Genomic DNA, 56,552 nt, shown 5'->3' on the forward strand with positions numbered 1-56,552 from the left:
GTAACCCGGGGATTTCCCACGGAAAGCGCCAGAAATGGCCAAACTCCGAAGATCCAAACGCGACTCTCCGCAACGACGCGACATTCCGCGCTCTCAGGCCGCGTTATTCAGACCTTCCCTAAGGCACATTGATGCCTATGTGGATACAAGCAAATTTTTCAACGAACGCGTTTCGGTTGGCGACCCAAGCACCAGATATCAATCCTCAGCACTATCCTCAAAGTCGTTCGATAAGATTATGTACTGCACAATCGAGAAAGAAAATTATGCAGATGCTGCCTGGCGTGGCAACGGGTTTAGGTGGTAGGTCGATGGAGGAGCCCGCCATCCGCCCGCGCAAGTGAACCCGACATCCCCCGATTCGACTAGCGCCCCGGTTTGGAGTCTGATTTCCTACTCTGAGGAAGTTGACGTGAAGAAGCGTTTTCCCGTAGAACAGATCATCAGGCTTCTGCGCGAAGCCGACGCGGGCGTCGCGATCAAGGACCTATGCGGGCGCCATGGCTTCAGTGGGGCGTCTTTGCTCCCCTTCGCGTAGCAAGGCTCGCCGTAATGAGCGTGCCCGATGCCAAGCGATTCAACGTTCTGGTCAAGGATGCGCTACGAGAAGTCGTGAGCGCATTGGCGCGCCGTGCGCCGGTGCACGCGTGGATCGGGAGTGGTGCCAGCGAGCGCCGCATCTTGGCAGCGATCGGCATTGGCACCAGTGCGCTGAGCTATTGCCTGCGCGACGACAGTAATTTCGAACTGCGCTGGCGTCTTGGTGCGTTGGCGCACCGCCGTCGCCGTTATGGCGTTGGGGATGATCGATCCCAAGTTGCGACGGCAAAAACGCATCGTGAAATACAAGCGTGGGGCGTGGTTGTACTCAATAGGGCTGCCGCCTCAATGGAAGAGAGAGAATCGTCGTGCTGAGAAAATTGTTCTGGAGCGCTCCGAAAGCCCATTCCGATGCTGCAAGCACAGACCATGGCGGCTCGCCGGCCACGCCAGTGTCCACTACGCCAGTGGTACCGGGGGAATGGTCAGGACTAGGTCGTGCGCCAAAGCGGCCTGACGGCACAGCTAAGCAGCGTTCCCCGGTCCGTATCCCTGTGCCCCCGGTGCCAGCTGCTAGGGCAGGTCGGCTGCCAGGTACCTCCGCGGTGGAAAGCCTTTCTTCAGCCCATTGGTCACGGGGCGAGATCCAGTTCCATCCTTCCGTAAGCAACCCGCTGCCTTCGGCAGAGGTGCAGCAGCCTCTGCCGACTCGTCGCCAGACGCTGGGTGCATTGTTAGCCGAGGAGCTAAGCCAGGAAGAAGCCGCCAGGCTGGGCAAGCAAGCCCGGTGCGACGCGCTGGCGCAACTACTGCATGCTGCCTTGCCCAACGGGGGGCGAACCATGAAGCGGCTGAAGGCGCGGGCGGCCAGAAAGCAACCTATCAGCGTGGCCGATCGATGGAGCGTGATCCGCAATGGAGCTCCCAAACCGATGCAAGGGGAGCGAAGGAGGTCGTTCGAGGCACTGGTGCGCAGTGATCTGTTAGCGATCGCACACACCGGCCAGATCGATCCAATTGCTGCGGTCGAAAAAATGGCCGAAGCCCTGGAAGAGGGAATTCTGGGCCAGGGCATTTTGGCGAGCGATCGGCAATTGCTGGGCGAGGTATTGGGCGACCTGTCGATCAATCGCCTGTACACGCGGCTGAATCTGAAAATGACAGAAGACACCATGCCTGCCTTCACCAACGCGCAGGTGCTGCAGGCGCCGAGGGAGCTAGGAGAGGGCCGCTCCAACACGGTGTACGAGGTCGAGATCCGGAACGCGGATGGAGCTGCGATGAGCGCGGTTTTCAAGCCGCTTATCCACGAGCCACCCTCTCCGGATAAGTGGAGTGTGGTTGCCAGATTGACGGGCATTTCCAGGGAAGAACCGCAAACAGCGATGCGCAATCTCGCAACCGTGGCCTATGCAAGGAGGCTCGGGTTCCACGTGGTTGCCGACACGCGCGTGGCGCTGATGAATTTGGGACAAGATCCCTTTGAGCCAGCTCTGGGTCTGATCATGGAACGCGCCCAAGGAAAACCAGCCGAAGAGGCCGATGCGTCCACCTTAGTCCAGGCGAACGTGTGCGCCGAAGTGATGAAGCTGCAGCTGCTCGACCATCTGACGGGCGAAGCTGATCGCCACGACAAAAACTATTTCATTCACGTCAAGCCGGATGGTCGAGCCAAGGTTATGGGCATCGACAACGACAACTGTTTTGGTGCGGAGCTTACCGCCCCAGACGGTGCCCAGCCGGACCTGGAGGACCCACAACGCAGGGCGTTTCATGGGACTGCGCTTCCCCCGGTGGTAGATACCGACATGGAGCGCGCCATCCTTGCACTCACGGAAGAAGACATTCGGTCGATGCTGAAAGACAAGCTCAACGATTCAGAGATCGCTGCCGCCATCCAGCGTTATCAAGGCGTCCGGCAGCATCTCCTTGCCCTGCGGAATTCCGGCCTGGTATCGAGCCGCACGAATGGGGCCGGGCGGATGTACAACAACGCCTGACCCCGACCAACAGCTATGTGGGCCGCGAACTCGAATTTGCTTAGCTTCTCGGCCCGGCCATCCCAGGCCGCGATGCCACTCCTGCCAACGATAGCCAGCGAGCAACATCCCTGGGACCCTCTTGCAGGCGATGGGGACCAGGACACCATCGCACCCACAGCCTAGTTCCAGTTTGGCCGGGAGCGGCATCGCACGCAGGGTGCTCGTCTCCGTTGCGCACAGTCCCGCGGGCCGTGTCACCTCACGCGCTTTGGCAGGCACATGCCTGCCGGTAGAAGGCGACCGCAGGTAGAGCAGTCCCGGGGCGGGCGGCACAGGCCCGGGCAGAGGTGCATGTGTGACGAGCGCCTAGTAAGACTCTTATGCCCAGTCTGGATCTTCGAAGTTCAAACGACATCGATGGGTAGAGGATCTTGCTGCGGACAACTTCCCGTCCTCGGGTAGCGTTGATCAGACCATCCCTAAGCTGATGTTGGGTAGGGTATCGGCCTCGTGCACTTACTTCTTGCGCTTTTTTCGCCAAAATAGTTCATCGGCGCATGCATCCCTTGGCGAGAATGGCAACATTCGTGTTCGCCGCATGAGACATGCCCGTGTGACCGTATGAGCATGTACTCATATGCAGCCGCTCTGTCACTGCTCTGCCATTGCGAGGCCGCACATGTCGCTCAACACGCTTTCGACCGGGAGTACCGCCGGTCTGTTTCTACCTCTCACGGATGACACGTCGTCGCCGGAGGCGCCCGGATCCGATTCGGCCATGAATGATTCCGATCTGTTGCTGGCGATGGACAACCTGTTCTTGCAGCAGATTTACAACTTGATTGCCACCGCTTACGGCAACACGCCAATCAATGAGCCAGGCAGTGGCATTCCGGGGTTGGCCACGCCTTCAGCGGACGACATTCAAGCCAACCAGCCGATCGAGAAACGCACGTCCTGGCCGATGCTGCCGACCCCGTTCGATCCCAAGGACATCAAGGGGTCTACCGCGCCACCGGCCATGCCGGGGTCATCGGTGACCTGGGACGGCGGCACGCTCACGCAGTCGCAGCTTCAGATCGTCTCTACGCTCAATCAGCATCGCGACAAGATGCCGATCGAGTTCGCCAAGCTCGACGAAAAGATCAACGATCCATCCACTCCGCCGGACCTGAGAAAAGCGCTGCAAGGCCTGCAACAGGATCCTGGGCTGTTCTTCGCCATGGCATCGCAGGGCCACGGCAAGCACCACGGCGACGACCAGGGCAAGTGCAACGGCAAACTCATCGCAGACAATCTCTACGACTTTGCCGACCGCCATCCGCAGGTGACTGCGCTGGGTGGGAAGAATGCGACCTACAACCCCGAAAAGTTGAAGGGATCGACGCCGCCGCCGCCGGCAGAAGGTTCATCGGTGACCTGGGACGGCGGCACGCTCACGCAATCCCAGCTTGAGATCGTCTCCACGCTCAATCAGCATCGCGACATGATGCCGATCGAGTTCGGCAAGCTCGACGAAAAGATCAACGATCCGTCCACTCCGCCCGACCTGAAAAAGGCGCTGCAAGGCCTGCAACAGGACCCTGGCCTGTTCTTCGCGATGGCATCGCAGGGGCACGGCAAGCACCACGGCGACGACCAGGGTAAATGCAACGGCACGCTCATTGCCGCCAACCTCTACGACTTTGCCGACCGCCATCCGCAAGTGACTGCGATGGGCGGCAAGAACGCGACCTATAATCCCGAAAAAATGAAGGGCCACGACCTGCCACCTGCGGTGGACGGCTCGTCGGTCACCTGGAAAGACGGGACGCTCACCCAGAACGAATTGGAAATCGTCACCACGCTCGATCGCCACAAGGACCAGTTGCCGGTCGCGTGGGCCGATCTCGATGCGAAGATCAACGATCCTGCGACGCCGCCGGATCTGAAGAAGGCATTGACCGAACTGCAGAAGGATCCGCGGCTGTTCTTTGCCATCGGCTCGCAGGGCGATGGCAAGTGTGGCGGCAAGATCACCGCCGGCGATCTCAGCAAGTTCTCGGCAGGCCACGCGCAGGTCGCGGAATACGCCAACAAGCAAGCCAAGGGCTACACGCAAAACTATGTGGCGTCGGACAGCCCGGACAAGACCCAGCCAACGGTCATGACCGAAAGCGACGCGATGCGCGAACTCTATCGCTACTCGGACTATCTGCCGAAGGATCTGAACCAGGACGCATTCAAGCACCTGGTCGAAGGCGACAGCAAGACCAAGAAGTGCCCGCCGCAGGTCATCGCCGCCGCGCAGTATTTTCGTGAGCACCCGGACCAGTGGAAGGCGCTGGCGGGAGACGCGGGTTCGCTGAGTACGCCGGATTTTCTGCAGAAATCCGCATCGCAGATGCACCTGACCGCCCCCGAACTGAAAACGCTCGACACCATCAACAGCCACCAGGATGCGTTCTTCGGCGACGGCAAAGAGGTGACCCGCGACAAGCTCGACACGATCGTCAAGGACGATAAAGCCGACCCCGCCGTGCGCGACGCCGCCAAACAGTTGTTGGGCGACCCGCTGCTGTTCGGCTTGTTGAACAATTCGATCACTGGCTACAAGAAGCCCCACAGCTTCTTCGGCGGTGGCCATGTCGTCGACTCAGGCAAGATCAGCAACAAGGATTTTCAGCAGTTCTACGATCATATGACGTCGGCCAACAAGGCCGTGGAGAAATCGCCCACGCACGCGGCCACATCGCCCGACCAGAAGAAGGCGGTCGCGGACATGTTGATGGGCAAAGCCGATCAACCCGAGATCAAGCAGAAGAAAAAGGACATCGGCACCTTCGGCAAGGGATTGCATGAGTTCCTCAAGTGGGACAGCAAGATCTTGGACTGGGCCTCCGTGGGACTCAGTGCACTGAACGGCATCCCCATCATCGGCGAGATTGCGGATGTAGGAGCGCTGGCATTGGAGAGCGAAGCGCAGGCAGCACAGGTTCTCGACACCGCACTGCAAGGCGGCGACATGAAACTGGCGTGGGAACTCGCCGGCATCAACATGGCCGGGGCGGTGGTGGGGGCCGCCGGTGGACCCTCGGCCAGACTCGCAGCCAAGGGAGTCGCCAAGGGGGTCGCCGAGGGCGCAGCCAAAGGGGTGACCAAGGGCGCAGGCGAGGGGGCGGCCAAGGGTGCAACCGAGGGCGCGGCCAAGGGCGCAGGCGAAGGCATGACCAAGGGCGCAGGCGAGGGCGTAATCAAAGGAGAAGGCAAGGGCGCAACCAAGGGGCAAGAGCGCATTGATGGGTTTAAAGGATATTTGGTAGGCAACGACATTAATCGATCGACCGACATGCTCAAGGCGCCTGTATTGGCGGGCCTGCATTATGAAGAGGTGCGATTGGATAAAGAGAAGAAAGAAGGCGAAATCCACCAGAAGCTGGAGGACACGGGCGGAATGCCGCTGGGGAAACAGATTATCCCGAAGGAAGTTGCGGACAACTTCGAGGCGGACGCGAAGGAAAACCTCAGGAATCTACGGGGCGGTCGGCGTAGGTAATGATCGCTCCTGATCAGCATCTTATTGCGTGAACGGAAGGGCGATCAGCATGATCGCCCAATTCGTCAGTGGGTCGTTCAACTCAGTCCGCAGGTGCATGTGTGTTGGGAACCAGAGCTGTACCAGCTCCAGTCAAGTAGATACGTCGTTTTGTATGAGCAGACCTGGACACCGCAAGCCACTGCATTAGCAATATCTGGGTCTTGCCGATACGATGCGTTTCGCGGCCTGGTATGCCCAGCGCCGAACGTAAAGATCAGCACGGCCGCACGCATATTCGCTAACCCAGAATTACACTGGCGATGGTTGGCATCTGTCTGAGCTCGCGCCGACGTGCTTTAGCAGCCCTTGATTTCCGTCGCGAAGTCGCAGCTGTGTCAGCCTCTGAATCGGCTGCAATTCATGCTGTAATTTAAGCAAGAGCCTATGTGGCGATGTTGCTTTGTCGGCCGTCGTCTAGACGGTCGCAAGGGATATCAGATGTTTGTCCGTTCCAGGAGCTGGTGCAGCCGGCCGTAGTCGAGAAAATAAATTTTAGAACGCAGCGAAATATCAGGAAGCATCAGGCCGGGCTTGTGGCGTGCTTAAGCTGTATTTATAGTTAAACTCATAAATACACCGCCCGTACGGGCGGTGTATGAAAGATGATATTTATCTATCTTCGGCGAAAATAAATTGATTAAAAATTCGGGGCTTCAGCTTTGGAGGCCATCGCTGGATTTTCAAACTATGGGTTTAGAAATGCGGCGGAGATTGGCTCGACCGGCATTCGTGAATTCAACACGCTGCCTTCCCTCCTTGCAGCATGTCATTCACCCATTGTTGGTCTAGGGGTGAGACAAATCCTCGATTGTCGATTTTTATCGACTTCCCCTGTCCTTGCCATTTCGCCATCTTGGCAAGAAATTGATCGGGATAATCGCTGCCCCGACACGCGATATTGGTCCAGGGATCACAAATATAAATACTTTGTTCCCATTGTGTCATGTCTGCCGGCAGGCCGCCGAAATCTGCACCGATGACTGCAGCAGAATGGTCAGCCTTGAAGTCAATCGTGCGTGCCACAAATCCTTCATCTTCCAGATAAAGTTTTGCCAATGACGCGAGCTCCCCACAGTTATGTGCTCTTCCTTCCATTGCGACACTGATGAAGTCGGTATCGCTGTCGTATAGCGCTTGCCCCCTCATTCTTAAAATCTCTTTCTGCGCATTTTCTACGCGATGTGTCTCCACGTCGCCACGTCCACTCCTGGTCTTGTTCGATGATTTGAAGTTTGAACTTCGAAGGTAGAATTCATCCCTCACTCGATGCAGGACTTTGGTTACTGCCATCTGCTCGCGTGAAAGAGGAATCCGCGGCCCCCGGAGCGACGAAACCCTAGACGCACCGCGGTTCAAGGCCGCCAGCTCGCCTAAGTGCCCGTCCAACTGATTTGAAGAGGCTATTGCCGTTGCGTTAACCGGCGAGCGGGGAGATGCGCCCTGTGCGTCGGACTGGGCGTAGTTATTCGAAACATAGTCTTGTTTAGAGCAGCAGATACCCACGGATCATAACCTATTTGATTAACGGGGGTGTTTAGTATGACGGGTGCTTGCCCAGCTCGGTGGGAGATAGCGAAGAATTCATCTTGTGTGCGAACGCGGGGAGTCTGGGAGGTATCCGAGAAAGCTGCAGTGAACGCGTTCTCTGAACTTATTGGTTAATCATAAATATAGCTTGAAATATTTAATAAAGATCACATAGTAAATTAACTATATTGATTAAATTTACTTATGGTGCTTGGTGCAAAGATTGAAAAGGCAAATAGTCAAGGCGATCGCACGACGCCCTGGATGCCGGAGAAGGAATGCATTGCCTACTCATCAATGTCCGGGTTTGAGCAATTTCCCGGAATGAATATCCCCCGCGTGTGCGGTAGTTGCGCGTCTGGCGAAACAGTCAAAATGTCGCGCTTGCTCAAAAGACGCTTGCCCACGCCTGCGCGGAGCATTCGCGTCGTCGCGTTCCCCACGGTCTTTCAAACGATTCATCTGTCGCTCCCGCACACATAGGCTGCGTATGACACAGGTCTCGATTGCGCGACTTCCACCAGACCAACTTCGTGTGCGGCGCGAGTGATTCGCAGCGCCTTGCCCGGCTTTGCATGGCCAGCCAGACACTGCGCTCTACCGAAATGGTGGATTGGCCACTCATCGCATTTTCCCGGAGAGTTTCAGATGACGTTGGAATCAGGAAATCACCACGCAGCGAACACCGCGTTTTTCTTCAGCATTGGCGCCTGCCTCGGGTTGCCTGGCGAGCTCGCGCAACGACTCGGCGGAGGCGAAACCATCCTTGGGCCTGCGGGCATGCTGTGCCGTGTCCACACGCAGATGCAGCAGGGCGAAGTGACGGCGTTTCCGGAAGTGATCCTGCCGTTGGCCGCACGCGAGCTCGGCGGCGATGAGGTGGTGACGCTGCTGGCGCTGCAGGAACAATTGCTGACCGAATACGGCTGGCGGCTCACGCTCTCGGACCTTGGCCTGCTATGTGTCTGCCCGCTGTTGCTCGAGCGCACGCCCGATGCCGTGGCCACCGCGCTGGAGCGCGGGCAAGTGGTTGCCCGTGTGGTGCTGGACGCGCTGGTGACGCAGGCCGGTAGCGCGGCCGAGGTGGCCTCATGAAAATCACCAGCAATATCGGGACCGCTTCCAGCAGCCGCGCAACATCTTCTGCGCCCGCACACCCAACGCAGGCCGAGGACAGCGTGACCCTGCCACAGACGCGCTCGCCTCCCGGGCTGCTCGCAGGCCTGTCTTCGGGGCCGGTGCTGCGCGGTCGTCGCGCACCGTTATCACGTCGCGTGACCGCCGGCACGACGCAGGCCGAATCCTCGCATGGCGCATCCCAACGCTCGGAGTCCTGGCAGTCGTCGCACTCTTCCGAGCTGACGGATGCATCGTTTCACAGTGCGCAGGCCAGCCCCACGCCCTCGGTTGTCGATGAGCCGCAGTCACCTGCCGCTGCAACGACCCATGCGCAGCGCAGTGCGTCGGCAGCGGCTGAGTTGAAGGCGCAGCTACGTGCACGCCTGGTTGACCTGCCATTTGCGGCCCCCTCGGAGGAGCAGGAGGTACTGCAGGCCGCATATCTGGAATGGGCGGACGCGCGCGTGCAGGAACGCATCGCGGCGTTCGGGCCGGATGCCGGATACCAGATCGCCGGCGACATGAAGACGGCAGGTGCAAAGGCAGCCTGGCCGATCGCCTACGAATGTCTCAGGGCCTTCATCATCGGCTCGATGCGCACCCCGTTCGGTCTCGCCGCAGGCGCAGCCTACGACGGCGCGCGTGCGCCCGGATCGGAAACGCTGAGTACGACGACGCTGTCCGGCGCGGTGGCGGGCCTGATGTCCTATACCAGCGATACGTTGCTGATTCCGGCAATGGACCGGCGCGCGCGCGTTGCCAACCTGCCGCGGTTCCAGGCCATCGACCCCAAGATCCTGGTGCCCGATCCGCCACCGGCCCTGTTGGAGATCACTGCCGAGGGCAAGCGTTTCACACGCCCGGGCGAGGGCGACGCAGCCACGCTTGCGGAGCTCAAGGCGCAGACCTACGACCTTCGCCAGGGCATCACTCAGTGGCAATCGACCCTGGACGACAAGTCTCTGGACACCTTGTTGCTCAAGCCGACGATCAACGCGGGATTCAACGCGGCGCGGCGAACCTCCGACGACCCGGGCACGCGCACGCCGGCCGGCCAGCTGGGCCTGAGCGCGCTCGCCATCGGCGGCGCAGGAGTCGTGCAGAAGGCGATGCTTGAGACCGGCAAGGCGGTGGCGCGTACCGGCCAGATGAGTGTTCCCGACCTGCTTGGCGGACAGCAGCGGCTGAATCTGTTTGCGTTGGCATTGCCGGACAAGACGCGTCGGCCTGCGCAATGGTCCGACGCTGTGCGGTTCCCCCCCAACTATCTGCTGGAGACCGGGAAGGAAGGCCTGGCGTTGGCCAGGCAGGCCTTGAGCACCACCAATGCGGTCACCACTGCGCTACGCGATGTGCTGGGCCGTCACATGCTCAGCAACGTGCTGGCCAACTTCGCCTCGCTCGGGGCCGGCCGCCTGATCGCCGCGCCCTTGCGTGGTGGCAATGCAAACGGCAGCGTTGCAGGCGAAGCCGCCAACTCCACCGCCACGGTCGTGCAACAGGCGGTGCAGACCTTGTTCAACGATACGGTCTGGAATGCGCTCAAGGCCAAGAACGGCGCCAATACCACCCAGGCGACGCGACTGGATCAGGAACGTGCCGTCACCGCGGCCAATCATCAACGCACCATCGAACGCACGCTTCAGGCGCTGGCCGAGCCCATCGACGAGGCGATCGCGCTATTTTCGGCGCCGACACCGGCGCAGATTGCGCGTGCCCTGGAAGAGGGAGAGCGGCTTGCGCCTGCACCGGGGCCGCAGGCGGGGAGGTTGCGCGAAGCCCTGGAGGCATTGCGCGCGGAAATCGGCACGCAGTCCCCCTCGATTGCGACCATCGACACGGTGCGCGATGCGCTGCACGCCGGGCAGAAGGCGATGTTCAGCGGAGTGCCACGCAACGACCTGACCGCGACACTGGATACCGAGTTGACGACGCTCAGGGACGCGTTGCACGAGAGCGAGAAACTGCGCCAGTGGGAAAGCGGCCGACCGTGAGCGATCGATCGCGCGGGTGATCCGCCCGCGGATTGCACGCTGCAAGGACAGACGCAGCCGCCGTTGCGTCTGTCGCTTGCTGATGCTCCCGGTGCCGGCCTGGCGCGCGGCTTACCTGCGAGCAGTGGGAGTGGAACGGGGGGCTGCGGCGCGCGGCACTGCTTCGTACGCCGGCCATTGACCGACCGTGCGCATGGCCTCGGCGATGCGGTTGCGCTGGCGCTTGACGATGAAGTCCACGCCACGTTCCTCGGTCAGTTTCGCCTTCTCGCGGACCAGCAGCAAGGTCGGCTCCCACACGGCGGGCTGCTGCAGCAAAGCGTCGAAGGCCGTACGCTCGGCGAGTGCACGCGCGTGGTCACCCGCGTCCTGCGCCACCAGTGCAAGTGCCCGGTGCACGTCCAGCAACGGCGCAGCGGCGCTGCGTAATGCCTCGTCTGCAAACAGTGCGGCCAGCGCGTTGCCATCGGCAAAACGCCTGGCCTGCTGCATGAAATGCTCCAGTTGCAGCTCTGCCAGCACCGGCTGCAAGGTCTGGTCGACATCGTTGCCCAGCTTGACCAGGCCGTAGTCGGCCCAGCGCTCCCACTGGGTGCGGACCAGGCGTTCGAACGCTGCGAATTGCGCGAAGTCGGTTGCGCGGTCGCTGCGGGCCGCATCGATTTCGCCGCCGAACTGGAACAGCGTGCAGAACGCGGTGGCCACGTCCGCGCTCACTTCGGCGACATAGCCGGCTTCGATTGCCGAGACCGTGGTGCTGGCCGCAGGCGTCGCCGATGCACCTTCGCGGCGTTGCTGGGCAAGTGCCAGTTGTACGCCGGCCGTCAGGCGTGCGGCCGCTTCCACCCGGCGTGCGGCGGTGGCGTCGCAATACTGCGTAGTCATGTAGCCGGCCACGGTCGTCGACGTCCAGCCGAGGTCCTGGCGCGCTTTGACGCCGAGCCCGAGCGAGCCGCCCGCACGGCGGCCGTGCGTATCGCCTGCGCGCAGGCCGGCGCTGACGCTGGCGCTGCATTCGGTTCCCTGGCTGACGCGTGCGGCCTGGTCGATCAGTCCGACGCTGGCCTCCGGATGCTCGGCCAGCAACGCATGCATCCAGTCCGCGCCGTGTGGCTGCTCTGGATGATCGGGTGCTGCGCGGCGCACCAGATGCTCCAGCATGCGCAAAAACGCCTGCAACAGCGCCGGTTCGCGGCCCTTGCCCAGCCGGGGGATACGGATCTGCAGGCCGTCTTCCACACCGACCTCGCGCCGATAGCGCCAGTCCACGGCGGCCGACACACCGGCTGCCGCGTAGGCACTGTCCACAGCGATGCCATAGCCGGCAGTCAGGCCCGCACCGAGCTGGCGCTGCGTCGCGGATTGGCGACTGATCTGCAGGTACAGACCGGTACGTCCCATGTAGAACTCCAGCGAGGCATCGCGATTGCACTGCATGCTGGCGATCAGTCGCGCGCCCAGGCCGAACGCAGATCCTGCAACGGCAGCTGCCGCCGAAAGCGGTGCGAGATTGGCGCCCCAGGTCCGTTGGCAGGTCATCCGCCAGCGGTCGCGCCATTCCAGGTGCGAGAGCATGTCGCGCAGCAGGTCCAGCAACGCCTCGGGGTGGGCCAGGGTGCCGGCACCGGTCTGCTTGGCCAACTGCAAGGTCTTGTCGATGGCGGTGTCGAAATGCGCCAGGCAGTCATCCGCATGCGCGAGCCACACTGCGGCCTGTGGCGAGGCCTCGCTCGGTTGCAGCTGGGCTGCCTGTTCTGCGTGTTCCGCCCGCGCGGTAGACAGGCAGGTGCGCAACAGATCGAACGCGGCTGGCGCGGTGCAGCGGCCGCTTCGCACCTGCTCCCAGGCACGCTGCAATCCTTCCGGTGGCGCTGCCTGCACCGCTGCACCGCCCGGGGTGCTGGATGCCTGTGCCTGATGGTGGTCGTGCAGCACCGCCGCACGTTCGGCGATGCGTGTCAGGGTGGCGGCATCGAAGACCATGCCGCTGCGGTCCACGTCCTCATCGACCCATTGCAGCAACTCGGCAGCCGCTTGCCAGTGCAACTCGGCCTGCGATGGCACACAGCCCTGCGGCCGGGCGGCATGCAATGCGCCCAGGTAGCCGATCAAGGCAGCGCAGGCGTGTTCCAGGGTCAGGTTGGCGCGTCGACGCGGTGTCGGCAGTGCGGTGGCCGATGCGACCTCCAGCCCCTCCGACAAGGCATGCAGTGGATTGGGAGCGCTCGCGTGCGCGCCTGCAGGATGGGGCGAGGTGGCCGTGCGCACCGCCTCGCCGAATGCCTGCAGGTGGGCGTTTGCGCGCGCATACGCCGAGTCGGGAGCACGCGACTCGTAGCCGTTGCGCAGCGCATGGTAGGCCGCGCGTTCGTCGCTGCTGCAGGCCAGTAGCGCCTGCGCCGGGTCGGCCGCGTGCAGGGCACTTCCGGCCGCGCGCCGTGCATCGCTCAGCCAGCACCGCGTGGCGGCATCGTCCACAGGCGTGGCGCGCAGCAGCGCATCGGCCCGTAATGCGATGCGCGCGATGTCCTGGCGGCCCGGGTCGGCGGCACGCTCGTGGCGTGCCTGGATCAACTGGCCAAGCACCTGGCGGCCGCGCGGCACGCGCGCCAGGGTCTCCAGCCAGCGGGTCGTCGCCGCCTCGATCGCTGCGCGAGGAATCCCGGTGTGCTCGCCCATCGCGCCCTGTTGGGCATCGTGTTGCCGCGGATCGGCTGGGATCAGCGCGCTCCAGCTGCTGGTGTGGACATGCTCGAAGGTGGCAAGCAGCAGCGCCGCCGCGTCAGCGCGGTTGTCGCCGAGCACACCGGCCACTGCCGAGCGCAGCGCGCCAAGCGCGATGGCCACGATGCCCGCTGCAGGCACCGCCTGGTCTCCGAAACGCGTGGTGGAGAGCCCGCTCGCCCATGTCGACAAGCGGCTGCGCAATGCAGTGGCCGCAGCGGCATCGGTTGCGCTGGATGCGGTCTGCGCGATCTGCGCGGTAATCAGTGCGTCCGATGCGGTTCGTAGCGCCTGGCTGGCGCGCAGATCGTCGGCCGCTGCGGTGTCGACCTCCTGCGCGAGCGAGTGCGTCAGACCCGCCAGCGCCGGCAGCAGTGCACGCAGCTCGTCGGCGTGCGCAGCGGTCTCGAACAGGTCGCCAGCCACGATGTGCGCAGACTGCAGCGCCTGCGCCAGGGTGGTGTCGAGGCTGGCGGCGCGCACTTGCAGGCGCTGCAGCGAGGCCTGCTGTTTCTCGCGCAGGGCAGACAGATGGCGCGCGTGCTCGTGCAGCTTGCGGATGCGATCCAGCTCGGCTTCGTGCTTGAGCATGTCGCGCAGGCGCGGTCGATGATCGCTTGCCGCAGGCGCGGGCATGGCCGTCAACTGGTCCAGTTGCTGCTGCAGCTGTTGCTCGGTGTGCGCCAGGCGCTCGCTGCAATCGGCGATGTGTTTGCGTAGCAGCGCGTTCCAGGTGGCCAGCACCTGTTGGCGTTTGCTGGTCTCGTTGGCACGGTCGGCCAGGCGCGGTGCGCGTCTGGCATGCAAACCGGTGTCCTGCTCCAGGCGATCGAGATGCAGCTGCACCAGGCGCTGTAGCGCTGCGGCCTTGCGCACGGCGACCCGTGCATCGCTCAGCCGTTGCGAGGCGGCGAACGCCGCTGTCTGCACCGGAGCCAGTGCGTGCCAGTCGCCTGGCGCTGCCCGAGCGGGTGGTGCAGTCTGCGCAGACGTGCCCTGGTAGCGCAGCAGGCGCGTGTGGTCGGGAGTTGCCTGCCGGGCGATGCCCACCGCCGTGCCGGCGAGCCGGGCGAGCTTCTGCAACGACTTGCGCATGCCGCGCAGCCTGCCTGTCTCGCGCGGCGCAGGCGTGCCCTGTCCGCTGTCGGCAGCAGCTGCGGTGTAGCGATGTACCCGTGCGGCCACATCCATTTCTGCCGCACGTGCCTCGGACTCGGCCGCGGGCCCATCCAGTTGATGCAGTCGGTGATGGGCCTGCTTGTGCGGCGAGGGCGTACCTGCATGCGCGGTGCTGTGGCTGTTGCCAGGCAGCCCGACTGTCACGGTGGAAGGGCGAATGCGGGTCAAGGTCGATCTCTCGCGTGTGGCGGTTCGCGTCCGACTGTGCTCGCCGCTGCTGTAAAGCCGAACCGGGCGAGCGGCCCGTTTGCACATGGCAGCAGTGTTTGCTTACCGCGACGCAGTGCGTGCCGCGCAGGCGTCGCAACGATGATGGTCGGTCTGCGGTCATCGCCTACGACGGCGGGCACTGACGCCCGGCAGATGCGGCAACCATGCATCTGCCGGGCGCGATCGACGCGCTGCGACGGTGCAGCGCGCGCGATCAGCCGCTGTAGGGCTTGTGGCCGATACGTGTCGCACCTATCGCCTGGGAAGCGTCCAGCACAATTGCCTCGTTGGGCGCATCGGTCTTCAGGTTTGCCAGTGTCACCGTCGCGCCGGGCGCGTCGGTCCGGAACACCGCTTCCTTGACCTGGTTGAACTCGCAATTCTCGACCTGAAGGTGCGAGTCGATATCGGCATGCCCACCGTTGGTGCGGAAGACCTTGCTGGCACCCTCGACGGTGTCGCCCGACATCACCACGTCGGCAGCGCCGTTGTCCTGCACGACCTTGTCTGCGGCGTTCTTGAACGTGCAATTGATGATCTCGACCTTCGGCCGGCCGACGACCTCGGGGCTGCAACCGGCAATCCCCGCATCATGCTCACGGTTGCCCTGCCCATCGATGGTGACGGCATCCTCGCTGACATCCTCGTTGACGCAGTTGACCATCTTGCCGCTGGCCATGAAATGCACGCCGTCGCCGGTGCCACCCATGCGGACGTTGCAGAGGCTGCCACCATCCTCGACGACGAAAAGTGGCTGCTGGTGCTCGTTCTGGGAGCCATCGCCCAGGCCTGGGCCACCGGTGTAAAGCTGGCCCTTGCCGTCGAACACCTCGCCCTTGTGCACCACGATGGTCTTGTTCTGGATGCCGGCTGGCGCGGTGACGACCTTGCCGGGAGGCAGTGGCGCCTGCGTGCCGGTCGGGCCTGGCGTGCCGTGAGCACCGTCGGTGGGCGTGGGTGTCGCCGAGTGACCCGGGTTGGTGGGCGATGCGCCGTTGCCGGTTCCCGTTCCCGTTCCGGAGGTGTTGCTGCCGTTGCCACCGTTGTTGCCATTGCCATTGCCATTGCCGGCACCACTGCCGCTGCCGTGTTGCCCGCCGGGGTTGGTGGAACACGGCGGGTTCGATGGCGGCATCGAGGGTGTCGGATTGAAGTTGGTCGGTTGCTGACCGTCACTGGATGGCTGATCCTGTGGCTGCATCATGTCGCTGAGCAGGCGTTGCATGCAGTACGCCAGCATGCTCATGATCACCGCGGTGAGGGCTTGCTGCTCCGAAGGGGAGAATGAGGACGGCTGTAAGCTCGCAGTGCTATGTGAGGGAATGGCGAGATTCATTGGCGAGTGTCCTTGCAAGATGATGAATGGCGGACGAAATCCTGCGGTGGGAAATAACCGCGCGACAGCGTAGCGATGCGATACAGCGCAGCGGATGCGCAAGGCCCCGGCAGCGTGCTGCGCAGTCGTGCATGTCTGGCTAACACCATCGGCATGCAAGCAACGCCGAGCACCTCACGCGCGTAGCCACAGATAGTTTCCCGTTGCGATTCCTTCGAACATTTCGTCGTGTGCAATGAAGATGTTGTTGTTCCAGTAACGGCCATGCTCGGCGTAATGGGCGAGCAGATCGCAGATCCAGGCGCCGTCGACGTCGTCGTCCAGCGGAACGCGCACGACCAGCACGATCACGCCGGCATCGTTCAATCCGAGTTGCGCCTGGTCCTGCGCATATACCGACAGGTTGGCTTCCAGCAACAGCCGGAAGACCGTCAGGGTGCGTCCCGCAGGAGCAAGGCCGTAGGAGATGCGTAGGTAAAGCGCTTCTTCCTGCGCTTCCTCCTCGGACTGTGGCTCCGGCATGTGCAGATAGACCTCGAATCCGTCTATCTGGATCGTGCGGTGCTCGAGCAACTCCTGCACATCCGGCAGGCCAAGCACATCGCACAGTTCCGCAGCCAGGGTTTCGAATCGTGCCGAAGCCATTGCCTAACCGCTGTCGGTTGCGCAGACCCGTCTGGGCGGGCCTGCGCAGGTGATGAACCATTTTTGTCTTAACGTGTCGCGTCTTTCATCGTCTCCCCGAACTTTCTGATTACATTGTTCAACGAGGCATTCAAGTTCAATGCATTCATCTCGCGGCTGACATAGTTGTTGCTTTTGATGGTCGTTGAGACTGAGTCGCCTACACCGCCCATGAAGGAGTTTGCCTGGCTGGACTGACCCATGCTGCTTATTTCACTATCAAACTTGTCCTTGAACGTGTTGCTCAGAAGGTCCTTGGCTGATCCGCCTCTGTTGATGCCTTCAAGAAGTGACATGTTGATCTCCTATTTCTTTTGAGAAGCGCCGTTGGCGCGGGAAACCCTGCTTGCTTCACTAGCAGGGATTGGGTCAGGCAGCCGCCGCGATGTGCGAGACCAGCGCATGGGCGGCATTGAAGCCTTCGTGCAGTGTCGAAAGCCGGGTGCGATCTGCGGCGTCGGTTGCGGCCATCCACTGCACCTGCACCTGCTGTCTTGTGTTATCCAGCGCATCGACAATCCTTGCCAGGCGCTCGCCGCTGGCATCTTCGGATTTGACCTTGATCAAGGCACCCATGTCGTGGGCGATGCTTTCAGTGATGGATTCAAACATGACCGATCCTCGTTGGATTAACTCAGTAAGTGGTGGAGGTCAGGTGCTTGGTGCCGTCCGGGGTCTCCACGTAATGCAGTCCGTCGACGAGCAAGGCGGCGTCGTAGTTGGCAGGTGTTTTCACGGACGGATCCTGCTGGGCGATGTCCACGTGCAGCTTGCGGATTTCCGGGCCCAGATCGCTGCGCAGATCGGCGATCCGCCGGATTGCACGCTCTGCGTTGTCGCTGCTGCCGGCAATGGAAAAAACGCCCTGGCCGTCGTAACGCACGCTCAGGTCGCGGTCGGCCAAGGTATCGCGCAGGGTTGCCAGTACCTCATCCACCACCACCACATCGACGGTGACCGCACGCTGATACCGATGCAGTTGCGCGCGCAGGCGTGCCGCATCCGCGCTGCTTGTCACCAGGCCCTCGACCCGCACGCGCGAGCCGACCTGCTCCACGCGCGCTTCGCGCAAGCCAAGCTGTTTGAGCACGAATCGCACCTGATTGAGCTGGTTGTCCTGGCTGCGTGGGGGAGCCGCATCGGAGAGAAAGGCAGGGAGCAGGGAGGGCAACAGTGTCGCAGCGGCCAGCGCTAGCATGGCGCCCACCACTGCACGCAGTGCGTTGCGCCTGGACCTGCGTGGCAAAGGCGCTGCCGGCGTCGCGGCGGGCGACAGTAGCTGCTCCAGCAGCGCAACATCGTCCGGCCAATCGGCCGCAGCGTCGCCGATGCAGAGCACCAACGGACCAAAGCGCACCGGATGCAGCGCAACAAACGCTGTCGTCGGCAACGCTTCGCTGCGATAACGCACTTGACCATCTGCATCCACCTCGATGATGAGCGAACAATCAGGCCAATCTTCGATCCGGATTTCGGCTTGGGGATCGGCGCCCAACGTATAGCTGCCTGGCTGCAAATCTAATCGTGCGCCGGCATGGATTCCCGTCAGCACGCGAAGTTGCATGGTCATGCGCGAATCTCCTGAGCGGTCCGCTCCTGGTGCTCAATCAGCAGTGTGTTCAGACGTGTGATGGCACCGGAACGATCAAGGCGTTTACGTGGTTTTTCCGCGTTGAGCAGCACCAACGGAAGCAGTAGATGGAAGTTGCGCAGCGCTGGCGATGGCTCCGGTTGCGCCGCCACCAGCTCCACCAGGAGCTTTCGTAACGCCTGCAGGTTTTCCGCAGATGTGCTCGCGGTGCCGGAGCGCAGATGCTCGCGCATCAACCTCCAGACCATGGCCGTCAACTGTGCTGCGGCAGGATGGGCAATGCCGATCGCGCGCAGTTCGACAAGCGCAACGGCAAGCGCGCGTCGCCTGACCGTCGGGTCGGCGGTGCGTGTGGTCGCGTAGCGGTCCAGAACGCCGTCGACACGCGCACGCACATTGTTGTCCAGGTGCACCGGCGAAGCGCTTTGCCCTCTCCCCGCCTGCGGATCGCCGGCCTGCGCGTTGCCGCCCTCGCCGTGCTGATCATCCTGGCGTTGCCCCTGGCCCTGTGACTGAGCGACTGCGATGCTGACCCGGCCGCGTAGCGCCGAGACGCGTGCCGCTTCGGCTTCTTCCAGCTCGGTGGCGTCGCGTTCGTCGTCCATGCCATCCAGCGAGCGCATGCCGCGTCGCCGCTTGCGTGGCGGGGCGGGACGCAGACGGGGGGCGTGATGTGCCGTGTCCGCCGGCGGCTGCACGCCAGCCTGCGGCGCATCGGCGTGGTGGTGCGGTGCGCCGGGCGCGCTCGGCAGCGACGGCGGCACCGCGCCTGGCGAAATGCGCCGGATCATGGAAAGGCCGCCTGCATCAGCGCCTGACCGAACTGCATGATCGCCGAGGCGCCCCAGGGCGCAGTGACCGCGATGGCAGCCACCACCACCACCAGCTTGAGCGCGAACGAGATCGAGGCATCCTGCAGCGACATCACTGCCTGGATGAAGGCGATCAGCAGCCCGGCCACTGCGGCCACGCCGACCACCGGCAACGACACCTTGAGGCACAGCAACAAGGCTTCGGAAGTGAATCGCACCAGATCGTCGTGGTCCATGGCGTCACCGATAACTCAGGACCAGGCCGTGGATCAGCATGGACCAGCCATCCAGCGCCACGAACAACAGCAGTTTGAACGGAATGGCCACGTTGGTTGGCGTCACCTGCGAAAGGCCCATCGCCATCAACGCATTGGCCACCACCAGATCGATCACGATGAAGACCAGATACAGCAGGAATCCGATGCGGAACGCCTCGGTCAGCTCGCTCAGCGTGAATGCCGGTGCCAGCACCAGAAGATCGTCGGGCTTGAGCGTATCGGCCTTGTCCTTGGGCCAGATCTGCTGCGCCGAGCGAATGAAAAAGGCTTTCTCGCGCTCGCGGGTGTGCTTGAGCAGGAACTGCCGAAACGGTTCGCGGCAGGCATCGAGCAGCACCACCACACGGCTGTTGTCGGCACCGGGACTGTAATTCTGCGCGGCCTTGAACGCCTCCATGCCCACCGGCGCCATCACAAAGCACGACACCAGCAACGCGACGCCGTTGAGCACCATGTTCGGCGGCACCTGCTGCACGCCGATGGCATTGCGCAGCAAGCCGAGCACGACCACGATCTTGGTGTAGGAGGTGACCACCATCGCTGCGAAGGGCAGCAGCCCCAGCATGATGACCACCAGCAGCAGCGAGCCGACATCAGGCATCTGCATGCGCAGTCTCCGACATGCTGAGGATCTGCACGCCGAGATGTTCGCCCACCGCCAGCAACCTGCCGATGCCGATGGTCTGGCCGTAGACGACCAGGCGGATGTCGGCCTGATCCACCGGCACCGACAGCTCGAGGATCTGGCCGGGCTGCAAGCCCGACAGCACCGACAGAGACAGCGCAAGCTGGTCCACTTCCAGCTGTACGGGCAGTTCCAGTGCCGCCACATCGGTGGCGGACGATGAGGAGTCGGACGCGGGTATATCGTGCTGCATGGTGGGGGCAGTCTCCAGAATCATCTGTTGCAGGGTCAGGCGTACCGAAGCGCGCAACACCGCACCTCCAGGGATGCCCCAGAGCAGCTCGCCGCTGCGCACGGGAGCCGTGGCGAGCGCGTGCAGCAGGACATCGCCCGGGCGCAGCGATTGCAGCAACGCCGCCGTTGCCGTGCGCTGGCCAATACGCAGGCGCGTGGTCACCCGCAGTGCGCTCAGCCAGGCCGGCACTGGCGATGGCTGAGCCAGCGCAGCGCTTGCCGTTTGCAGCGCGGCAAGCAGCAGCGGGCTGGCGGTTTCTGCGATTGCGTCGATGCCGCCCAGCGTGATGCCGATATCGAGGCGATCGACTGCATCCGCATAGCGCTCGAAGGCGACCACCTCGGCAGCGCCCAGTCCCAGCGGTTCCAGGGCGCGCAGATCATCGCTCAACAGCACACCGGCGATCGCCACGCGCAGGGCGTCATCGGCTTCGTTCAACAGCAGCGCCAGGCTGTCGCGTGCCGCGATCCGCAACTCCAGGCTGCCGCTATCGAACTGCAACTGCAGGCGCGCGGCATCCGCAGCCCGGATGCCGCGGCGTTGCGCGGTGTAGCCGCAACGCTGTGCGGCACGCGGATCGCACAGCACTCTGCCGAGCTGCGCACGCACGGCGGGCACGTGGGTCAGCGCCTGCGACAAGTCGCGTGCCGGCGACGTCAGGCTCGGCTCTGTTGACAACACGGCGTCCCTCGCTATGGCTGGTCTGCTGCAGATGCAGCGCTAGACGACCTCGATGCTGATCTGAAGCGTGTCGCTGAGCGCAGCCTTCAATGCAGTATCCAAACGTTTTCTTCCATTCAAAAGTACCTCGCGCGTCTCCGGCGAGCCGCTGTCGAAGCGAAGCGATAGCTGGTCTGGCGAAAGCCGCAAGAACAGCGTGGTCTGCGGCAGGATGTCGTGGTTGATCTCCAGCCACGCTTCCCAGATACCTGCGCCGCGTACCGGCGTGGCGTTGCAAAACTCGGCCACCCGCAGCGCGATGTGGTTGATGGCCAGCTGCGCGCGTTGGGTGCGGATCCACTCGGTGGCGATCTGCCGACCCAGTGCGTCGCCGTCATCGCCTCGGGCGATCTGTCGACGATTGCCGTCATCCAGGCAGGGCGTTGCGCTTGGCAGCGCTGCGGGTCCGTGATCGTCGCTGGCAGCATCCACCACTTCCGGCAGCGTCGGATCGTCGTCGCCATCCTCCGGCAAGACCGTGTCCGGCAATCCGGCCAGCACGCTGCTCAGGCGTCGGCGCAGTTGCAGGAAGCTGACACGTTGCGTGGCACGCGCCGGCGCTGCCGCTGCGTGCGGCTGCAGCGGTGCGCCGGCAATCGGCAGGATGCGCACGTGGCGGACCGGTGGCTTGCGCATCAGGCCACCACTCTGCCGATCGGCTGCAGCTGCACCTCTGCGCCCAGTTCCTGGAACGAATACACCTCCAGCCAGTTCAGGCGTGCCTCGATCATGCGGCGCACATAACGCCGCACGTCCATCGAGGCGACCACTGCCAGTGGATACCGCGCCTGATCTTCGACGATGCGTTCCACCTGCTCGACCAGCTGATTGGCCTGCTCCGGTGGCAGGGCCAGGAAATTGCCGGCCGGTGTGGCGCGAATCGACTGCCGGATCAACTGTTCCACCGCGTGATCGAGCATCACCGCAGGCAGCTGTCCGGTGCCTGCGGTCGCGGTGTGCGCAAGATAGCGGCCGAGATCGCAGCGCACATACTCGGTCAGCATCAGCAGATCCTTTTCCTTCGGTCCCCACACCACCAGGCTCTCCAGGATGCTCTTGATGTTGCGCACCGGGATGCGTTCTTCCAGCAGCCGCCGCAACACATCGGCGATGCGCTGGGCGGGCATGGCCTTGTTGACCTCTGCAACCAGCCCGGGATAGTCCGCGCCCACCTGTTCCAGCATCCACTGCGTCTCCTGGATGCCAACGAACAGATGCGCGCGTGCATGCAGCGGCGCGATGGCTTGCTGGGCCAGCGCTTTCGGCATGTCAGCCGTATCGCTCAACGCGCTGCGGGTTTCCGGCACATCGTGGATCAACACTTCGTATTGCATGTCCTGCAGTGATTCGCTCTGCCAGATCGCAATGCCCGGAAACGGCAGGCCCAATAGCTCCACCAATTGCCGGCGCTCGCTTTCGATCGCCTGATCCAGCAGCGCCGGGTCGAGCCGCGCGGCCAGTTGCGGCGACAGCCGCATCGACAGGGGCGAGGCGAAATCCGGCGCGCTCTTGCGAATATGCGGCGCATCGCCCTTGGCACCCTTGCGGCTGGTCGATGGCAGCGTGGGCTGATCGGTACCGCTGACATCGCGCTGCTTGCGCCAAATCGTATAGCCGCCTGCGCCCACTGCCGCCGCCAGCAACAGGAACAGCAGTGCGGGAAATCCCGGAACGAACGCAAAGCAGGCCAGCAGGACGCTGGCTGCCAGCAAGGCGCGGGCATTGCTGGTGAGCTGGCGGCCGATGTCGAGCCCGAGCGAGCTGATCTTGGCCTCGTTCTCGTTGGCCACGCGGGTGATCATGACGCCGGCCGCCACCGAGATCAGCAGCGAGGCGATCTGCGACACCATCGCATCGCCGACCGACAGGATCGCAAAGCGGTTGGCCGCCTCGCCTGCGCTCATGCCGTGGTAGGTCACGCCCACCACGATGCCGGCCAGGATGTTCACCATGGTGATCACCAGGCCGGCGATGGCGTCGCCCTTGACGAATTTCATGGCGCCATCCATGCCGCCGTGCAGTTGACTCTCGATGGCCAGCCGCGCGCGTTTGCGGCGTGCTTCGTCTGCGGTCAGGTTGCCGCCGCGCAGGTCGGCATCGATGCTCATCTGCTTGCCGGGCATCGCATCCAGGGTGAAGCGCGCACCGACTTCCGCCACGCGCTCGGAGCCTTTGGCGATCACGATGAACTGCACCGTGGTGATGATCAGAAACACCACCAGGCCCACCACCAGGTTGCCGCCGACCACCAGCTCGCCGAAGCTCTCGATGATGTGGCCGGCCTCGGCATGCAGCAGGATCGATTTTGTCGATGCGATGTTCAACGACAGTCGCAGCAGCGTGGTGAACAGCAGCAACGAGGGAAACGACGACAGCGAGATCGAGTCGGGCACATACATCGTGACCATCAGCAACACCACGCTCAGGGTGATGTTGATGCCCAGCAGCGTATCGATGAGCGGGGTGGGCAGCGGCAGGATCATCAAGCCGATGACCGCCACCACCAAGGCGGCGATCGCCACCTCACCGGTGTATGAGAAATACCGTGTCAGGCGCATGCCATCTCCTAGCAGGGCAGCGGACCGCTGCCGTCATCGTTGTCGCGGCCCAGCTCATCGACCCAGCGCAGCACCACCGCCACCGTTTCGAACAGCGATTCGGGAACCGCCTCGCCCAGTTCGACCGCATGCAGCGCACGCGCCAACGGCGGGTTCGCCACGATCGGAATGCCCTGGTTGTGCGCGTAGGCACGCAGTTCCAGCGCACCGTCGTCCACGCCCTTGGCAACCACCTGCGGCAGACCGAAACCGTCCGGTTCGTAGGCGAGCGCGACGGCGTAATGGGTCGGGTTGACCACCATCACCTTGGCCTTGGCAACGCGCTCGCGCGGGTCGCCGAAGACCAGTTCCTTGGCGAATTCCTTGCGCTTTCCCTTCACCTCCGGGTCGCCTTCGCTCTCTTTGTGTTCGCGCTTCTGCTCGTCCTTGCTCATGCGCTTGTCGCGAATGAACAACCAATGCTGCACGCTCCAATCCGCCGCGCCGACCAGCACGAACACCAGCACCGCCAGGGCGCACAGAATGCCCAGTGCGCGCCAGCCGATCTGGGCGATGTCGGCCGTTGGTTGGTAGGCGAGCCCGATGATGGTCGGCATGAGTGCACGAAGGCCATACCACAACACCACGCCGATCACGGCCGCCTTGATGCCCAGCTTCAGCAGGTTGATGAGACTGCGTAACGAAAAGAGTTTTTTGACGCCGTTGACGGGGTTGAGCGAATCGAATTTGGGCGTGACCGGTTTGAGCGAGGCATTGAGCCCGGTCTGCACAAAGGTGCCGATCAATCCCGCGGCCAGGCAGGCCGCCACGAAGGGCAGCGTCAGCAACACGCCCTGGATGCCGATGCGACCGAGTGCACGGTGCAAGGCGGTGGCATCGCGCGTATTGGCGGTGAAATCGAAACCGATCGACATCAATGCACGCAGGTGTTCGACAAAATAGCTGCCTGCCAGTTTCAGCACCAACAGCGCGGCCAGCAGCACCGCGGCGGCAGTGACATCCGGGCTGATCGGGACTTCCCCATCCCTGCGCGCATCCTGCAGTTTCTTTTCGGTCGGCTTCTCGGTCTTTTCATCCGACATGGCGATCTCCGGCCGCTGTTGCTGCACGCCGATTCTGGGCGAGCCGTTGCCGGACGATCCGCTTCCAAGGCGAACGTGTGCATGGGTGTACGAAGCACGATGTGTTTGTTCGCGATGGTATTCCGATGTTCGCTTCTGAAAAGTCTTCGTTGGCGCCGACGCGTACGTTACGCACGCATGCTGTCCACAGCCATTGAATGACGAGGTGCGGTATGGAAAACATTGAATGTTCCGGTTCGGTTGTGAGTGGGCTGATCAACCTGATCACGGTCGGGCTGACCCACGAAAAACTCGAAGAGGCCGCAGCGGTACTGGCTGCCGTGCGGGTGCTGCGGCCGGAGTTGAAGGCGCTGGATACCTTCGATGCCTGGATTGCGATCAAGCGCGGCAGTTATCTGGAGGGCGCGCGCCTGCTGCGTGAGCTGGAGGCCGATGCGGGCTCCAAGCCGTTGTGCAAGGCCTTGTACGCGTGCTGCCTGTTTGCGGTGGGCGACCCGTCGTGGCATGGCATTGCAGACGGTCTGATCGAAGAGAACGCCGATGCCGACGCCGTTGGCCTGGTCAAGGCGCTGTCAGGACGCTACACCCCGGCACCCGCGCCGCTGGAAGCGGCGGCGGAATCCGCCGCGCCGATGGAAGTTCCCAACGCCCAGTATCTGCGCGCCTGACCCCGACAAAACCCAGCCTGCGGAACATGTCATGACGCTCATTCCTCCTGTCGCACCGATCACTGCCGGTACCGGCCTGACCACGCCAGCGGCGTCGCCGACGGCGGCGCCGAACCAGGCGCTTGTCAATCGCTTCCAGGCGCTGATGCAGTCCTCCAGCCCGCTGCCGCCTGCCATGCAGCGTGTCGGCGAGCCGAGCATGATGAGCCGGATGGTCGACGTGCAGAACGATGGCGTGCGCAGCATGACCGAGCATATCGATGCCTTCAGCACGCAGGCGCCGACCATGGGGCTGAATGACCTGGTTGCACAACAGATGAAGTTGATGAATGAGGTGACGATGGTCGGCTTCAACCTCAATGTCAGCGTTGGGGTAGCGGAGTCGGGCAAGAACGCCGTGCAGACACTGTTCAAGAACCAATAGCATGCGAAAGCTCAGATATCTGGTGGTGTTGCTGCTCGCACTGCTGCTGTCTGGCTGCGACCAGCAGCTCTATTCCGGGCTGACCGAGAACGACGCCAACGACATGCTGGCCGTGCTGCTGACGGCCGGTGTGGATGCGGAAAAGCTCACGCCCGACGACGGCAAGACCTGGGCGGTCAACGCGCCGCACGATCAGGTGGCGTACGCGTTGAACGTGCTGCGCACGCATGGCATGCCGCGTGAGCGGCACGCCAATCTCGGCGAGATGTTCAAGAAAGACGGCCTGATCTCCACACCCACCGAAGAACGCGTGCGCTTCATCTACGGCGTGTCGCAGCAACTGTCGCAGACCTTGTCGAATATCGATGGCGTGATCGCCGCCGATGTGCAGATCGTGCTTCCCAACAACGACCCGCTGTCCACCTCGGTCAAACCCTCCAGCGCTGCGGTGTTCATCAAGTTCCGCGTCGGTAGCGATCTGACCAGCCTGGTACCCAGCATCAAGACCCTGGTGATGCACAGCGTGGAAGGACTGACCTACGAAAACGTCAGCGTCACGCTGGTGCCGGGCGGGGCGGAGAGCGATGCGCAGCTTTCTGTATCCGCGCCTCCGCGCGCATGGCCGTGGCCGTGGCTGGCCGGATGCGCGCTGGCGCTGTGCGTGGCGATTGCTGCGGCAGCGCTGTATTGGTGGCCGAGCGCCGATGCACGCCGCTGGGGCGGCTGGCAGCGCCTGCGCGCGTTGTCCAGAAAACATGCTGGGTGAGGCCGGCAGATGGACAAGGCACGCATCGACAACGCAGCACTATGGCTTCAGCGATGGACGGCGGCCGTGTCCGTACTGGCGCAATCGCTGGAGGCAGAGCGGGTGGCGCACTGGCTGGGTCCGGTCGTTGCGTTGGGTTGGGAACGGGCATCGGCGCAGCGCCGTGTTCGCGTGATCCAGGCCTGGTCGGGATGCTCGCGCATGCAGGTTTCGGCGCTGGATCCGCTGGCCAATCGGTTGGTCGTGCTCGCGCCCGATCTGCTCGCCAAGGTGTTGATGAGCCGCGCAGTGTTTTCGCGCGCACTGGCGCTGCGCCGCTGTATCGAACGCGAGCGCCTGACCTGGTTCGAGCAGTGGGTGGGGCCGGCGGTGCTTGAGCATGTGCGCCATCGCGCAGTCACCGGCACGACAGTGCCGCTGTTGCCGCGCGATGCCGAGCACGCGGCATGGATCGGCGATGGCTGGCGTCGAATGGAGGCCGATGGTGCCTGGCCAGACCCCTGCATCGCCAAGGTGCTGGCGCTGTCCTTGCCGTTGGGCGCTGCCCGTGTGGCGCCCATCGCGGCAGATGGCGCGAGCGATGCGTTTCTGCAGGCGCTGCCTACCTTGTTGCCGGAGCTGCCATGCGTCTTTGGCTGAGGTCCACCCCGGAGGCAGTCGGCCTGGACTGCGAGGTCATCCCTCGCGAGGCCTTGGCCTGTGTGCTGGAACTGGACGCAGCGACTGCACAGGTGCACGCGCGGTGCGCGCAGACGCTGGCGGACGCCCAGACGCGTGCGCAGGCGCTGATCGACGACGCCCAACGACAGGCCGAGACGATCCTGCAGGATGCCCAGGACAAGGCCGAGCGCAGTGCACGCCTGGGCTATGCCGCCGGGCTGCGCCGTCAGCTCGACGCGTGGAACGAGCGCGGCGTGCGGCATGCCTTCGCGGCCGAGGACGCCGCGCAGCGCGCCCGCGCGCGTCTGGCCGAGATCGTCGCGCACGCCTGCGAACAGGTCCTCCACGGGCACGACCCCGCTGCGCTGTACGCGCGCGCCGCACAGGCGCTGGACGGCGCCCTGGACGAGGCGAAAGCCCTGCGGGTGAGCGTGCATCCCGATGCGCTGGACGACGCACGGCGCGCCTTCGATGCGGCCGCCGCGGCCGCAGGCTGGGCCATGCCGGTGGAACTGTGCGGCGATGCGACGCTGGCCTTGGGTGCCTGCGTGTGCGAATGGGATACCGGCGTGTTGGAGACCGATCTGCGCGATCAGCTGCGCAGCCTCCAGCGGGTCATCCGCCGCGTCCTGGCCGCGCCACAGGCGGTGCCGGATGTCTGCTGAGATGCCGGTGCTGGAGGCAACGCTCGAGCGCGAACTGGCTGCGTTGGCCTTCGGTCGTCGCTACGGCAAGGTGGTCGAGGTGATCGGCACCATGCTCAAGGTCGCCGGTGTGCAGGTCAGCCTGGGCGAGGTATGCGAGTTGCGCCAGCGCGACGGCACGCTGTTGCAACGTGCCGAGGTGGTGGGCTTCAGCCGCCATCTCGCCTTGCTGGCGCCGTTTGGCGAGCTGGTGGGCCTGTCGCGCGAGACGCGCGTGATCGGATTGGGGCGCCCCTTGGCGGTGCCGGTCGGGGAGGCGCTGCTGGGGCGCGTAGTCGATGGCCTGGGTGAGCCGGCGGACGGCCAGGGGCCGGTCGCCGGCGACGGCTGGGTCCAGATCCAGGCACAGGCGCCGGATCCGATGCGCCGGCGCCTGATCGAACAGCCGCTACCGACCGGTGTGCGCATCGTCGATGGCCTGATGACGCTGGGCGAAGGCCAGCGCATGGGCATTTTCGCCGCAGCTGGCGTGGGCAAGAGCACCTTGATGGGGATGTTCGCGCGCGGCACGCAGTGCGACGTCAACGTGATCGTGCTGATCGGCGAGCGCGGGCGCGAAGTGCGTGAATTCATCGAGATGATTCTTGGCCCAGACGGTCTGGCGCGCAGCGTGGTGGTGTGCGCCACCTCCGATCGCTCCTCCATCGAGCGCGCCAAGGCCGCCTATGTCGGCACCGCCATCGCCGAATATTTTCGCGATCAGGGCCTGCGCGTTCTGCTGATGATGGACTCGCTGACACGCTTTGCCCGCGCGCAACGCGAGATCGGCCTGGCCGCCGGCGAGCCCCCCACACGGCGCGGCTTTCCACCGTCGGTGTTCGCCGAGTTGCCACGCCTGCTCGAACGTGCCGGCATGGGCGAGACCGGCTCGATCACCGCGTTTTACACCGTGCTGGCCGAAGACGACACCGGCAGCGATCCGATCGCCGAAGAGGTGCGCGGTATTCTGGATGGCCATCTGATTCTGTCGCGTGAGATCGCCGCCAAGAACCAGTACCCGGCCATCGATGTGCTGGGAAGCCTGAGCCGGGTGATGAGCCAGATCGTGTCTGCCGAGCAACGCCAGTACGCCGGCCAGCTGCGGCGCCTGCTGGCCAAGTACAACGAGGTGGAGACCTTGCTGCAGGTCGGCGAGTACCGCCAGGGCAGCGATGCGGTCGCCGACGAGGCGATCGCCAGGATCGACGCGATTCGCGACTTCCTCAGCCAGTCCACCGATCAGCTCAGCGACTATGACGCCACCCTGGGGCAGCTTGCCGGCGTGATCGACGATGCGTGAGCGTGCCGACACCTGGGCGACGTTGCAGCAGTTGAAGACGCGCCGTTACCAGCGGATGCAGGAGCGCCTGAGCGACTGCAGGCGGGCGCTCGAGCAGTGCAACCGCGAGCGCGCCAGTTGCAGTCAGGAGGCCAACGCCTGCACCACGCGCCTGGAGGCGTTCGATACCACGCTGGCCGACAAGGCCGGCGCGGGTGAGCCGATCGGCATCGAGGCGATCCTGCAGCACCAGCGCTTCCGCACCGTGCTGGAAGATCGCTGCCGCGCCGCAGAGCAGGCGCTGGTCGCAGCGACGCAGGCGTTGCAGAGCGCACGCGATGAGGCCGCAACAGTGCAACAGACAGTGAGCAAGCTGCAGGCGCAGGCGCAGGTGTATGCGGAAAACGCAGCCCGCGCGCAGCGTGCCTGGCAAGCCCAGCGCGAAGCGGCCGAAGAGGAAGACGCGATCGACGCCTTGCTCGGGCTGCGCTTGCATCGTGCCGCGCGCGGAGTGGGGCAATGAACGACACCGCCACCGCACTGCTGGCGTTGTCATCCCAGGGCGTGTCGCTGCTGACCCTGCTGGCGCTGTGCGGGGTGCGCGTGTTCGTGATGTTTTTCGTGCTGCCGGCAACGGCGCAGGACAGCCTTCCCGGAATGGCGCGCAACGGTGTGGTGTATGTGCTCAGTTCGTTCATCGCCTACGGACAACCGGCCGATGCGCTGGCCAGAATCGAAGCGACCGGCCTGGTCGGGCTGGTGTTCAAGGAAGCCTTCCTCGGCCTGCTGATCGGGTTTGCCGCATCCACGGTGTTCTGGGTTGCCGAGAGTGTGGGCCTGCTCATCGACGATGTGTCCGGCTACAACAACGTGCAGATGACCAACCCGCTGAGCGGTGAGCAAAGTACGCCGGTCTCCACGGTGTTGATGCAGTTGGCGATTGTGTCTTTCTACGCGCTGGGCGGCATGCTGATGCTGCTGGGTGCGCTGTTCGAATCGTTTCGCTGGTGGCCGCTGAGCCAGCTCACGCCGGACATTGGCGCGGTCGCCGAGTCCTTCGTCATCCAGCAGACCGACGGCATGATGGCCGCAATCGTCAAGCTGGCCGCGCCGTTGATGCTGGTGCTGGTGCTGGTGGATCTGGCCATCGGCTTTGTGGCGCGCGCCGCCGACAAGCTGGAACCCTCGAATCTGAGTCAACCGATCCGTGGGGTATTGGCGCTGCTGCTGCTGGCATTGCTGACCAGCGTGTTCATTGCGCAATCCGGTGACGCTCTCGGCTTCCTCCATTTCCAGCAGCAGTTGCACGATGCCGCGAACGTTGGCGGCAAGGGGGGCGCAGCGAATTGATCATTGTTGAGACATCGCCTGCCGTGCGCTGCCTACACTGAACCGCACGCGCCCTCGATGTGCTGCTCGACGCTGCGGTACGCAGCACGGCGCTGCATCCGGCACGCAATCCCCGGCTGACGCCTGCCCGCCAGACGCAGCCCTATCGACTTCTTTCACTTGCCTCGCAGAGGGAACGCCATGGCATACGCCTGTCCTCCAGTTCACCGCCATCGACGTGCGCCATTGGCCGCCGCGTTGCTATTGAGCCTGCTGCCGCTGCTGCCGCCGCATGCCAATGCTGCGCAGGTGCCGTGGCATTCGCGCAGCTTCAAATACGTCGCCGACCACAAGGATCTCAAGGAAGTGCTGCGCGACCTGTCCGCCAGCCAATCCATCACCACCTGGATTTCACCGGAAGTGACCGGCACGCTCAGTGGCAAGTTCGAGGCCAGCCCGCAGAAATTCCTCGACGATCTGTCTGCGACATTCGGCTTCGTCTGGTATTACGACGGTGCCGTGCTCAGGATCTGGGGCGCCAACGAAACCAAGAATGCAACCTTGAATCTGGGCGCCGCGTCGACCAGTGCGCTGCGCGATGCGCTTGCGCGCATGCGGCTGGACGATCCGCGTTTTCCGGTCCGTTACGACGAGGCGGCGCACGTGGCGGTGGTGTCCGGCCCGCCGGGTTATGTGGATACCGTCACCGCAATCGCCAAGCAGGTCGAGCAGGGCGCACGCCAACGCGACGCCACCGAAGTGCAGGTATTTCAGCTGCATTACGCGCAGGCGGCCGATCACAGCACCCGCATCGGTGGGCAGGATGTCCAGGTGCCGGGCATGGCCAGCCTGTTGCGCAGCATGTACGGCGTGCGTGGCGCTCCCACGGCGGCGCTGCCCGGGCCGGGCGCAAATTTCGGGCGGGTGCAACCGATCGGCGGCGGTTCGTCCAACACCTTCGGCAACACTGGTCAGGGCCAGAATGGCGGTGGCGGCAACACCGGTATTCTCGGATTGCCTGCGTCGTGGTTCGGCGGTGCCTCGCCATCCGATCGCGTGCCGGTCAGCCCGCCGTTGCCGGGCAGTGGCGCCAATGCGCCGGCCAGCGTGTGGCCGGAGATGAGCCAGGCCCGCCGCGATGCGCCGCTGGCGGTGGACGCCGGCAGCGGCGGCGAGCAGGCTTCCGACGCGCCGGTGATCGAAGCCGACCCGCGCACCAATGCCATTCTCATCCGCGACCGCCCCGAGCGCATGGCCGCCTATGGCACCTTGATCCAGCAGCTCGACAACCGCCCCAAGCTGCTGCAGATCGATGCCACCATCATCGAGATCCGCGACGGTGCCATGCAGGATCTCGGCGTGGACTGGCGGTTCCACAGCCGGCGTGTGGATGTGCAGACCGGCGACGGGCGTGGTGGCCAGCTTGGCTACGACGGCAGCTTGAGCGGTGCAGCAGCAGCGGGTGCAACCGCGCCGTTGGGCGGGACGTTGACCGCTGTCCTTGGCGATGCAGGGCGTTACCTGATGACGCGCGTCTCGGCGCTCGAGCAGACCGACAAGGCCAAGATCGTCTCCACCCCGCAGGTGGCGACCCTGGACAACGTGGAAGCGGTGATGGATCACAAGCAGCAGGCATTCGTGCGTGTCAGCGGTTACGCAGCCGCAGACCTCTACAACCTGTCTGCAGGTGTGTCGCTACGCGTATTGCCGAGTGTGGTGCCGGGCTCGCCAAACGGACAGATGCGCCTGGATGTGCGTATCGAAGACGGGCAGTTGGGCGCCAATACCGTCGATGGCATTCCCGTCATCACCTCCAGCGAGATCACCACCCAGGCATTCGTCAACGAGGGCCAGAGCCTGCTGATCGCCGGATATGCCCAGGATACCGATCAGACCGATCTGAACAAGGTCCCCGGGCTGTCCAAGATTCCCCTGGTCGGCAACCTGTTCAAGCATCGCCAAAAGAGCGGCTCGCGGCTGCAGCGATTGTTCTTGCTGACCCCGCATATCGTCTCGCCCTGAGCAACGCTTCGGGGTGTAGCCGACGCTGTGACAACGTGCAGGCTGCCGCGTGGCGCGGCAGCCTGCACGCATTGCCAATCAAGCTTGGCCGGTGATGCTCGACAGGTTGGCGTTGAAACCGCCACCCACACTGTTGCCGCCCAGGCTGCTGTTAACCGAACCGCCACCGCCCATGCCGGCGCCGCCCTGGTTCTGCATCAGCTGCATCACGATCTGCATCAGCATCTGCGTCAACGGACTCAGGCCTTCCTGTTGACCGTTCTGCGGTTGTTCGTTGCCACACTCCTGATTGGCATCGCTGCCCTGGCTCTGTTGCAGCATCATCATGATGAACATGGCGAGCAACTGATCCAGCTGCTGTTCGGAGCCAGCCGAAGGCGAGTGCTGACTGGAGTCCTCGTGTTGCTGAGGCCCGATGCCCATCGTCTGCAGATTGCTGATATTCGAAAAGTTGTTCCCGATAGAGTCCATGGTGATTCCCGTCTCATGTGGTTGAACTGGATACATCGCGGATTGCCGGAAAGCTGCAACGGCAAGATCGCAACGGGGACGCTGCGCTGCCCCGAGCGCAAAGTAGAAGAGGCAACGGCGGTGCATCTGCCAGGACGCGAAGGTGCGCTTTTGCTTGCGAACGTGACTGCAGAAAACGCAGGAAAAACCCTGGAAAACAGCTGTTTTTCAACGCTGCGTGTTGTGATTTCGTTTACGTCATAGACGCTTCGTCCAGCGTGTGCATGCGGATGCACAGCACCGTTATGGTGTCGCGATCGAGCGGAGCGTCGGACCAACCGGGGGTGTGCGTCCACTCCGCTACGTTGCTGGAATGAACGACGATCAGGTGACAGACATGAAAGAGACCGATACGCCGACCACGTGTGCGTCTGTGCACGGCACGGATGTCTGGCGTCAACTGTGTTGTGCCACGCTCTCGAGAAACATGCGCGTAGGCGCGCGATGGTGCGCGCTCCAGCCCAGGCATGCTGCCGCCCCTCGGCGACGCGTGTTGATTGCGGCGGCGTTGCTGTGCGCCGCACCGCTGGCACGCGCAGACTGTTTTGAAGAAGCCGCCGGCTATCAACATGTCAATCCATGGGTGCTGCGTGCCATTGCGTGGCAGGAATCACGTGGCCGTGCCGACGCGATCCATCGCAACAACAACGGCACGATCGATTATGGAAAGATGCAGATCAATTCGATCCATCTGCGGCGTCTTTCCAGTTACGGCATCTCCAGGGATGCGTTGATGCAGCCGTGCGTCAGCGTGTATGTCGCCGCCTGGCGGCTGCGCGAGATGACCAATAAATATGGAAATACCTGGGCCGCCGTGGGCGCCTATCATTCCGAAACGCCCGCCGAGCGCGATAAATATGCGCATGCCATCCACGCGATTCTGACCAAGCGCGGCGTGGTTGCCGAGTAACGCTGCTGTGATCGCGGGAGCGCGTGTGGTGTAGCACATGGCATCAAGCCAGCCGCGCCCGCCTGGTGGCGGGCGCGGTGGTTTTGATCGCTGTGCTTACTCAACCTGCGAGCGAGGCGCCTCGGCTGCGCGAACGGCCGCCTCGGCTTGCCAGGTGGCGCCGATGGTCTTGTATTGCATGCCGGCGACCACGCCGGACACCGTATTGGAGAGCAATCCGCTACGTGTGGGCGACAACCCGAGCCACGCGCCAATCATGTTGATGGCGGTACCAAGCGCGATATTGGAATTGATGGCGGCCGTGCGTGCGACCGAATGATCCATGACCCGCTCATAATCCTCGCGCTTGCCCTTCCACTCGGGTTCCCAGATCTGCTGGGTCCCGGCTTCGTCGGCTTCGTGCTGGGTGACGTTGATCCAGTCCAGCGTCTCCAGGCCGACATTCAAGGCGGTGTTTACCGCCGATTGACGCAAGATGACGCTGGTCGCCTCGCCTTGGGTGAAAGGCGAGTGCAGGCCGGCCCAGCGCTGCCGGGCCGCTGCAAAGTCCGGCGATGCCAGCTCGTTGGATGCCAGATTGGTCAGGACGTTGGCCATGCCGTAAAACCTGCCGGCGCTGGTGATATGCGGATCGCTGATGCCGCCATTGGAGCGGTTGGGGTCGCGCATTCCCACCATCTTGAAGGTTGCCTGGATGGTGTCGCGGGCTGCGGCATAAGCGGCGATCTTCAGATCGCTGGCCAGCAGCCTGGCCGCCGTCTCCGGTTGGCCCGCTGACTTGCCGGCCGCACCCACGGCGATGTTGCTCACGATGCCGGCCAGCGCGAGCCGGGTGACCAGATCCGAATAATGTTGCTGCTCGGCTTTTTTGTGAGTGCGTTCGTCGTCGGACAATGCATCCCACTGTTCGAGACTGAGATTGTGGAAGCCTCGCGCAGCCGCATCGGGATTGCGGTTCTCGCGGTTGCTTCGCAGCGTATGCAGCGCCATCTGCAGCGTGCCGGAGACTGCCTGCATGGCAACGACCGCTTCGGGCGGAAGCTGGCGAAGAACGGCAAACAACCCTTCGCCCAGCAACTCACGCGCGAAGGTGGTCGGTCCCACCGAGCTGGCCTGGTGCACCAGATGCCCCAGCGCAGCGCCCAGGTATTGCTTGTCGACACTGATCGGTAGGACGCCGCGCGCTGCAGCCGCCACTGCGGCGGCGGTCGGTCCAAGCACGGTGCGTACGCCACGCGCTGCGCCGGTTCCGATCGATGCAGCCAGCGCGCCCAGCCGCTCGGCGGTTGTGCTTGTGCTGGCTGCCGCCGCAGGTGCGGTGGTCGTTGCAGATGTGTGCACCGGCGGGGCCGGTTGTTCGTGAAAGATTGGAGGCGTATCGGATGGTTCCAGGAAATTTCTGGTGCTGTGGAAGCGCTCGCTGCTGCTCTGTTCGTCGTGCAGGATCGACGCGTCCGCGGCATGCAGCAGCGGGCTCTCACCGGTGTGCTGGTTTCTGTCGGCAGCGCTGCCAGATCCTGTGTTGCGTTCCGGGTTGTCGCGTCGTCGGGACGGTCTGGGAGCCAGGCGCGACAGTGCAGGGTTCGCCGCAGGTGTGGGCGTCTGGTTGGGTTGCTGTAGCGGCGGCATTTCGATCACAAACTCTGCATTCGTCGATCGCGCTGGCTGGGAAGCACTGGCTGAAGGGATCTTCGTCACGGCATGTCCTCGCTGTGGTGGGAAAGGCGGCGTGCTGCCGCCCGGGCTTGCAGGGCTGCTGACGTGCGGCGTTGACGGCCGGCACATCGTTGGACGGACGCATGGCGTTGCCAGCCTCGATTGCAGCGCCGGGGTCGCTGGTGGCCGGGCGACGCGTCGATCGACGCGACAGCGTGCTCCACGTGCTGCACGCAGACACGGTCTGGCGCACGTGCCGTCATCAACGGTCCGGGCAAATACAGTGCGAATTACTCAGCGTGCAATCGAAGTGCTCAGGCGTGCCCTGGCATTCATGGCCACCTTGTGTGGCATGCGTTGTCGTCGTCAGTGACTTGAAAATGCCATCAAGCCGGAAACGCGCAACGCTTCAATTGCGAAATGATCATTCCCCAACGGAATATGTCATTCGTTGTGCGGATGAAATGTGTCTGCTGTTGGGCGTGTCTTCGTCTACCCGAAGACAGCGTCGTGCGCGCAGCGACGACCACACTTGAGACGCGGCCTGGTTCGGGCAAGCAGCCCAGCCAGCTCAAGCAGCGATTTGGGGATGAGGTCGTGAAGCTGGTCGCCTGAGGTCCAATCGATGCACACGGCATAACGCCCGGCCATTCGGCCGGGCGTTTTCCTTTCAGCTCAGCCAGCTGCTGCACCCGCTGGTGTTCTTGCTGCCGCAACTGGCCTGCATTTTCTGCTGCAGCCGCGCCAGCACCGTGCTGCCTTCCCGATGATGCTGCGTGTTCCAGGTCTTGAGCGAAGTACCAAGCGCCTTGAGGTTTTGAAGGTTACGTCGACCGTATCGATCCGGCTGGCCTGCCAACTCGCCGATCACCTGTGCAGTGGCAGATTCGATGGCAGCGGTGTCCTGGGGGCTGAGCCGGATCACCCCATTGGCATACCGCAGCGCCGACTCCACGCGCAGGACGGGGCCTTGGGAACCTTCGTAGGACTTTTTCAACCACGTCAGCGCTGTTTTGGGGTCGTTGCGTTCTTCGGCCAGATCGGCGAGGAACTGCATGTAGTGGTTGGGGGTCTTGCTACGCGTCAGCTCGCCCAGCAGCAGTTGTTCTGCACCGGCGGTATCGCCTGTATCGTCCAGTAGTCCCGCGGCTCCGGTGATGACGGACTGTCGTTCCTCATCGGTCTTGGCCGTCTGCACCGCCCATTGCACGCGCTGGCGAACGGTGTCGAGCACCGCTGCCGGCAGCGGCGGTTGCGGCTTCTTTGGCTCGCTACCCGGGGTTTGACCCTGTGCCAGGCGAGCGAGATCGATCTGCGTGGAGGCGGTGATCATCCGGTCCACGATCGGCAGGGTGGCGTCGGCATAGACCTTGTCCAGCGCCTGATTCAGCGCAAAGGACAGCGCCGCGCGCTCGCCTGGGTCGCTGGTGGACGCCATCACCAGGCGTGGGGCAAAACGACTCAGCTCGGTGCGGTTTGCGCGCACCTCCGACGGATCGGCCAAAACCGCCTTCAGCAATGCCAGGTGCGCCGGGCTGGCAACCGGTGGCGTTGTTGCGATGGATAACTCCAGCAGCGCGAACCTGCGCTGCAGCGCAGGCTGCGGTGCCGAGGCGGCCAAATGCCCAAGCACATCGCTTGCACTACGCGTGTTCGACGGCTCGCGCGCCATGCCCCACCACTCGTAGCCGGCCAGCAAGGTCCAGTCGTCTGCGCGCAATTCCTTCGGGGTCTTCAACGCCCGGTCGAGCAACTGCTCCGAGGTCATGGTCTGCGTGGCCGCCACCTGCAAGGCGTCGGCCAGGCGGGCATTGTCGCTGTAGCCGGCCAGGCGCGTGATCAGGCTGCGATCCGGGCGCAGCACGATGATGGTTGGATATCCCTTGACGTTGAATTGATCGCCCCACTTCTGTGCATCTGCAAGGTCCACGTCCAGATGCACCGCCACGAATTTGCGCGTCAATTCGATAAAGGCGGGATCCTTGAACAAGGTGGCCTGAAGCTGGTTGCACGGTGGGCACCAGACGGCGCCCCAATACAGCATGAGCGGCTTGCCGCTTGCCTTGGCCTCGGCGAAGGCGTCATCAACGTCGCCCTCGCGCCAGGCAATGCCGGCGCTGGCGGCAGGAGTGGCCGCCGATTTGGTCTGTGCAGGCGGCGCTGGTGTGTCCGGCTTGCCGCAGCCGGTCAGGGTTGCCAGCACGGCCAACAGCGCGATCGAGGACGACGCAGGGCGTTGGAACGACAGCTTCATGGGAATCACCGGACAAGAGCAGAGGAAGATCGAATGACCGAACGCGCGGCGTTGCGCCGACGGCGGATGACGTCACGGTCTTTGTAGCCTTGCCGCCAACCTGGCAGCATCGTTGGATGCGAAATGGTGTTGGCGCCAGCGCAGCGGTACGAATCAACGTCTCGATGTCGCCGATGAACGGCAGCGCAAGATCGGACGGCTTCAACGCATTCCTACCCAAGACAGGCATTGCACCTGGTGGGTAAGGGCTCTCCATGGAACGACACGCTCAATCTTTCGCTGCTGCCGTGACAGCGACGCGCTACACGGACGTTGGTGGTTACCTGAACGGCACAGCAGCCGCATCGCCCTTACCTAATTCTGGCCTCAAGAAATGTCGATCACTGCCGTTAGCGCCAGTTCCTAACCAAACGGCAGAGGTCGCCATGTTTTTCTCCGACGGTCACAAGGTCGAGGCGTTGACCAAGGCGATTGAAGCCACGTTGCAGGGGGGCACCGCGCAGTGGCCGAGCAACGGTCCCGCCCTGCTTCTCAAGAAGATGGCAGAGCGCTTGTGTGCCGCCCAACAGGAGCGTGACCTGGCGAAAGTCCAGGCGGCTGATGCGGCGGCTGCACTGCGTCAACTGGAAGGACGCTTTGAACTGGTTGCCAACAGCACCACAGACGGCCTTTGGGATATCGGCGTCATCAATGGAGACCCCACGCATCCTGACAGCCCGGTGTGGTGGTCGCCCCAGATGCGCGCTCTTCTGGGCTTCTCCTCCGAGCAGGAGTTTCCGAATGTGCTGGACAGCTGGGTTGCCTGCCTGCACCCGGATGACAAGCAGCCGACGCTAGACGCCTTCGCGGCGCATCTTGCGGACAGCAGTGGCCGGACCCCCTATGACGTCGAGAACCGCTTGCGTCTGAAGTCGGGCCACTACCGCTGGTTCCGCGCATTCGGCACCACCGAGCGCGACGCGCAAGGCTTGCCGCTTCGGGTGGCGGGTGCGCTCACCGACATCACCGAGCGCCGTGACCGAGAGCAGTTTCTCGACATCACACTGACGCGCTTTGAGCTCGGCTCGCAGATGCTGAGCGATGGCTTGTGGGACATGAGTGTCATCGCCGGTGACCCGATCAATCCCAGCAACGAGTTCTGGTGGTCACAGCAGTTCCGTCACTTGCTGGGCTTTGAGTCCGAGCAAGAATTTCCCAATGTATTGGACAGCTGGGCGTCGCGGCTTCATCCGGAAGACAAGACGCGGTCGTTGAACGCCTTCGCGGCGCATTTGAACGACCGCAGTGGCCGCACCAACTTCGATATCGAGTACCGCCTGCAGCTCAAAAACGGCCAGTATCGATGGTTCCGGGCACGCGGCCTGACCAAACGTGCGGCAGACGGCACCCCCCTGCGCGCGGTGGGCGCGTTGATGGATGTGGAGGCCGGACGTCAGCTGGGCGAAGTGGCAAACACACTCAGCAACGCGGCAGGAGACATCGTGCGCAGCAACGATGACCTGTCGCGGCGCACCGAGCAGCAGGCAGCCGCGCTCGAGGAGACCGCAAGCTCCATGGAAGAAATGACCAGCATCGTGCGCAAGAATGCTGACGGCGCGCGCCAGGCCAATGCGCTTGCCAGTAGCGCTGCAGAGACGGCGCTGCGTGGTGGGCAATTGGTCAATGGTGTCGTCAGCACGATGTCAGCGATCCAGACATCGTCGCGGAAGATTGGGGAAATCATCACCGTCATCGACGGCATCGCGTTTCAGACCAATATCCTCGCCTTGAATGCAGCCGTGGAAGCGGCGCGTGCGGGAGAACAGGGGCGTGGGTTTGCGGTGGTGGCGTCCGAAGTGCGCAGCCTCGCTCAGCGCTGCACCACGGCCGCAAAGGAAATTCGCGATCTGATCGCCGATTCCGGCGCGAAGGTGGGGCAAGGGGCAGAGCAGGTCAATGTGGCGGGCAAAGCCATGGAGGAGCTGCTGGCGTCGGTAAAGCAAGTCAACGACATCATGGGTGAGATCGCGGCGGCCAGCCACGAGCAAAGTGCCGGGATCGAGCAGATCAATCAAACCATTGCCCAGATGGACGCAGCGACGCAGCAGAATTCAGTGCTGGTTGACACCATGGCATCGTCCGCCCGTGCACTCGAAGATCAAGCAACCGCATTGGTGGAGAGTGTTGAGAGCAGCTCACGCGGAATCAATGGAAAACCAGCGCTCGCATTGGTGGCCTGACACCTAGTGTCGCCCCAGCGCCGCCCTGCGACGTGGTGGTTTCACGAAGCAGGGCGGTGCATTGGGAAGCGGGCGTCAGACGGCGCTCGAGTGACGATCTGGTCTGCGTCGGTGTATCAAGGCCGACTGCCTGCCGCGCTGGGCGCGTGGCGGGAACTCACCTATGAGCGGGGAAGCAAATCGCCCGGGAACGCAGCAGCGGGCCCGTGCGAAGATATGCTTTGGCGTTGCTCGCTTCCCAGTCGCTTGGGTACCACACAGGTTCGAGGGTGTCAGGGCGGGTATCAATGGACGGTTTCGGGGTATATCCCGTTTAAAAACAATCAGATAGGCCTGACATGTTGCTCATGCTCGATAATTACGACAGCTTCACCTACAACCTCGTGCAGTACCTGCAGGCCCTGGGCGCGGAGGTCACGGTGGTGCGCAACGATGCGATGAGCGTCGATCAGATCGCCGCGCTCAAGCCGGAGCGCATCGTGATCTCGCCCGGTCCGCGCACGCCCAACGAGGCCGGTGTCTCGCTGCAGCTGATCGAGCAGCTGGGCCAGACCACGCCGATCCTGGGCGTCTGTCTGGGCCACCAGAGCATCGGTCAGGTCTATGGCGGCGATGTGATCCGCGCCGGCAACATCATGCATGGCAAGACCTCGCCGATCCGCCACGAGGGCAAGGGCGTGTTCGCCGGCCTGCCGGACAGCTACGAGGCCACGCGCTATCACTCGCTGGTGGTGGACAAGACCACCTTGCCCGAAGCGCTGGAAGTCACCGCCTGGACCGAGAATCCGGATGGCTCGATGGAAGAGATCATGGGCCTGCGCCATCGCCAGTTTCCGGTCGAAGGCGTGCAGTTCCATCCCGAATCGATCCTGACCCAGCACGGTCATACCTTGCTGAAAAACTTCCTGGAGCGCTGACCGAAATGCGCACCGCGCACGTCGCCCGCGTCTATACGGCAGTTGTCGATGCAGTCTTCAGCAACGTCGATGCACCAGCTGCCCACGGGTACGATGCCCGCAATCATCTGTCCTGCATGGCAGAGATGGTTCGCCGTTTCGTTTCTTCAACGCCTGCATCCGGATCACGATGAGCACCACTGGCGACAACGTCCACTTCTACGAACCAAGCCAGGGCCACGGGCTGCCGCACGATCCGTTCAATGCCATCGTCGGTCCGCGACCGATCGGCTGGATCGGTTCGCGCAGCGCCGACGGCATCGCCAATCTGGCGCCTTACAGCTTCTTCAACGCGTTCAACTACGTGCCGCCGATCGTCGGCTTTGCCAGCATCGGTCGCAAGGACAGCCTGCGCAACATCGAAGCCACCGGCGAATTCACCTGGAATCTGGCCACGCGTCCGTTGGCCGAGGCCATGAATGCCAGCGCGGCGATGGTGCCCTCGGAGGTGGACGAGTTCGCACTGGCCGGCTTGCAGATGGCAGCTTCGCGCCTGATTGATGCGCCGCGTGTGGCGGCAAGCCCGGTGAGTTTCGAATGTCGGCTCAGCCAGTTGCTGCCGCTGCAGAGCGCAAGCGGGCAGGCCATCGAAACCTGGCTGGTCCTGGGTGAAGTGGTGGGTGTGCATCTGGCGCACGCCGCGCTGCAGGACGGCATCTACGATCCCGCTGCCGTGCAGACGATCCTGCGCGCCGGCGGTGCCGCCGATTATTTCGAAGTGCAGGCCCAGGCGCGTTTCCGCATGCGGCGTCCCGGTCAATGAGCGTCGCCTGCAACGCCGCTGCATGGCATTGCACCGACGCTGGCATGTCTCTCCACGCCTGATCGATCCACAGTCCTCTCGCACTTCTCCCACGTTTTTCCACGGTCCTCTCGCCCATGCCCATCACGCCGCAAGAAGCCCTGCAACGCACCATCGAACACCGCGAAATCTTTCACGACGAAATGGTCGAGTTGATGCGGCAGATCATGCGCGGCGAGGTCTCCGACATGATGGTCGCGGCCATCCTCACCGGGCTGCGGGTCAAGAAGGAAACCATCGGCGAAATCGCCGGTGCGGCCACCGTCATGCGTGAGTTCTCGCGCCGCGTGGAAGTGACCGACCGCCAGCACATGGTCGACATCGTCGGCACCGGCGGCGATGGCTCGCACACCTTCAACATCTCCACCTGCGCGATGTTCGTGGCTGCGGCCGGCGGTGCCAAGGTCGCCAAGCACGGCAACCGTAGCGTCTCGTCCAAGTCCGGCAGTGCCGACGCGCTGGAAGCATTGGGCGCAGTGATCGAACTGCAGCCCGAACAGGTCGCCGCCTCGCTGGCGCAGACCGGCATCGGCTTTATGTACGCACCGGTGCATCACCCGGCCATGAAGATGGTGGCGCCGGTACGTCGCGAAATGGGCGTGCGCACCATCTTCAATATCCTCGGCCCGCTCACCAACCCGGCGGGTTCGCCGAACATCCTGATGGGCGTGTTCCATCCGGATCTGGTCGGCATCCAGGCGCGCGTGCTGCAGGAGCTCGGCGCCGAGCGCGCGCTGGTGGTGTGGGGCCGCGATGGCATGGACGAACTCTCGCTCGGTGCCGGCACCTTGGTCGGCGAGCTACGCGATGGCCAGGTGCGCGAATACGAAGTGCATCCGGAGGATTTCGGCATCGCCATGTCGGCCAGCCGCAATCTCAAGGTGTCCGATGCCGCGCAATCGCGCACGATGCTGCTGCAGGTGCTGGACAACGTGCCCGGCCCGGCGCTGGACATCGTGGCGCTCAACGCCGGCGCGGCCCTGTATGTGGCCGGCGTGACCGACAGCATCGCCGCCGGCGTGGTGCGTGCGCGTGCGGTGCTGGCCGATGGCTCGGCGCGCGCCAAACTGGATGCCTATGTCGCCTTCACCCGTCAGGCTGCTGCGCAGTCCTGATCCATGCAGTGTCCGCACTCCGCACGTCTGCGATGTCACCACGCCGGTGTTCCTGCCCCGAGAAACCGGCAATCGCTGGCCGGCATCGTCACGGTGTCGCTGGCATGCTGTGCACTGGCGTGCGGCCACCTCAGTTGCGGCCGTATTGACCGATAATGCCCGCCCGCCAGGACCCGATACGATGAGCGATATCCTCAACACCATCCTTGCCCGCAAGGCCGAAGAAATCGCCGAGCGCAGTGCACGCGTGCCGCAGGCCGAGCTGGTCGCGCGCTGCGCCGACCTGCCGCTCACACGCGGCTTTGCTGCCGCCATGCAGGCCAGCATCGCCGCCGGCGACCCGGCCGTCATCGCCGAAGTGAAGAAGGCCAGCCCGTCCAAAGGCGTGATCCGGCCCGACTTTCATCCGGCCGACATCGCCGTCAGTTACGAGTTCGGTGGCGCCAGTTGCCTGTCGGTACTCACCGACGTGGATTTCTTCCAGGGCGCCGATGCGTATCTTCAACAGGCGCGCGAGGCCTGCACGCTGCCGGTGCTGCGCAAGGATTTCACTGTCGACCCCTATCAGGTCTACGAAGCGCGCGTGCTCGGTGCCGACTGCATCCTGCTGATCGTGTCGGCGCTGGAAGACGCGCAACTGGCCGATCTATCCGGCCTGGCCATGCAGCTCGGTCTGGACGTGCTGGTAGAAGTGCACGACATCGACGAGCTCGAGCGCGCCGTGCAGGTGCCGGTGCCGCTGGTGGGTATCAACAACCGCAACCTGCGCACCTTCGAGGTCTCATTGCAGACCACGCTGGACATGCGCGCCGCGGTGCCGCGCGATCGCATTCTGGTCACCGAGAGCGGCATCGTCACTCCGGCAGATGTGCAGTTGATGCGCAGCCACGATGTGAACGCGTTTCTGGTCGGCGAGACCTTCATGCGCGCGCCCGAACCCGGCGAGTCGCTGCGTCAGCTATTCTTTGCGCATGACTGAGTCGTATCCCGCACCGCGCGACGACGCCCCGCTGGTGGTCTTCGATTTCGACCACACGCTGTACGACGGCGATTCCGGCAGCCATCTGTTTGCCTGGCTGATCAAACGCAACCCGTTGCGTCTGCTGGTGGCCTTGTTGGCTTCGCCAATTCTCGGCCCGATGGTGGCGATGCTGCCGACCCGCAGGCGCGGTGTCTCCGGCTATGTGTGGATCGCCACCTTCGGCCTGCATCGCACGCGCGAATTCAATCGCTTCATCGATGCGTACGTGCTCAAGCATGAAGCGCAGATCCGGCAGCGCTTGCTGCCGCATGCGTTGAAGGTGTTCACCGACCATCGCGCCGCAGGCGATCGGGTCGTGGTCGCCACCGGCGCACCGCCGGAACTGGCGCGTGCGATTCTCGGCTTCGTTGCGCATCAGGACGTGCCGGTGATCGGCAGCCTGGTCGGCCCACGCCTGGGTGCGGTCACCGCGCGGCGCCACTGCCACAACGAAGAAAAGATGCGCATGTTGCGCGAGCGCGGCTATGCCGACATCGCCATCGCCTATTCGGACAGCACGGCCGATCTGCCGTTGTTGAAGGCCGCACGCGCACCGGTGGTGGTCAACCCCAAAGCCAATCGCGAAGCACTGTTCCGTCAGGTGCTGCCTGCGGGCACACCGATCCTCAACTGGGGCTGTCGCGACCGCGGTGGCAAGGCGCTGTAGCGCCTGACACGCCCGGCAATCGATAGCGGAAAGCGCCTGACTGCATCAGTCCGCATGCCTTGCGACATGCGGCTCAAACGGCGGTCGGTGCGATGTTGCACCAACCGCGACCACAACCGCTTAGCGCGTGCCGTACAACACGACGGTCTTGCCGCGTGCATGCAACAGACCATCGGCTTGCAGTTTCTTGAGAACGCGCCCGGCCATTTCGCGCGAGCAACCGACAAGGCGTGCCAATTCCTGCCGCGAAACGCGCAGCTGGGTGCCTTGCGGATGGCTCATCGCTTCAGGCTCCTTGGACAGATCGTGCAGCGTACGCACGATACGGTCGGTCACGTCCAGGAATGCCAGGCGGCTGGCTTTCCTTGTGGTATCGAGCAATCGCTTTGAGAGCTGAACGCCAATCGCGTACAGGATGCGGGGCGCATCCGGTGACAGACTGGTCTGGAACAGTTGCTGCAGCCGCTCGTAGCTGATTTCGGCCAGTTCGCATTGGGTGCGGGTGCGCAAGATCACCTCGCGCGTATCGGATTCGATGAACAACCCCATCTCGCCGACGAACTCGCCACTGCCGAAGTAGCCCAGCACCAACTCACGATCGTCATCTTCCTCGGCGATGATGCTGACCGAGCCGCTGACAACGTAATAGAGGGTGCCGGCCGGGTCTCCTGGCCGGAACACATCGGTCCGGGTCGGATAGCGCCTGCGGTGGCTGTGCGCCAGAAAACGCTCAATCGTGCCAGCGTCCAGTGCCAGATAAGGGGTAGCGTTACGTACCGTCGTGGTGACAACCGTCGTGTTTCCTGGGCTCATGGTAGTTCCGCGTGTAATTCCTGAAGCTTAACGGCATGAGTCATGCAAGGTAAACCATTCTCAACGTCGGCATTTCGTTGCTGGGATCTTTGGCTCATAATTGACTCCTTTCCCGCCTTCCATAAGGACAGACCGACGTGGTCAAGCCGTTGCCTCGCCTGAGGCTACAGGGGTTCAACAACCTCACCAAGGCGTTGAGCTTCAACATCTACGACGTCTGTTATGCGCGTACCGAAGAGGAGCGTCAGCGCTACATCGAGTATATCGATGAGCAGTACGACGCGGACCGTCTGACGCAGATCCTGACCGACGTGGCCGAGATCATTGGCGCCAACATCCTCAATATCGCACGTCAGGACTACGATCCGCAGGGCGCGTCGGTGACGATCCTCATCTCGGAAGAGCCCGTCATCGACAAGAAGCAGGCCGGCAAGGAGTTGATTCCTGAAGCCGTGGTTGCTCATATGGACAAGAGTCATATCACTGTCCATACATATCCCGAGACGCATCCGCAGGAAGGCATCGCGACATTCCGCGCCGATATCGACGTCGCCACGTGCGGTGTGATCTCGCCGTTGAAGGCGCTGAACTACCTGATCGAGAGTCTGGAATCGGACATCGTGATCATGGACTACCGTGTCCGTGGCTTTACCCGCGATGTGAAGGGCAAGAAGCACTACATCGACCACAAGATCAACTCGATCCAACACTTCATGGCCAAGAACGTGAAGTCGCGTTACGAGATGTTCGACGTCAACGTCTATCAGGAAAATATCTTCCACACGAAGATGCACCTGAAGGATTTCGATCTCGATCAGTACCTGTTCGAAGAGCGCGCCAAGAACCTCTCGTTCAAGGAGCGTATGAAGATCGAAACGCTGTTGAAGCGTGAGATCGAAGAGCTGTTCCACGGGCGTAACCTGAGCGAATAAGCGCAGGATTCGACCTGTTGCGTGCTTGTTTGCAAGCGCGCGCAAGATGCAAGGCGGGACGGCCCGCCACGCGATGACCTCGCGTTCCACAGCCGACGGCGGCCCAGTGTGCAAGCACTGGGTCGCTTTTTTTTTGCCCGTTTTCTAGTGAGGAGTGATGCGATGCCCTGGATCTATCTGTTGTTGGCCGGCCTGTTCGAAATCGGCTTTGCCATGGGCCTGAAGTACAGCGACGGTTTTACGCGCCTGTGGCCGACCGTGCTGACGGTCAGCCTGGCAGCCATCAGCCTGTGGTTGTTGACGCAGGCACTGAAGACCATCCCGGTGGGAACCGGTTACGCGATCTGGACCGGCATTGGCGCAGTCGGCGTCACCATCGCTGGCATCGCGTTGTTCGGCGATAGCGCGTCGTGGCCGCGCCTGGCGTGCATCGGCCTGATCGTTGCCGGTGTGATTGGCTTGAAGCTCGCCTAAAACGAACCGCCTAAAAGCGGTAGGCGATGGTCTTCATCAGCTTGGAGGCCAGCGCCATGGCGCTGGGAATCGGCGGCGGCAGGATGCGGGCGCCGGCCTGTTCGGCCTGATCGGCGTGGCGTGCTTCGTCGATTTTCATCACGCGCAGGATGGCGCGACTGCGCTGGTCGATCGCGGGCAGGGTCTCCAGGTGCTCGTCCAGATGGGCTTCGACCTGGCGCTCGGTCTCGACCACGAAGCCCAGGCTCCAGTCGTCGCCGCGCAATCCGGCCAGTGCGCCGAGGGCGTAGCTGCCGGCGTACCAGAGCGGGTTGAACAGGCTGGGGCGGCTGTCCAGTTCGTGCAGACGGTCGGCGCACCAGGCCAGGTGGTCGGTTTCTTCCTGCGCCGCTTCCAGCAGATGCTGCTGGGTGTGAGCATCGCGGGCGACCGCCGCCTGGCCGAAGTACAGGCCTTGGGCGCAGACCTCGCCGACATGGTTGATGCGCATCAGCCCGGCGGCATGCCGGCGTTGGTCTGGTTCCAGCGCGATGTCGGGCGTGTCGGCGGCTGGATTGGGTCGCTCGGCAGGCGGATTGCCGAATACCGTGTCCAGCGCGCGCTGGGCTTCGACCAGGAGCCGGTCGAGCGGGCTATGCAGTCGGAATGAAGAGGTCTGGGTCATCCGGCGATTCTGGCCCCCGGCCGGCGCGCTGCCAACCGCCCAGCGCCGGCCGGTAGGGCGACTTGCGCCGCCACGGCGCGTCCCGTACAATCCCGCCTCTTCTGTTTCGCCTTCACAACGCGTGGCAAAGTTCCAGCGGTCATTACCGCTGCAATCCGCCCGACTACTCAAGAGCTTCCTCATGACTACGTTCACCGCCAAGTCCGAGACCGTCCAGCGCGACTGGTATCTCGTTGACGCCGCCGGCAAGACGCTTGGCCGTCTCTGCACCGAACTGGCTAGCCGCCTGCGCGGTAAGCACAAGCCGATCTATACCCCTCACGTCGATACTGGCGATTACCTCGTGGTGATCAATGCCGAAAAGATCGTGGTCACGGGCAACAAGCTGAAAGACAAGAAGTATCACCGCTTCACCGGCTACATCGGTAACTTGAAGACCGAGAGCCTGGAGCAGGCGCTGCAGCGCCACCCGGAGCGCGTGATCGAAATCGCCGTCAAGGGCATGCTGCCGAAGGGTCCCCTGGGCCGCACCATGTACCGCAAGCTCAAGGTCTATTCGGGTGCCGAGCATCCGCACGCCGCTCAGCAGCCGCAAGTTCTGGATATCTAATCATGGCTATCACGCAAAACTACGGCACCGGTCGCCGCAAGTCCTCCACCGCTCGCGTGTTCCTGCGCAAGGGTACCGGCAACATCTCGGTCAACGGCCTGCCGTTGGACAAGTTCTTCGGTCGCGAAACTGCGCGCATGATCGTGCGTCAGCCGCTTGAGCTGACCAAGAACACCGAAAGCTTCGACATCCTGGTCACCGCCTCCGGCGGCGGCACCACCGGCCAGGCCGGTGCGATCCGTCTGGGCATCGCTCGTGCGCTGGTCGAATACGACGAAACCCTGAAGTCCGAGCTGCGCAAGGCTGGCTTCATGACCCGTGACGCCCGCGAAGTCGAGCGTAAGAAGGTCGGTCTGCACAAGGCCCGTCGCGCTACCCAGTTCTCCAAGCGCTGATCCATCGCGCTTGCTGCGTCCCGGTTCGCCGGGGCGCCTGCTTCAAAAGCCCGGCCACGCCGGGCTTTTGTCGTTTTGGGGTGTGTAAATTGCGCTTGCCTGAAAGTGTTCGGGCAACAAAAAAGGCCCGATCTTTCGATCGGACCTTCTGTGTTTGGCTGCCCCGGATGGATTCGAACCACCGATGCCTGAGTCAGAGTCAGGTGCCTTACCGCTTGGCGACGGGGCAATAAAACGTGTTGGTCCAAGATTATCGCATGCCCGTGTGCGCATGAATACCTTGGTGGCTATGGGTGGACTCGAACCACCGACCCCAGCATTATGAGTGCTGTGCTCTAACCGGCTGAGCTACATAGCCTAGGGAGCCGGCAATTCTCACTACGTGCCCGTGTGTTGTCAAGCATTTCGTTTTCAGCTTGTGAGCTGGCCGTCGCCGTGGCAGAGTCGGTGACAGTAGATTTTCAGGAGTCCGCATCGTGATCGATCCGGACGGCTTCCGGCCAAACGTTGGCATCGTGCTGATGCGGCAAGACGGTCAGGTGTTCTGGGCACGACGTGTGCGCAGGGACGGCTGGCAGTTCCCGCAAGGTGGCATGAATACCGACGAGACACCCGTAGAAGCCATGTACCGCGAGTTGCGCGAAGAAACCGGGTTGTTGCCCGAGCATGTGTCCGTGCTCGGCGCCACCCCTGGATGGCTACGCTATCGCTTGCCCAGCCGGGCGGTGCGCCGCAACGAACGCCAGGTGTGTATCGGCCAGAAGCAGGTCTGGTTCCTGCTGCAATTCACTGGCGAAGAATCCCACCTCAAGCTCGACCATACCGATACCCCGGAGTTCGACCACTGGCGCTGGGTGGATTTCTGGTATCCGGTCGAGCATGTGGTGATGTTCAAGCGCGGCGTCTACGCGCGTGCGCTGCGCCATCTGGCGCCACTGGCGCAGAACCTGGCGGGGCCGGCCGCTGTCGGTGTAATGCCCGAGCGTGCGCTGGAGGCGTGGTTGCCAGGCAGCAGCGCAGCGGGGCACGACAGCCCACGCAAGCGTCCGCGTAAGCGCAGCGGGGCTCGTACGGTGCGGATTAATAATGATTAACGTTTGGAATTGACACCTATTCTCGTTTGCGGTGCAATCAGTCCCGGTCCTCTCCGGATCGCCAGCACCCGACCGATACCGTGTACGTCTGCATCTGTAATGGGGTCACCGACCACCAGATCCGCGAAGCGGCCCAGAGTGGCTGCGCCAGCCTGGCCGAGCTGACCATGCGCACCGGCTGTGGTTCCAACTGCGGTTCGTGCCTGGAGATGGCTAGCGACCTGCTGAGCCAGGCGCATGCGACCCGCGCGCTGCCGTTGCCCATGCTGGGGCTGGCGAGCGCAGCCTGAGGCGTGCGACGTCGCGCGCTGTGACGGCCGGTAGCTCCGACCAGCGTCTCTCGAACCTCTTTCCAGGACTGCGCCGTCCACGGTTTTCCTTCGAGATCGAGCGCGAGGTCGTCCCAGGCTAAGGGCGGTACGGCGCTTCACACAGCGGTCGACCCACGGGTCCCGCAACTGATCACGATTCGCGTTCCTTCATGCGTCGCGCCAACGCGTTAGAGTGCGGCCGGCTCACTGTCTCGGAGACATCGCATGAAGGGCGATACCAAAGTCATCGAGTACCTCAACAAGGTGCTCTACAACGAACTCACTGCGATCAACCAGTACTTCTTGCACGCCAAGATGCTGAAGAACTGGGGCCTGAAAGAACTGGCCGAGCATGAGTACAAGGAATCCATCGACGAGATGAAGCATGCGGACAAGCTGTCCGACCGCATTCTGTTTCTCGAAGGGCTTCCCAATTTTCAGGCGCTGGGCAAGCTGCGTATCGGTGAGAACCCGACCGAGATGTTCCGTTGCGATCTGGCGCTGGAGCGCGAAGCGGTGGCGGTGCTGCGCGAGGCGGTGGCGTATGCGGAGACCGTCAACGACTACGTGAGCCGTCAGCTGCTGGTGGACATCCTGGAGTCGGAAGAAGAGCACATCGACTGGCTGGAGACGCAGCTGGATCTGGTGGCGCGGATTGGCGAGCCGAATTATTTGCTGACCAAGCTGGATGATTGAGGTCTGCTAAGGGAGCTGTGGGGTTGTTCTTGGGCGGCGCGTTTTGCTGGCTGCCTGGTATGACTCGGCACAGGCTCCTGATCGCTCAGCTGGCTGCGTGGGTCTTTGCTTGCAGGCGCGCGACCTGGCCGAGCAGTGCCAGGCGGGCGCGCGCGTATTCGGCGATGACCAGCGCCACCATGACCGATGGGCGTTCGACGGTGCCGGTGCGTGCGGCCAGTTCGATGCGGCGTGCTGCGTTGGAGACCGCCTGGGCGCCGACGTTGGCGCTGGACGACTTGAGCGTGTGGGCCAGATCGCGCAGCTGCATGCTGTCGCGATTGGCTGCTGCGGTTTCGAGCTGTTCGATGATGCCCGGCGCATCTTCCAGGAACAGCTGCAGGATGGTGATGGTGTCTGCGCCCGCCACCTCGTACAGCTCGTCGATGACGCTGTTGTCCAGGATCGGCAGCGCACGCGCCTGAGCGGCGTTGCTGGCGCTTTCGGACTCCACACTGGCTGCGCCACCACTGGTCGGACCGGGCAGCGCCGGCTGGCGTGGCAGCCAGCGCTGCAGGCAGGCATCCAACTGTTCGCGCGCGACCGGCTTGGACAGATAGTCGTCCATGCCGGCGGCCAGGCAGCGTTCGCGATCGCCGGCCATGGCGTTGGCAGTCATCGCCACGATCGGGATCGGGCGGCCGCCACTTTCGGTTTCCATCGCGCGCCAGCGCCGGGTGGCGGCATAGCCGTCCAGTACCGGCATCTGGCAATCCATGAAGACCATGTCGTAGCGGGTGGATTCCATGCTGCTCAGCGCGGCTTCGCCATCGGTGGCGGTGTCGGCGTCGAAGCCGAGCACCGCCAGCAGCTTCTGCGCGACCAGCAGGTTCACCGGGTTGTCTTCCACCAGCAGGATGCGCACCTCGCGTGCGTTGGCCAGCGACGGCGCCAACGGCTCGGGGATCATCGCCGAGGCCAGCGTGAGCGATTGGGCCGGCTTTGGATCGGGCGGCAGCACCAGCGAGCGCAGCGTCTCGTCCGGACTCTGGCGCGGCACCAGGGTGGCGTGGTCCTGCAGTTCGGACGGCACCGGTTCGTCGCCGTAGAGCCAGATCAGGCGCGAGCCGCCGAGGTCTGCGGGCTGGGCCAACGCGCGATGCACGGCGCGGGCGCTGTAGCGCAGCGTGTCGTGGTCGGCGATGACGCAGCGGAAGCCTTCGGTATCGCTGTGGCGGCGCACGCGCTCCAGCGCTTCCTGGGTGGTTTCCATCAGCACATTCGACACGCCCCAGCTGTCGAGCAGGCGCTTGAGGCGCTGCGACAGGCGCGTGTCGGAACTGATCACCATGACGCGTGCGGCGTCGGCGCCGGTGTTCTGCTGCAGGTCGCCGATGACCTTGAGCAGCGGGATCTCGAACCAGAAGGTGGCGCCGCGCCCGGGCTCGGATTCCACCCCGATGCGGCCGCCCATCAGGTCGATGATGCGCTTGCAGATCGCCAGCCCCAGCCCGGTGCCGCCGTACAGGCGGGTGGTGGAGGCGTCAGCCTGGGCGAATGAGCGGAACAGACGCGCCTGCTGGTCCTGCGCAATGCCGATCCCGGTGTCGCGGATCTGGAAGCGCAGCAGATGCTGAGCGCGGGTTTCGCCAAGACGACGCAGCTGGATATCCACGCTGCCACGTTCGGTGAACTTGATTGCATTGCCGATCAGGTTGCCCAGCACCTGGCGCAGGCGGATCGGGTCGCCGCGCACCAGCAGGCGCACCGATGGTTCGATCTCCAGACCAATGCGCAACTGGCGGCCTTCGGCTGTGCGCTGCAACAGCTGCACGACGCCGTCGAGCAGTTCGCGCAGGTTGAAGGTGGTGATCTCCAGTTCGAGCTTGTTGGCTTCGAGTTTGGAGTAGTCGAGGATGTCGTCGACGATGCGCAGCAGTTGCAGCGAACTGCCGGTGGCGGTCTGCAGCATGTCGCGCTGATCCAGGCTGAGTTGGCCGCTGGAGATCAGTTCCAGCATCGGAATGATGCCGTTGAGCGGGGTGCGGATCTCATGGCTCATGGTGGCCAGGAATTCGCCCTTGGCCAGCGTGGCGGCCTCGGCGGCCTGTTTGGCGCGCAGCAGTTCCTGTTCGAGTTCGCCCTGGCGTTGCAGCTCCTGCTGCAGGCGCTCGCGGGCGACCTCGGCTTCTTCCAGGCGTTGTGCCAACGCATGCTGCGCGCGTGCACTGCGATACGCGGCGATGGCAGCGCACACGCCCAATACCACCGCGAGCGCTGCAGATGTTGCCGTCAACGCCAGCCAGGGACCATCGATGGCAGACCACTGCAGGCCTGCCCCCAGCGCTGCGGCAAGGGCGGCCAGCGTGGCCAGGCTGCTCCAGGCGCGAAGGCCTCCTGCCCGCGCTGTCACTTCACAGCACCGCGTTCGTGAAGTCGAAGTCCAGTTCCTTGCCGACCGTCTGCACCAGGTTGCCCTGGATGAAGTCCACGCCGCTCATCCACATCGCCGCGGCCGCCTGCGGATCTTCGATGCGCTGGCCGATGATCAGCAAACCGCGCTGATGGGCGATATCGATCACGCTGCGCAGTTGATCGCGCACTGTGGCATTGCCGTGGGCGTCGGCAAAGCGGTTGGCCATGCGCACGAAACTCAGCGGCAATTGGCTCAGCAGCGCGTTGGCTTCGTCGCCGGGCTCGAACTGGCTAAGGCAGAACTGCACGCCGGCCGGCATCAGCTTGGCGCAGAACTGCTGCACGGTGACCGCGTGGATCAAGGCATCGTCCAGGCGCAGATCCACGATCAGCGATTGCCCGGCCACGCCGCGTTCGACCAGTGCCGCGAGCAGCCAGTCGGCGAAGGCATCGCGCGCCAGTGTGCGCGGGGATTGCGAGACGAACAGGCGCAGCGGCGGATGGGCATGCTGGTACAGATGCAGCAGGCCGAGCGCGTGATCCATGACCTGCTGGTCCAGATCGGCGATGCGTCCGGCGGCTTCGGCGGCGGGAATCACCTGGCCGGCCGATAGCAGCGTGCCATCGGCCTGGCGCAGCCGCAGCAGCACCTGGTACTGCGCGGTGTCGCCACCGGCCACCGCCACGATCGGCTGATAGGCCAGTTCGAGCTGGCCTTCGACCAGGCGCAGTTGCTCCTGTTGCTCGGCCTGGCTGGGGGCCAGATAGACCTGCACGCCGTCGCTGCGCAGGCGTGCCTGCAAGGCGGTGCGTTCGACTGCTTCCAGCGCACTGCCGGTGTCGTCGAAGCCAAGTCCCAGCGGTGCGACGCCAATGGCGCACCGCACGTGCACGGATTCTTCTTCGCGTACCGAGAAGGCATTGGCGGACAGCCGCTGGCGGATCTCCAGCGCGTGCTGTTCCAGACTGTTTTCGGGCATGTCCACGCCCAGCAGCAGGAAGCTGTTGTCGTTCAAGCGCGCCAGTGGATACGGGTGCGCAGCGCTGGCCAGGCGATGGCCGGCCTGGGTCATCAGGCGCTCGTAGGCGGCATAACCGTAGCGCTCACGCAGGCCGAGCGCGCTGGCGATTTCGATAAAGAACAAGCCGCCGGACTGCTTGCGCGCCAGCGCCTCGGCGAGCAGTCCCATCACATGGTTGCGCGTCGGCAAGCCGGTTTCCGGATTGCTGCGCACGCTGACCTGTTCGCCGGTCTGTTGCAGCGCCTGTTGGCGCGCGCGGCGAATGCGGTTGGACACTGCGGCGATCAAGTGGCGCGGGCGGATCGGCTTGGTCAGGAAATCGTCGGCGCCGCTGTCGAGCACTTCGAACTGGCGCTCCGGATCCGGGTCGCCGGTCAGGAACACGATCGGCAGCAACTGCTGGCCGGGTTGTTGGCGGATCAAGGTGGTCAGGCGGATGCCGTCCAGCTCGGGCATGTGCAGATCCATCAGGATCAGATCCGGGTGGTAGTCCTGGATCGCCTGCGGCACGCTGGCGGCGGTCATTTCCACCTGCGCATGCATGCCGGCACCGTGCAACACGCTTTGTGCGAACAAGGCTTGCGAGCGATCGTCTTCGACGATCAGCACGCGATATGGCGCATCTGCCGCCACGCTGCCGTCGCCTTCGCGGGTTGCCGCCTGCGTTGCGGATGGCGGTGCTGCCGGCGTGGCGCGCGCAGCGCTGATCGAGGTCACCGTTTGCGCGTGAACTCCCGGCGCGGCCACGCCCGCAGGTGCGGGAATGATTGCCGCACTCACCGGCGCAGCGCTGTCGGAAGCAGCCGTCTCGTCGACCCAACGGCGCCAATAGTCGGCCGGCGGCGTCTCTGCGCGCAGCAGACGATTGCGCGTGGCGGTGTCGTCACGGGTGAAAGGAACCGGATCTCGGGCGGCCATCGATACTCCCTGCAGTCGCGATGATTATGCGATGAACTTCACGATAGCGGGGACCTGCGTGCAGCCGGCGTGGTGGCTGCACGCGTGGGTGCGACCAGCCGACGCATGCCCCGCCACAGCAGGCGCCATACCCACCACACCACCAGCGCGGCGAGCACGCTGGAGCCCACTGCAACACTCAGTGCCAGCCACGGATGCGCCAGTGCCAGCGCCAGTGCGGTGGTGGCGATGGCGTCTTCGGTGAGCGATGCGATCCAGTTGCTGGCCGGCTCCGGCGAGGTGTTGAGCAAGGCGCGGGTGCCGGCCTTGAGCGTGTGGCTGGTCAGCGCCACGCCTGCGCCGGCCGCCAGTGCGCCCGTACCCAGATCGCCATCGGGCGAGAGCGTGGCTGCAGCCAGAAACGCACCGGCCGGCACGCGGGCCAGCGTCTGCAGCAGGTCCCAGCCCGAATCCACGCCGGGGATCTTGTCGGCGAAGAATTCGGCCACGGCCAGTGCGCCCGAGGTGCCGAGCACCCACCAGGACTGTGCCGGGTGCAGGGCGGGCGGCAGTTCGATCCAGCCGAGCAGGCCGGCCAGGCCGACGCCGAACACGGTGAGATAGACACGGATGCCGGCCAGCCAGGCCAGCAGGATGCCGATCACGAACAGGTGGGCTTCGCTCATGGCGTCGTCAGTCTCTGCAAACAATTGCAGAACTATCGCAGAATTTTGGCAGAACTTTGGGCTAACCGCCGGTCCAGCGCCAGCACGCCGGTCGGTGGCGCTCTGGCACACTACGCCGCCCATGACTGCGCCGGCCTGTCCGGACCCGATGCCCATGCGACCAGCCGCACGCGTTCAGATCGTTCAACGTGACTCGGGTGGCGGCCGTTCCAGCGGCCGCTGGCTGTGGTTGGTGATCGCCCTGGTGTGGCTGGCATCACTGGGCGGGGTGTGGTGGATGGCCAGCCGCACCGCCGCGCCGCGTCTGGTCGAGGCCGAGGCGGCGTTGCAGCAGGCGCAGCGTAGCCAGGCCCAGCAACGACGGCTGATTGAGCAACTACAGCAGCGCCAGGTCAATCTGGCGATGTCCGACAAGATCAGCCGCGCCGCCAACACCGAGGTGCAGGCCTCGCTGGCCGAGCGCGATGAGCAGATCGCCGCACTGCGCGCCGATGTGGCGTTCTACGAGCGGCTGGTGGGCTCCACCGCGCAGCGCAAGGGGCTCAACACGCATTCGGTGCAGTTCACCGCCGAGGCCGGCGGCACCTGGAATTACAGCGTGGTGCTGACCCAGAACCTCAACCGCGGTGCGATCAGCCAGGGGCAGCTGCGCTTTGCGGTGGAAGGCGTGCGCGCCGGCAAGCTGGTGACGGTGAGCTGGAACGAGCTGCACCAGAAACCCGACGCCGCCGGGCAGCCGTATTCGTTCCGCTATTTTCAGCAATTGGACGGCAGCGTGATCCTGCCGAAG

At 63.7% G+C, this 56,552-nt stretch carries 50 protein-coding genes, 2 tRNA genes and 2 pseudogenes (1 of these 54 running past the window's edge); 30 read left to right on the top strand and 24 right to left on the bottom strand.

Translation table 11 applies throughout. The features are described from left to right. Nucleotides 1-412 precede the first annotated feature (412 nt). The 3 genes and pseudogenes from FFY45_RS22170 to FFY45_RS12830 all read left to right on the top strand — a co-directional run. A pseudogene (locus tag FFY45_RS22170) lies at nt 413-868 on the top strand (transposase); the annotation flags it as partial. Between the two features lie 277 nt (nt 869-1,145). Further along, entirely contained in the window at nt 1,146-2,540 is a 1,395-nt protein-coding gene (locus tag FFY45_RS12825) for a helix-turn-helix domain-containing protein (protein ID WP_255171956.1), read from the top strand. 892 nt (nt 2,541-3,432) lie between these two features. Next, nucleotides 3,433-6,057 (top strand): annotated as a pseudogene (locus FFY45_RS12830) (HrpF/NolX family T3SS translocon protein); the annotation flags it as partial. A gap of 777 nt (nt 6,058-6,834) precedes the next feature. On the opposite strand, the gene FFY45_RS12835 reads toward FFY45_RS12830, so the two are convergent. Beyond that, nucleotides 6,835-7,389: a hypothetical protein gene (locus FFY45_RS12835; RefSeq protein WP_176340733.1), complete on the bottom strand. Its 555-nt coding sequence runs from the start codon at nt 7,387-7,389 to the stop codon at nt 6,835-6,837. Between the two features lie 885 nt (nt 7,390-8,274). Here FFY45_RS12835 and hap3 point away from each other — a divergent pair. Both hap3 and xopF1 read left to right on the top strand, forming a co-directional pair. Then, nucleotides 8,275-8,721 (top strand): Hpa3 family type III secretion system protein, encoded by a 447-nt coding sequence (hap3, locus tag FFY45_RS12840; RefSeq protein ID WP_080960590.1) that lies wholly within the window; start codon nt 8,275-8,277, stop codon nt 8,719-8,721. Then, nucleotides 8,718-10,739, top strand: coding sequence for a type III secretion system effector XopF1 (xopF1, locus tag FFY45_RS12845; RefSeq protein WP_176340734.1), 2,022 nt, complete (start codon nt 8,718-8,720; stop codon nt 10,737-10,739). The genes hap3 and xopF1 overlap by 4 nt, the downstream gene beginning before the upstream one ends. 111 nt (nt 10,740-10,850) lie before the next feature. Here xopF1 and xopZ read toward each other — a convergent pair whose 3' ends face one another. From xopZ to sctU, 13 genes are all read right to left on the bottom strand, one after another. Next, nucleotides 10,851-14,810: a XopZ family type III secretion system effector gene (gene xopZ / locus FFY45_RS12850; protein WP_176340735.1), complete on the bottom strand. Its 3,960-nt coding sequence runs from the start codon at nt 14,808-14,810 to the stop codon at nt 10,851-10,853. Nucleotides 14,811-15,066: 256 nt separating this feature from the next. After that, the gene (locus tag FFY45_RS12855) at nt 15,067-16,092 is read right to left on the bottom strand and encodes a pectate lyase (protein ID WP_176340769.1); all 1,026 of its coding nucleotides are present in this window, start codon (nt 16,090-16,092) and stop codon (nt 15,067-15,069) included. Between the two features lie 270 nt (nt 16,093-16,362). Next, the gene (locus FFY45_RS12860; RefSeq protein ID WP_115037430.1) at nt 16,363-16,833 is read right to left on the bottom strand and encodes a CesT family type III secretion system chaperone; all 471 of its coding nucleotides are present in this window, start codon (nt 16,831-16,833) and stop codon (nt 16,363-16,365) included. Nucleotides 16,834-16,901: 68 nt separating this feature from the next. Then, complete coding sequence (locus FFY45_RS12865; protein ID WP_102583247.1) at nt 16,902-17,168, bottom strand: hypothetical protein; 267 nt, start codon at nt 17,166-17,168, stop codon at nt 16,902-16,904. A 73-nt stretch (nt 17,169-17,241) separates the two neighbouring features. Next, complete coding sequence (gene hrpD6, locus FFY45_RS12870) at nt 17,242-17,484, bottom strand: HrpD6 family protein (protein ID WP_104646823.1); 243 nt, start codon at nt 17,482-17,484, stop codon at nt 17,242-17,244. A 22-nt stretch (nt 17,485-17,506) separates the two neighbouring features. Continuing rightward, nucleotides 17,507-18,442 carry an HrpD5 family protein gene (gene hrpD5 / locus FFY45_RS12875; protein WP_176340736.1) on the bottom strand — a complete coding sequence of 312 codons (936 nt, stop codon included), beginning with the start codon at nt 18,440-18,442 and terminating at the stop codon, nt 17,507-17,509. Further along, on the bottom strand, nt 18,439-19,254 hold the full coding sequence (locus FFY45_RS12880) for a 4-hydroxyphenylacetate catabolism regulator HpaA (protein WP_176340737.1): 816 nt from the start codon (nt 19,252-19,254) through the stop codon (nt 18,439-18,441). Before FFY45_RS12880 ends, hrpD5 begins: the two co-directional genes overlap by 4 nt. Further along, nucleotides 19,251-19,511: a type III secretion system export apparatus subunit SctS gene (gene sctS, locus FFY45_RS12885; RefSeq protein ID WP_005994479.1), complete on the bottom strand. Its 261-nt coding sequence runs from the start codon at nt 19,509-19,511 to the stop codon at nt 19,251-19,253. The genes FFY45_RS12880 and sctS overlap by 4 nt, the downstream gene beginning before the upstream one ends. 4 nt (nt 19,512-19,515) lie before the next feature. Next, on the bottom strand, nt 19,516-20,160 hold the full coding sequence (sctR, locus tag FFY45_RS12890; protein ID WP_006451038.1) for a type III secretion system export apparatus subunit SctR: 645 nt from the start codon (nt 20,158-20,160) through the stop codon (nt 19,516-19,518). After that, nucleotides 20,147-21,100, bottom strand: a complete 954-nt coding sequence (gene sctQ / locus FFY45_RS12895; RefSeq protein WP_176340770.1) for a type III secretion system cytoplasmic ring protein SctQ — start codon at nt 21,098-21,100, stop codon at nt 20,147-20,149. Before sctQ ends, sctR begins: the two co-directional genes overlap by 14 nt. A gap of 93 nt (nt 21,101-21,193) precedes the next feature. Further along, a complete protein-coding gene (gene sctP / locus FFY45_RS12900) occupies nt 21,194-21,829 on the bottom strand; it encodes a type III secretion system protein SctP (protein ID WP_176340738.1) in 636 nt (211 codons plus the stop codon). Continuing rightward, nucleotides 21,829-23,751, bottom strand: coding sequence for an FHIPEP family type III secretion protein (locus FFY45_RS12905; RefSeq protein WP_176340739.1), 1,923 nt, complete (start codon nt 23,749-23,751; stop codon nt 21,829-21,831). Before FFY45_RS12905 ends, sctP begins: the two co-directional genes overlap by 1 nt. An 8-nt stretch (nt 23,752-23,759) precedes the next feature. Then, entirely contained in the window at nt 23,760-24,833 is a 1,074-nt protein-coding gene (gene sctU / locus FFY45_RS12910; protein ID WP_176340740.1) for a type III secretion system export apparatus subunit SctU, read from the bottom strand. 212 nt (nt 24,834-25,045) lie between these two features. On the opposite strand from sctU, the gene FFY45_RS12915 reads away from it, so the two are divergent. The 9 genes from FFY45_RS12915 to sctC all read left to right on the top strand — a co-directional run bounded on the left by FFY45_RS12915 (nt 25,046) and on the right by sctC (nt 32,664). After that, nucleotides 25,046-25,501 (top strand): HrpB1 family type III secretion system apparatus protein, encoded by a 456-nt coding sequence (locus tag FFY45_RS12915; protein WP_176340741.1) that lies wholly within the window; start codon nt 25,046-25,048, stop codon nt 25,499-25,501. A gap of 31 nt (nt 25,502-25,532) precedes the next feature. Beyond that, nucleotides 25,533-25,925 carry a type III secretion protein HrpB2 gene (locus FFY45_RS12920; protein ID WP_115037441.1) on the top strand — a complete coding sequence of 131 codons (393 nt, stop codon included), beginning with the start codon at nt 25,533-25,535 and terminating at the stop codon, nt 25,923-25,925. Between the two features lies 1 nt (nt 25,926). Continuing rightward, entirely contained in the window at nt 25,927-26,691 is a 765-nt protein-coding gene (sctJ, locus tag FFY45_RS12925; protein ID WP_176340742.1) for a type III secretion system inner membrane ring lipoprotein SctJ, read from the top strand. A gap of 9 nt (nt 26,692-26,700) precedes the next feature. Continuing rightward, nucleotides 26,701-27,330, top strand: coding sequence for a type III secretion protein HrpB4 (locus FFY45_RS12930; RefSeq protein ID WP_176340743.1), 630 nt, complete (start codon nt 26,701-26,703; stop codon nt 27,328-27,330). After that, nucleotides 27,315-28,016, top strand: coding sequence for a type III secretion system stator protein SctL (sctL, locus tag FFY45_RS12935; protein WP_176340744.1), 702 nt, complete (start codon nt 27,315-27,317; stop codon nt 28,014-28,016). The genes FFY45_RS12930 and sctL overlap by 16 nt, the downstream gene beginning before the upstream one ends. Beyond that, nucleotides 28,006-29,334 carry a type III secretion system ATPase SctN gene (gene sctN, locus FFY45_RS12940; RefSeq protein WP_176340745.1) on the top strand — a complete coding sequence of 443 codons (1,329 nt, stop codon included), beginning with the start codon at nt 28,006-28,008 and terminating at the stop codon, nt 29,332-29,334. The genes sctL and sctN overlap by 11 nt, the downstream gene beginning before the upstream one ends. Next, entirely contained in the window at nt 29,327-29,836 is a 510-nt protein-coding gene (locus tag FFY45_RS12945) for a type III secretion protein HrpB7 (RefSeq protein ID WP_176340746.1), read from the top strand. The genes sctN and FFY45_RS12945 overlap by 8 nt, the downstream gene beginning before the upstream one ends. Further along, on the top strand, nt 29,833-30,663 hold the full coding sequence (sctT, locus tag FFY45_RS12950) for a type III secretion system export apparatus subunit SctT (RefSeq protein WP_176340747.1): 831 nt from the start codon (nt 29,833-29,835) through the stop codon (nt 30,661-30,663). The genes FFY45_RS12945 and sctT overlap by 4 nt, the downstream gene beginning before the upstream one ends. Nucleotides 30,664-30,843: 180 nt before the next feature. After that, the gene (gene sctC, locus FFY45_RS12955) at nt 30,844-32,664 is read left to right on the top strand and encodes a type III secretion system outer membrane ring subunit SctC (RefSeq protein WP_176340748.1); all 1,821 of its coding nucleotides are present in this window, start codon (nt 30,844-30,846) and stop codon (nt 32,662-32,664) included. A 78-nt stretch (nt 32,665-32,742) separates the two neighbouring features. Here the strand turns inward: sctC and xopA are convergent, their stop codons facing one another. Continuing rightward, nucleotides 32,743-33,135, bottom strand: a complete 393-nt coding sequence (gene xopA, locus FFY45_RS12960; protein ID WP_176340749.1) for a XopA/Hpa1 family type III secretion system protein — start codon at nt 33,133-33,135, stop codon at nt 32,743-32,745. 15 nt (nt 33,136-33,150) lie between these two features. Between xopA and FFY45_RS12965 the strand changes: the two genes are divergently transcribed. After that, nucleotides 33,151-33,378, top strand: coding sequence for a hypothetical protein (locus FFY45_RS12965; RefSeq protein ID WP_176340750.1), 228 nt, complete (start codon nt 33,151-33,153; stop codon nt 33,376-33,378). A gap of 223 nt (nt 33,379-33,601) precedes the next feature. Beyond that, nucleotides 33,602-34,084, top strand: a complete 483-nt coding sequence (locus FFY45_RS12970; protein WP_225970192.1) for a lytic transglycosylase domain-containing protein — start codon at nt 33,602-33,604, stop codon at nt 34,082-34,084. A gap of 96 nt (nt 34,085-34,180) precedes the next feature. Here FFY45_RS12970 and FFY45_RS12975 read toward each other — a convergent pair whose 3' ends face one another. Both FFY45_RS12975 and FFY45_RS12980 read right to left on the bottom strand, forming a co-directional pair. Next, the gene (locus FFY45_RS12975; protein ID WP_255171957.1) at nt 34,181-35,713 is read right to left on the bottom strand and encodes a hypothetical protein; all 1,533 of its coding nucleotides are present in this window, start codon (nt 35,711-35,713) and stop codon (nt 34,181-34,183) included. Between the two features lie 697 nt (nt 35,714-36,410). Continuing rightward, a complete protein-coding gene (locus FFY45_RS12980; protein ID WP_176340752.1) occupies nt 36,411-37,994 on the bottom strand; it encodes a thioredoxin family protein in 1,584 nt (527 codons plus the stop codon). Between the two features lie 425 nt (nt 37,995-38,419). Here FFY45_RS12980 and FFY45_RS12985 point away from each other — a divergent pair, with 425 nt between their 5' ends. The 6 genes from FFY45_RS12985 to FFY45_RS13010 all read left to right on the top strand — a co-directional run bounded on the left by FFY45_RS12985 (nt 38,420) and on the right by FFY45_RS13010 (nt 44,774). Continuing rightward, nucleotides 38,420-40,213 carry a methyl-accepting chemotaxis protein gene (locus tag FFY45_RS12985; RefSeq protein WP_176340753.1) on the top strand — a complete coding sequence of 598 codons (1,794 nt, stop codon included), beginning with the start codon at nt 38,420-38,422 and terminating at the stop codon, nt 40,211-40,213. A 338-nt stretch (nt 40,214-40,551) separates the two neighbouring features. Further along, nucleotides 40,552-41,130 carry an anthranilate synthase component II gene (locus FFY45_RS12990; RefSeq protein WP_176340754.1) on the top strand — a complete coding sequence of 193 codons (579 nt, stop codon included), beginning with the start codon at nt 40,552-40,554 and terminating at the stop codon, nt 41,128-41,130. A 169-nt stretch (nt 41,131-41,299) separates the two neighbouring features. Next, nucleotides 41,300-41,932, top strand: coding sequence for a flavin reductase family protein (locus tag FFY45_RS12995; protein ID WP_115037465.1), 633 nt, complete (start codon nt 41,300-41,302; stop codon nt 41,930-41,932). 116 nt (nt 41,933-42,048) lie between these two features. Further along, the gene (gene trpD, locus FFY45_RS13000) at nt 42,049-43,086 is read left to right on the top strand and encodes an anthranilate phosphoribosyltransferase (protein ID WP_176340755.1); all 1,038 of its coding nucleotides are present in this window, start codon (nt 42,049-42,051) and stop codon (nt 43,084-43,086) included. Between the two features lie 181 nt (nt 43,087-43,267). Beyond that, nucleotides 43,268-44,065, top strand: a complete 798-nt coding sequence (gene trpC, locus FFY45_RS13005; RefSeq protein ID WP_176340756.1) for an indole-3-glycerol phosphate synthase TrpC — start codon at nt 43,268-43,270, stop codon at nt 44,063-44,065. Then, entirely contained in the window at nt 44,058-44,774 is a 717-nt protein-coding gene (locus FFY45_RS13010) for a haloacid dehalogenase-like hydrolase (RefSeq protein WP_104549709.1), read from the top strand. The genes trpC and FFY45_RS13010 overlap by 8 nt, the downstream gene beginning before the upstream one ends. 120 nt (nt 44,775-44,894) lie before the next feature. Here FFY45_RS13010 and crp read toward each other — a convergent pair whose 3' ends face one another. Beyond that, nucleotides 44,895-45,587, bottom strand: a complete 693-nt coding sequence (gene crp / locus FFY45_RS13015; protein WP_055828153.1) for a cAMP-activated global transcriptional regulator CRP — start codon at nt 45,585-45,587, stop codon at nt 44,895-44,897. Between the two features lie 137 nt (nt 45,588-45,724). On the opposite strand from crp, the gene speD reads away from it, so the two are divergent. Next, complete coding sequence (gene speD, locus FFY45_RS13020; protein ID WP_006451012.1) at nt 45,725-46,519, top strand: adenosylmethionine decarboxylase; 795 nt, start codon at nt 45,725-45,727, stop codon at nt 46,517-46,519. 162 nt (nt 46,520-46,681) lie between these two features. Next, on the top strand, nt 46,682-46,993 hold the full coding sequence (locus tag FFY45_RS13025; protein ID WP_176340757.1) for a DMT family transporter: 312 nt from the start codon (nt 46,682-46,684) through the stop codon (nt 46,991-46,993). A gap of 10 nt (nt 46,994-47,003) precedes the next feature. Here the strand turns inward: FFY45_RS13025 and coq7 are convergent, their stop codons facing one another. Beyond that, complete coding sequence (gene coq7, locus FFY45_RS13030; RefSeq protein WP_176340758.1) at nt 47,004-47,657, bottom strand: 2-polyprenyl-3-methyl-6-methoxy-1,4-benzoquinone monooxygenase; 654 nt, start codon at nt 47,655-47,657, stop codon at nt 47,004-47,006. 181 nt (nt 47,658-47,838) lie between these two features. On the opposite strand from coq7, the gene rplM reads away from it, so the two are divergent. After that, nucleotides 47,839-48,267 (top strand): 50S ribosomal protein L13, encoded by a 429-nt coding sequence (gene rplM, locus FFY45_RS13035; protein ID WP_006451009.1) that lies wholly within the window; start codon nt 47,839-47,841, stop codon nt 48,265-48,267. Between the two features lie 2 nt (nt 48,268-48,269). Then, nucleotides 48,270-48,662 (top strand): 30S ribosomal protein S9, encoded by a 393-nt coding sequence (gene rpsI / locus FFY45_RS13040; RefSeq protein ID WP_006451008.1) that lies wholly within the window; start codon nt 48,270-48,272, stop codon nt 48,660-48,662. Nucleotides 48,663-48,817: 155 nt separating this feature from the next. On the opposite strand, the gene FFY45_RS13045 is transcribed toward rpsI, so the two are convergent. Together FFY45_RS13045 and FFY45_RS13050 are read right to left on the bottom strand one after the other, a co-directional pair. After that, nucleotides 48,818-48,891, bottom strand: a tRNA-Gln gene (locus FFY45_RS13045). Between the two features lie 52 nt (nt 48,892-48,943). Beyond that, a tRNA-Met gene (locus tag FFY45_RS13050) sits at nt 48,944-49,020 on the bottom strand. Between the two features lie 118 nt (nt 49,021-49,138). On the opposite strand from FFY45_RS13050, the gene FFY45_RS13055 reads away from it, so the two are divergent. From FFY45_RS13055 to bfr, 3 genes are all read left to right on the top strand, one after another. Further along, nucleotides 49,139-49,756 carry an RNA pyrophosphohydrolase gene (locus FFY45_RS13055; protein ID WP_006451007.1) on the top strand — a complete coding sequence of 206 codons (618 nt, stop codon included), beginning with the start codon at nt 49,139-49,141 and terminating at the stop codon, nt 49,754-49,756. Between the two features lie 80 nt (nt 49,757-49,836). Continuing rightward, nucleotides 49,837-50,046, top strand: coding sequence for a (2Fe-2S)-binding protein (locus FFY45_RS13060; protein WP_006451006.1), 210 nt, complete (start codon nt 49,837-49,839; stop codon nt 50,044-50,046). A gap of 246 nt (nt 50,047-50,292) precedes the next feature. After that, on the top strand, nt 50,293-50,763 hold the full coding sequence (gene bfr / locus FFY45_RS13065; protein WP_005990707.1) for a bacterioferritin: 471 nt from the start codon (nt 50,293-50,295) through the stop codon (nt 50,761-50,763). An 85-nt stretch (nt 50,764-50,848) separates the two neighbouring features. On the opposite strand, the gene FFY45_RS13070 is transcribed toward bfr, so the two are convergent. Genes FFY45_RS13070 through FFY45_RS13080 form a run of 3 tightly spaced genes read right to left on the bottom strand, consistent with a single transcriptional unit; the run spans nt 50,849 to nt 55,762 of the window. Next, nucleotides 50,849-53,116, bottom strand: a complete 2,268-nt coding sequence (locus FFY45_RS13070; RefSeq protein WP_176340771.1) for an ATP-binding protein — start codon at nt 53,114-53,116, stop codon at nt 50,849-50,851. A gap of 40 nt (nt 53,117-53,156) precedes the next feature. Beyond that, nucleotides 53,157-55,097, bottom strand: coding sequence for an EAL domain-containing protein (locus tag FFY45_RS13075; RefSeq protein WP_176340759.1), 1,941 nt, complete (start codon nt 55,095-55,097; stop codon nt 53,157-53,159). 38 nt (nt 55,098-55,135) lie between these two features. Then, a complete protein-coding gene (locus tag FFY45_RS13080) occupies nt 55,136-55,762 on the bottom strand; it encodes a DUF4126 domain-containing protein (protein WP_176340760.1) in 627 nt (208 codons plus the stop codon). Between the two features lie 154 nt (nt 55,763-55,916). On the opposite strand from FFY45_RS13080, the gene FFY45_RS13085 reads away from it, so the two are divergent. Beyond that, a protein-coding gene (locus FFY45_RS13085) for a DUF6776 family protein (protein WP_343204103.1) crosses the window boundary here: on the top strand, nt 55,917-56,552 show its 5' portion. Its footprint extends 102 nt past the window's final position; the window shows 636 of its 738 coding nt (coding positions 1-636); the start codon lies at nt 55,917-55,919; its stop codon lies off the right edge, out of view.

The organism is Xanthomonas hortorum (assembly GCF_011305375.1).
Classification (GTDB): Bacteria; Pseudomonadota; Gammaproteobacteria; order Xanthomonadales; family Xanthomonadaceae; genus Xanthomonas; species Xanthomonas hortorum_E.

Excerpts from the sequence above, each read along its gene's own strand:
- FFY45_RS12995 (WP_115037465.1), top strand. The coding sequence starts at position 41,300 with ATGAGCACCACTGGCGACAACGTCCACTTCTACGAACCAAGCCAGGGC.
- sctP (WP_176340738.1), bottom strand. The coding sequence starts at position 21,829 with ATGCGCAAGCCACCGGTCCGCCACGTGCGCATCCTGCCGATTGCCGGC.
- FFY45_RS12855 (WP_176340769.1), bottom strand. The coding sequence starts at position 16,092 with ATGCTGGCGTACTGCATGCAACGCCTGCTCAGCGACATGATGCAGCCA.
- sctU (WP_176340740.1), bottom strand. The coding sequence starts at position 24,833 with ATGTCGGATGAAAAGACCGAGAAGCCGACCGAAAAGAAACTGCAGGAT.
- FFY45_RS12985 (WP_176340753.1), top strand. The coding sequence starts at position 38,420 with ATGTTTTTCTCCGACGGTCACAAGGTCGAGGCGTTGACCAAGGCGATT.
- sctS (WP_005994479.1), bottom strand. The coding sequence starts at position 19,511 with ATGGACCACGACGATCTGGTGCGATTCACTTCCGAAGCCTTGTTGCTG.
- coq7 (WP_176340758.1), bottom strand. The coding sequence starts at position 47,657 with ATGACCCAGACCTCTTCATTCCGACTGCATAGCCCGCTCGACCGGCTC.
- FFY45_RS13080 (WP_176340760.1), bottom strand. The coding sequence starts at position 55,762 with ATGAGCGAAGCCCACCTGTTCGTGATCGGCATCCTGCTGGCCTGGCTG.
- sctT (WP_176340747.1), top strand. The coding sequence starts at position 29,833 with ATGAACGACACCGCCACCGCACTGCTGGCGTTGTCATCCCAGGGCGTG.
- FFY45_RS12905 (WP_176340739.1), bottom strand. The coding sequence starts at position 23,751 with ATGCGCCTGACACGGTATTTCTCATACACCGGTGAGGTGGCGATCGCC.
- xopF1 (WP_176340734.1), top strand. The coding sequence starts at position 8,718 with ATGAAAATCACCAGCAATATCGGGACCGCTTCCAGCAGCCGCGCAACA.
- FFY45_RS13010 (WP_104549709.1), top strand. The coding sequence starts at position 44,058 with ATGACTGAGTCGTATCCCGCACCGCGCGACGACGCCCCGCTGGTGGTC.
- FFY45_RS12920 (WP_115037441.1), top strand. The coding sequence starts at position 25,533 with ATGACGCTCATTCCTCCTGTCGCACCGATCACTGCCGGTACCGGCCTG.
- sctN (WP_176340745.1), top strand. The coding sequence starts at position 28,006 with ATGTCTGCTGAGATGCCGGTGCTGGAGGCAACGCTCGAGCGCGAACTG.
- FFY45_RS12980 (WP_176340752.1), bottom strand. The coding sequence starts at position 37,994 with ATGAAGCTGTCGTTCCAACGCCCTGCGTCGTCCTCGATCGCGCTGTTG.
- trpD (WP_176340755.1), top strand. The coding sequence starts at position 42,049 with ATGCCCATCACGCCGCAAGAAGCCCTGCAACGCACCATCGAACACCGC.
- rplM (WP_006451009.1), top strand. The coding sequence starts at position 47,839 with ATGACTACGTTCACCGCCAAGTCCGAGACCGTCCAGCGCGACTGGTAT.
- hrpD5 (WP_176340736.1), bottom strand. The coding sequence starts at position 18,442 with ATGACCATGCAACTTCGCGTGCTGACGGGAATCCATGCCGGCGCACGA.
- rpsI (WP_006451008.1), top strand. The coding sequence starts at position 48,270 with ATGGCTATCACGCAAAACTACGGCACCGGTCGCCGCAAGTCCTCCACC.
- FFY45_RS12835 (WP_176340733.1), bottom strand. The coding sequence starts at position 7,389 with ATGGCAGTAACCAAAGTCCTGCATCGAGTGAGGGATGAATTCTACCTT.
- sctC (WP_176340748.1), top strand. The coding sequence starts at position 30,844 with ATGGCATACGCCTGTCCTCCAGTTCACCGCCATCGACGTGCGCCATTG.
- FFY45_RS13025 (WP_176340757.1), top strand. The coding sequence starts at position 46,682 with ATGCCCTGGATCTATCTGTTGTTGGCCGGCCTGTTCGAAATCGGCTTT.
- FFY45_RS12860 (WP_115037430.1), bottom strand. The coding sequence starts at position 16,833 with ATGGCTTCGGCACGATTCGAAACCCTGGCTGCGGAACTGTGCGATGTG.
- FFY45_RS12965 (WP_176340750.1), top strand. The coding sequence starts at position 33,151 with ATGTGGTTGAACTGGATACATCGCGGATTGCCGGAAAGCTGCAACGGC.
- hap3 (WP_080960590.1), top strand. The coding sequence starts at position 8,275 with ATGACGTTGGAATCAGGAAATCACCACGCAGCGAACACCGCGTTTTTC.
- FFY45_RS12915 (WP_176340741.1), top strand. The coding sequence starts at position 25,046 with ATGGAAAACATTGAATGTTCCGGTTCGGTTGTGAGTGGGCTGATCAAC.
- FFY45_RS12930 (WP_176340743.1), top strand. The coding sequence starts at position 26,701 with ATGGACAAGGCACGCATCGACAACGCAGCACTATGGCTTCAGCGATGG.
- FFY45_RS12880 (WP_176340737.1), bottom strand. The coding sequence starts at position 19,254 with ATGATCCGGCGCATTTCGCCAGGCGCGGTGCCGCCGTCGCTGCCGAGC.
- hrpD6 (WP_104646823.1), bottom strand. The coding sequence starts at position 17,484 with ATGTTTGAATCCATCACTGAAAGCATCGCCCACGACATGGGTGCCTTG.
- bfr (WP_005990707.1), top strand. The coding sequence starts at position 50,293 with ATGAAGGGCGATACCAAAGTCATCGAGTACCTCAACAAGGTGCTCTAC.
- FFY45_RS12975 (WP_255171957.1), bottom strand. The coding sequence starts at position 35,713 with ATGCCGCCGCTACAGCAACCCAACCAGACGCCCACACCTGCGGCGAAC.
- FFY45_RS12990 (WP_176340754.1), top strand. The coding sequence starts at position 40,552 with ATGTTGCTCATGCTCGATAATTACGACAGCTTCACCTACAACCTCGTG.
- sctJ (WP_176340742.1), top strand. The coding sequence starts at position 25,927 with ATGCGAAAGCTCAGATATCTGGTGGTGTTGCTGCTCGCACTGCTGCTG.
- FFY45_RS12945 (WP_176340746.1), top strand. The coding sequence starts at position 29,327 with ATGCGTGAGCGTGCCGACACCTGGGCGACGTTGCAGCAGTTGAAGACG.
- trpC (WP_176340756.1), top strand. The coding sequence starts at position 43,268 with ATGAGCGATATCCTCAACACCATCCTTGCCCGCAAGGCCGAAGAAATC.
- sctL (WP_176340744.1), top strand. The coding sequence starts at position 27,315 with ATGCGTCTTTGGCTGAGGTCCACCCCGGAGGCAGTCGGCCTGGACTGC.
- crp (WP_055828153.1), bottom strand. The coding sequence starts at position 45,587 with ATGAGCCCAGGAAACACGACGGTTGTCACCACGACGGTACGTAACGCT.
- sctR (WP_006451038.1), bottom strand. The coding sequence starts at position 20,160 with ATGCAGATGCCTGATGTCGGCTCGCTGCTGCTGGTGGTCATCATGCTG.
- xopA (WP_176340749.1), bottom strand. The coding sequence starts at position 33,135 with ATGGACTCTATCGGGAACAACTTTTCGAATATCAGCAATCTGCAGACG.
- FFY45_RS13075 (WP_176340759.1), bottom strand. The coding sequence starts at position 55,097 with ATGGCCGCCCGAGATCCGGTTCCTTTCACCCGTGACGACACCGCCACG.
- FFY45_RS12970 (WP_225970192.1), top strand. The coding sequence starts at position 33,602 with ATGCGCGTAGGCGCGCGATGGTGCGCGCTCCAGCCCAGGCATGCTGCC.
- FFY45_RS12865 (WP_102583247.1), bottom strand. The coding sequence starts at position 17,168 with ATGTCACTTCTTGAAGGCATCAACAGAGGCGGATCAGCCAAGGACCTT.